The organism is Mangrovimonas sp. DI 80 (assembly GCF_001975575.1).
Classification (GTDB): Bacteria; Bacteroidota; Bacteroidia; order Flavobacteriales; family Flavobacteriaceae; genus Mangrovimonas_A; species Mangrovimonas_A xylaniphaga.
On the sequence record NZ_MSDT01000006.1, the window covers coordinates 288,357 to 346,027 of the forward strand.

At 38.1% G+C, this 57,671-nt stretch carries 55 protein-coding genes (1 of these 55 only partly in view); 28 read left to right on the forward strand and 27 right to left on the reverse strand.

The window, feature by feature from the left end; all coding sequences use genetic code 11:
• Positions 1–676, reverse strand: the 5' portion of a protein-coding gene (locus BKM32_RS13260; RefSeq protein ID WP_053975666.1) for a glutamine synthetase beta-grasp domain-containing protein. 338 nt of this gene lie to the left of the window's left edge; the window shows 676 of its 1,014 coding nt (coding positions 1–676); its start codon is at positions 674–676; its stop codon lies off the left edge, out of view.
• Positions 677–916: 240 nt separating this feature from the next.
• Between BKM32_RS13260 and BKM32_RS13265 the strand changes: the two genes are divergently transcribed.
• The 8 genes from BKM32_RS13265 to BKM32_RS13295 all read left to right on the forward strand — a co-directional run bounded on the left by BKM32_RS13265 (position 917) and on the right by BKM32_RS13295 (position 11,553).
• Positions 917–3,103 (forward strand): glutamine synthetase III, encoded by a 2,187-nt coding sequence (locus tag BKM32_RS13265; protein ID WP_076664208.1) that lies wholly within the window; start codon positions 917–919, stop codon positions 3,101–3,103.
• Between the two features lie 215 nt (positions 3,104–3,318).
• Positions 3,319–3,465 (forward strand): hypothetical protein, encoded by a 147-nt coding sequence (locus tag BKM32_RS16515; protein WP_157503042.1) that lies wholly within the window; start codon positions 3,319–3,321, stop codon positions 3,463–3,465.
• Positions 3,466–3,651: 186 nt separating this feature from the next.
• Positions 3,652–4,830 carry an AIR synthase related protein gene (locus BKM32_RS13270; protein ID WP_076664209.1) on the forward strand — a complete coding sequence of 393 codons (1,179 nt, stop codon included), beginning with the start codon at positions 3,652–3,654 and terminating at the stop codon, positions 4,828–4,830.
• A gap of 33 nt (positions 4,831–4,863) precedes the next feature.
• Positions 4,864–5,823: a DUF3078 domain-containing protein gene (locus tag BKM32_RS13275; RefSeq protein WP_076664211.1), complete on the forward strand. Its 960-nt coding sequence runs from the start codon at positions 4,864–4,866 to the stop codon at positions 5,821–5,823.
• A 218-nt stretch (positions 5,824–6,041) separates the two neighbouring features.
• Positions 6,042–8,594, forward strand: a complete 2,553-nt coding sequence (locus BKM32_RS13280) for an adenosylcobalamin-dependent ribonucleoside-diphosphate reductase (RefSeq protein ID WP_053975662.1) — start codon at positions 6,042–6,044, stop codon at positions 8,592–8,594.
• Positions 8,595–8,750: 156 nt separating this feature from the next.
• On the forward strand, positions 8,751–9,827 hold the full coding sequence (gene prfA / locus BKM32_RS13285; protein WP_053975661.1) for a peptide chain release factor 1: 1,077 nt from the start codon (positions 8,751–8,753) through the stop codon (positions 9,825–9,827).
• 81 nt (positions 9,828–9,908) lie between these two features.
• A complete protein-coding gene (gene pyrF, locus BKM32_RS13290; protein WP_076664212.1) occupies positions 9,909–10,724 on the forward strand; it encodes an orotidine-5'-phosphate decarboxylase in 816 nt (271 codons plus the stop codon).
• Positions 10,725–10,755: 31 nt separating this feature from the next.
• Positions 10,756–11,553, forward strand: a complete 798-nt coding sequence (locus BKM32_RS13295; RefSeq protein WP_076664214.1) for an ABC transporter substrate-binding protein — start codon at positions 10,756–10,758, stop codon at positions 11,551–11,553.
• Here BKM32_RS13295 and BKM32_RS16380 read toward each other — a convergent pair.
• From BKM32_RS16380 to BKM32_RS13305, 3 genes are all read right to left on the reverse strand, one after another.
• Entirely contained in the window at positions 11,522–11,749 is a 228-nt protein-coding gene (locus BKM32_RS16380) for a Lacal_2735 family protein (RefSeq protein WP_123812122.1), read from the reverse strand. The two genes, BKM32_RS13295 and BKM32_RS16380, sit on opposite strands and share 32 nt — an antisense overlap.
• Before the next feature lie 81 nt (positions 11,750–11,830).
• Positions 11,831–12,049, reverse strand: coding sequence for a Lacal_2735 family protein (locus BKM32_RS13300; RefSeq protein ID WP_053975657.1), 219 nt, complete (start codon positions 12,047–12,049; stop codon positions 11,831–11,833).
• A 318-nt stretch (positions 12,050–12,367) separates the two neighbouring features.
• Positions 12,368–13,078 (reverse strand): DUF4197 domain-containing protein, encoded by a 711-nt coding sequence (locus BKM32_RS13305; RefSeq protein WP_076664216.1) that lies wholly within the window; start codon positions 13,076–13,078, stop codon positions 12,368–12,370.
• A 212-nt stretch (positions 13,079–13,290) separates the two neighbouring features.
• On the opposite strand from BKM32_RS13305, the gene BKM32_RS13310 reads away from it, so the two are divergent.
• The 3 genes from BKM32_RS13310 (at position 13,291) to BKM32_RS13320 (ending at position 18,994) form a co-directional block, all read left to right on the forward strand.
• On the forward strand, positions 13,291–13,869 hold the full coding sequence (locus tag BKM32_RS13310; protein ID WP_076664218.1) for a hypothetical protein: 579 nt from the start codon (positions 13,291–13,293) through the stop codon (positions 13,867–13,869).
• A 258-nt stretch (positions 13,870–14,127) separates the two neighbouring features.
• Positions 14,128–17,547, forward strand: coding sequence for a methylmalonyl-CoA mutase family protein (locus BKM32_RS13315; protein ID WP_076664220.1), 3,420 nt, complete (start codon positions 14,128–14,130; stop codon positions 17,545–17,547).
• Between the two features lie 148 nt (positions 17,548–17,695).
• The gene (locus BKM32_RS13320) at positions 17,696–18,994 is read left to right on the forward strand and encodes a DUF445 domain-containing protein (RefSeq protein ID WP_076664221.1); all 1,299 of its coding nucleotides are present in this window, start codon (positions 17,696–17,698) and stop codon (positions 18,992–18,994) included.
• Positions 18,995–19,267: 273 nt separating this feature from the next.
• On the opposite strand, the gene BKM32_RS13325 is transcribed toward BKM32_RS13320, so the two are convergent.
• The gene (locus BKM32_RS13325) at positions 19,268–19,663 is read right to left on the reverse strand and encodes a hypothetical protein (protein ID WP_053975652.1); all 396 of its coding nucleotides are present in this window, start codon (positions 19,661–19,663) and stop codon (positions 19,268–19,270) included.
• A 118-nt stretch (positions 19,664–19,781) separates the two neighbouring features.
• On the opposite strand from BKM32_RS13325, the gene BKM32_RS13330 reads away from it, so the two are divergent.
• Positions 19,782–20,225, forward strand: coding sequence for an Lrp/AsnC family transcriptional regulator (locus BKM32_RS13330; RefSeq protein ID WP_076664223.1), 444 nt, complete (start codon positions 19,782–19,784; stop codon positions 20,223–20,225).
• Positions 20,226–20,228: 3 nt separating this feature from the next.
• Here the strand turns inward: BKM32_RS13330 and BKM32_RS13335 are convergent, their stop codons facing one another.
• Together BKM32_RS13335 and BKM32_RS13340 are read right to left on the reverse strand one after the other, a co-directional pair.
• On the reverse strand, positions 20,229–21,197 hold the full coding sequence (locus tag BKM32_RS13335) for a YpdA family putative bacillithiol disulfide reductase (RefSeq protein ID WP_076664224.1): 969 nt from the start codon (positions 21,195–21,197) through the stop codon (positions 20,229–20,231).
• A 17-nt stretch (positions 21,198–21,214) separates the two neighbouring features.
• Complete coding sequence (locus BKM32_RS13340; protein ID WP_076664226.1) at positions 21,215–22,426, reverse strand: MFS transporter; 1,212 nt, start codon at positions 22,424–22,426, stop codon at positions 21,215–21,217.
• 235 nt (positions 22,427–22,661) lie between these two features.
• On the opposite strand from BKM32_RS13340, the gene BKM32_RS13345 reads away from it, so the two are divergent.
• Positions 22,662–23,264: a DUF1684 domain-containing protein gene (locus BKM32_RS13345; RefSeq protein WP_076664228.1), complete on the forward strand. Its 603-nt coding sequence runs from the start codon at positions 22,662–22,664 to the stop codon at positions 23,262–23,264.
• A 15-nt stretch (positions 23,265–23,279) separates the two neighbouring features.
• On the opposite strand, the gene crcB is transcribed toward BKM32_RS13345, so the two are convergent.
• From crcB to BKM32_RS13360, 3 genes are all read right to left on the reverse strand, one after another.
• Complete coding sequence (gene crcB, locus BKM32_RS13350) at positions 23,280–23,645, reverse strand: fluoride efflux transporter CrcB (protein WP_053975647.1); 366 nt, start codon at positions 23,643–23,645, stop codon at positions 23,280–23,282.
• Between the two features lie 9 nt (positions 23,646–23,654).
• Positions 23,655–24,716, reverse strand: coding sequence for a GyrI-like domain-containing protein (locus BKM32_RS13355; protein WP_076664229.1), 1,062 nt, complete (start codon positions 24,714–24,716; stop codon positions 23,655–23,657).
• A 395-nt stretch (positions 24,717–25,111) separates the two neighbouring features.
• Positions 25,112–25,297 (reverse strand): hypothetical protein, encoded by a 186-nt coding sequence (locus BKM32_RS13360; RefSeq protein WP_053975645.1) that lies wholly within the window; start codon positions 25,295–25,297, stop codon positions 25,112–25,114.
• A gap of 78 nt (positions 25,298–25,375) precedes the next feature.
• Here BKM32_RS13360 and BKM32_RS13365 point away from each other — a divergent pair, with 78 nt between their 5' ends.
• Positions 25,376–25,762: a nucleoside triphosphate pyrophosphohydrolase family protein gene (locus BKM32_RS13365; protein ID WP_053975644.1), complete on the forward strand. Its 387-nt coding sequence runs from the start codon at positions 25,376–25,378 to the stop codon at positions 25,760–25,762.
• A 46-nt stretch (positions 25,763–25,808) separates the two neighbouring features.
• Here BKM32_RS13365 and BKM32_RS13370 read toward each other — a convergent pair whose 3' ends face one another.
• Positions 25,809–26,879, reverse strand: coding sequence for a branched-chain amino acid aminotransferase (locus tag BKM32_RS13370; RefSeq protein ID WP_076664231.1), 1,071 nt, complete (start codon positions 26,877–26,879; stop codon positions 25,809–25,811).
• A gap of 114 nt (positions 26,880–26,993) precedes the next feature.
• Between BKM32_RS13370 and BKM32_RS13375 the strand changes: the two genes are divergently transcribed.
• From BKM32_RS13375 to BKM32_RS13390, 4 genes are all read left to right on the forward strand, one after another.
• Positions 26,994–27,497 (forward strand): DUF4920 domain-containing protein, encoded by a 504-nt coding sequence (locus tag BKM32_RS13375; RefSeq protein WP_076664232.1) that lies wholly within the window; start codon positions 26,994–26,996, stop codon positions 27,495–27,497.
• Between the two features lies 1 nt (position 27,498).
• A complete protein-coding gene (locus BKM32_RS13380; RefSeq protein WP_076664234.1) occupies positions 27,499–27,936 on the forward strand; it encodes a hypothetical protein in 438 nt (145 codons plus the stop codon).
• Between the two features lie 4 nt (positions 27,937–27,940).
• Positions 27,941–28,627, forward strand: coding sequence for a tRNA (5-methylaminomethyl-2-thiouridine)(34)-methyltransferase MnmD (mnmD, locus tag BKM32_RS13385; RefSeq protein ID WP_076664235.1), 687 nt, complete (start codon positions 27,941–27,943; stop codon positions 28,625–28,627).
• Between the two features lie 121 nt (positions 28,628–28,748).
• Positions 28,749–29,651 carry a TIGR01777 family oxidoreductase gene (locus BKM32_RS13390; RefSeq protein ID WP_076664237.1) on the forward strand — a complete coding sequence of 301 codons (903 nt, stop codon included), beginning with the start codon at positions 28,749–28,751 and terminating at the stop codon, positions 29,649–29,651.
• Between the two features lie 72 nt (positions 29,652–29,723).
• Here the strand turns inward: BKM32_RS13390 and pckA are convergent, their stop codons facing one another.
• Both pckA and BKM32_RS13400 read right to left on the reverse strand, forming a co-directional pair.
• Positions 29,724–31,358 (reverse strand): phosphoenolpyruvate carboxykinase (ATP), encoded by a 1,635-nt coding sequence (gene pckA / locus BKM32_RS13395; protein WP_053975638.1) that lies wholly within the window; start codon positions 31,356–31,358, stop codon positions 29,724–29,726.
• Between the two features lie 79 nt (positions 31,359–31,437).
• Positions 31,438–32,226, reverse strand: coding sequence for a universal stress protein (locus BKM32_RS13400; RefSeq protein ID WP_076664238.1), 789 nt, complete (start codon positions 32,224–32,226; stop codon positions 31,438–31,440).
• A gap of 186 nt (positions 32,227–32,412) precedes the next feature.
• Between BKM32_RS13400 and BKM32_RS13405 the strand changes: the two genes are divergently transcribed.
• Entirely contained in the window at positions 32,413–33,774 is a 1,362-nt protein-coding gene (locus tag BKM32_RS13405; RefSeq protein WP_076664240.1) for a hypothetical protein, read from the forward strand.
• Positions 33,775–33,842: 68 nt separating this feature from the next.
• Here the strand turns inward: BKM32_RS13405 and BKM32_RS13410 are convergent, their stop codons facing one another.
• The gene (locus BKM32_RS13410) at positions 33,843–34,517 is read right to left on the reverse strand and encodes a YceI family protein (protein WP_076664241.1); all 675 of its coding nucleotides are present in this window, start codon (positions 34,515–34,517) and stop codon (positions 33,843–33,845) included.
• Between the two features lie 156 nt (positions 34,518–34,673).
• Here BKM32_RS13410 and BKM32_RS13415 point away from each other — a divergent pair, with 156 nt between their 5' ends.
• The 6 genes from BKM32_RS13415 to BKM32_RS13440 all read left to right on the forward strand — a co-directional run bounded on the left by BKM32_RS13415 (position 34,674) and on the right by BKM32_RS13440 (position 41,028).
• Positions 34,674–35,225: a nucleotide exchange factor GrpE gene (locus BKM32_RS13415; RefSeq protein WP_053977018.1), complete on the forward strand. Its 552-nt coding sequence runs from the start codon at positions 34,674–34,676 to the stop codon at positions 35,223–35,225.
• Positions 35,226–35,234: 9 nt separating this feature from the next.
• A complete protein-coding gene (dnaJ, locus tag BKM32_RS13420; protein ID WP_053975634.1) occupies positions 35,235–36,359 on the forward strand; it encodes a molecular chaperone DnaJ in 1,125 nt (374 codons plus the stop codon).
• Between the two features lie 353 nt (positions 36,360–36,712).
• Positions 36,713–37,639: an ABC transporter ATP-binding protein gene (locus BKM32_RS13425; protein WP_076664243.1), complete on the forward strand. Its 927-nt coding sequence runs from the start codon at positions 36,713–36,715 to the stop codon at positions 37,637–37,639.
• A gap of 2 nt (positions 37,640–37,641) precedes the next feature.
• Positions 37,642–38,955: an ABC transporter permease gene (locus BKM32_RS13430; protein ID WP_076664244.1), complete on the forward strand. Its 1,314-nt coding sequence runs from the start codon at positions 37,642–37,644 to the stop codon at positions 38,953–38,955.
• 3 nt (positions 38,956–38,958) lie between these two features.
• Entirely contained in the window at positions 38,959–39,849 is an 891-nt protein-coding gene (locus BKM32_RS13435) for a mechanosensitive ion channel family protein (RefSeq protein ID WP_076664246.1), read from the forward strand.
• Positions 39,850–39,864: 15 nt separating this feature from the next.
• Positions 39,865–41,028: a sigma-54 dependent transcriptional regulator gene (locus tag BKM32_RS13440; protein WP_076664247.1), complete on the forward strand. Its 1,164-nt coding sequence runs from the start codon at positions 39,865–39,867 to the stop codon at positions 41,026–41,028.
• Between the two features lie 71 nt (positions 41,029–41,099).
• On the opposite strand, the gene BKM32_RS13445 is transcribed toward BKM32_RS13440, so the two are convergent.
• Positions 41,100–41,837, reverse strand: coding sequence for a hypothetical protein (locus tag BKM32_RS13445; RefSeq protein WP_076664249.1), 738 nt, complete (start codon positions 41,835–41,837; stop codon positions 41,100–41,102).
• Positions 41,838–41,967: 130 nt separating this feature from the next.
• On the opposite strand from BKM32_RS13445, the gene BKM32_RS13450 reads away from it, so the two are divergent.
• From BKM32_RS13450 to BKM32_RS13460, 3 genes are all read left to right on the forward strand, one after another.
• Positions 41,968–42,846 carry a PPK2 family polyphosphate kinase gene (locus tag BKM32_RS13450; protein ID WP_076664250.1) on the forward strand — a complete coding sequence of 293 codons (879 nt, stop codon included), beginning with the start codon at positions 41,968–41,970 and terminating at the stop codon, positions 42,844–42,846.
• Positions 42,847–42,934: 88 nt separating this feature from the next.
• Complete coding sequence (locus tag BKM32_RS13455) at positions 42,935–44,338, forward strand: M20/M25/M40 family metallo-hydrolase (RefSeq protein WP_076664252.1); 1,404 nt, start codon at positions 42,935–42,937, stop codon at positions 44,336–44,338.
• Positions 44,339–44,341: 3 nt separating this feature from the next.
• Positions 44,342–44,917 (forward strand): hypothetical protein, encoded by a 576-nt coding sequence (locus tag BKM32_RS13460; RefSeq protein ID WP_076664253.1) that lies wholly within the window; start codon positions 44,342–44,344, stop codon positions 44,915–44,917.
• Positions 44,918–45,190: 273 nt separating this feature from the next.
• Here the strand turns inward: BKM32_RS13460 and BKM32_RS13465 are convergent, their stop codons facing one another.
• The 12 genes from BKM32_RS13465 to lysA all read right to left on the reverse strand — a co-directional run bounded on the left by BKM32_RS13465 (position 45,191) and on the right by lysA (position 57,636).
• Positions 45,191–45,931 (reverse strand): DUF6090 family protein, encoded by a 741-nt coding sequence (locus tag BKM32_RS13465; protein ID WP_076664255.1) that lies wholly within the window; start codon positions 45,929–45,931, stop codon positions 45,191–45,193.
• Positions 45,928–46,686, reverse strand: a complete 759-nt coding sequence (locus BKM32_RS13470; RefSeq protein WP_076664257.1) for a DUF6090 family protein — start codon at positions 46,684–46,686, stop codon at positions 45,928–45,930. The genes BKM32_RS13465 and BKM32_RS13470 overlap by 4 nt, the downstream gene beginning before the upstream one ends.
• On the reverse strand, positions 46,683–47,423 hold the full coding sequence (locus BKM32_RS13475) for a DUF6090 family protein (protein WP_076664259.1): 741 nt from the start codon (positions 47,421–47,423) through the stop codon (positions 46,683–46,685). Before BKM32_RS13475 ends, BKM32_RS13470 begins: the two co-directional genes overlap by 4 nt.
• A 1-nt stretch (position 47,424) precedes the next feature.
• Entirely contained in the window at positions 47,425–49,275 is a 1,851-nt protein-coding gene (locus BKM32_RS13480) for a potassium channel family protein (protein WP_076664261.1), read from the reverse strand.
• Between the two features lie 214 nt (positions 49,276–49,489).
• The gene (locus BKM32_RS13485; RefSeq protein ID WP_076664263.1) at positions 49,490–49,825 is read right to left on the reverse strand and encodes a hypothetical protein; all 336 of its coding nucleotides are present in this window, start codon (positions 49,823–49,825) and stop codon (positions 49,490–49,492) included.
• A gap of 202 nt (positions 49,826–50,027) precedes the next feature.
• Complete coding sequence (locus BKM32_RS13490) at positions 50,028–51,209, reverse strand: DUF1624 domain-containing protein (RefSeq protein ID WP_076664265.1); 1,182 nt, start codon at positions 51,207–51,209, stop codon at positions 50,028–50,030.
• A 96-nt stretch (positions 51,210–51,305) separates the two neighbouring features.
• Positions 51,306–52,646, reverse strand: coding sequence for a DUF418 domain-containing protein (locus BKM32_RS13495; RefSeq protein WP_076664267.1), 1,341 nt, complete (start codon positions 52,644–52,646; stop codon positions 51,306–51,308).
• 237 nt (positions 52,647–52,883) lie between these two features.
• Positions 52,884–53,546 carry a hypothetical protein gene (locus BKM32_RS13500; protein WP_083702189.1) on the reverse strand — a complete coding sequence of 221 codons (663 nt, stop codon included), beginning with the start codon at positions 53,544–53,546 and terminating at the stop codon, positions 52,884–52,886.
• A gap of 296 nt (positions 53,547–53,842) precedes the next feature.
• On the reverse strand, positions 53,843–54,055 hold the full coding sequence (locus BKM32_RS13505) for a hypothetical protein (RefSeq protein ID WP_076664271.1): 213 nt from the start codon (positions 54,053–54,055) through the stop codon (positions 53,843–53,845).
• 129 nt (positions 54,056–54,184) lie between these two features.
• Positions 54,185–55,234, reverse strand: a complete 1,050-nt coding sequence (locus BKM32_RS13510) for an AI-2E family transporter (protein ID WP_076664273.1) — start codon at positions 55,232–55,234, stop codon at positions 54,185–54,187.
• Positions 55,235–55,245: 11 nt separating this feature from the next.
• Complete coding sequence (locus BKM32_RS13515) at positions 55,246–56,331, reverse strand: SRPBCC family protein (RefSeq protein ID WP_076664275.1); 1,086 nt, start codon at positions 56,329–56,331, stop codon at positions 55,246–55,248.
• A 99-nt stretch (positions 56,332–56,430) separates the two neighbouring features.
• Complete coding sequence (gene lysA, locus BKM32_RS13520) at positions 56,431–57,636, reverse strand: diaminopimelate decarboxylase (protein ID WP_053975614.1); 1,206 nt, start codon at positions 57,634–57,636, stop codon at positions 56,431–56,433.
• Positions 57,637–57,671: the final 35 nt, after the last annotated feature.

The following is a 57,671-nucleotide window of genomic DNA, read 5'->3' on the forward strand; positions in this document are numbered from 1 at the left end:
CAGACCCGTTCCAATCACCTTTAATTGGTTTTGGGTGGTATTCAATATAGTAACCATATTTCTCTGTCAAACGATCCAATAAATAACGTGCTACCCAAATTTCATCACCAGCTTTTTTAGCGCCTTTAGCAAACAATTGGAATTCCCATTGTCCACAGGCAACTTCTTGGTTGATTCCTTCAAAGTTCAAACCAGCTTCAATACATAGGTCAGCGTGCTCTTCAACGATATCTCTACCGTGAGTGTTTTTGCCACCTACAGAACAGTAATACATTCCTTGAGGACCAGGGTAACCTCCAATAGGGAATCCTAATGGCAATTGAGTATGAGTATCCATGATGAAGTATTCTTGTTCGAATCCGAACCAGAAATCGTTGTCATCATCATCAATGGTAGCTCTTCCGTTTGATTCGTGAGGAGTTCCATCAGCGTTTAAAACCTCTGTCATTACCAAGTACCCGTCTTTTCTTGCTGGGTCAGGGTAAATAGCAACCGGCTTTAAAAGGCAGTCAGAAGATCCGCCTTCAGCTTGTTTTGTTGAACTTCCATCAAAAGACCAAATAGGACAGTCTTCTAATTTACCACTAAAATCTTCTTCGACTTTAGTTTTACTTCTCATGTTTTGAGTAGGGTAATAACCATCTAGCCAAATGTACTCAAGTTTAGATTTTGCCATTGTATAAAAATATTATCAATTAATAGGGCAAATATAATTGATTTGATATTAACTGCCTTTTTTTAGGGGGTATTTTATTAACAGGTATTCTTTTTTTTAATTAAGCCCTGTTTTTTTTGGGGTTATTTTTAAAACGGGTGCTTTTTTAGGGGTAAAAATGCGATTTTGTTAATAATTTAGGTGAAATTGCTTTTACTGAAATGGGCTTACCCGCTATTTTTGTGGTCTAAATATTTAAATATGTCAACATTACGATTTCATGCTGTCAAGGAGTCTTTTGATAGGGAGCCCTTGAAAATGGATTTTAAAGAGCGCCGCTCTGCCATTTTTGGTTCAAAGGTTTTTAATGAAGTGGCCATGCGCCAGTATTTAACCAAAGAGGCTTGTAATAGTGTTATGGATGCCAATAGATTTGGTTTTAAAATAGATAGGACGATTGCGGATCATATAGCTGCAGGAATGAAGGAATGGGCTATTTCTAAAGGAGCTACTCATTATACACATTGGTTCCAGCCTTTAACGGGAGCCACGGCCGAAAAGCATGATGCCTTTTTTGAGCCTGTAGGCGGGGGTGTTGCCATTGAAAAATTTGATGGAGGCCAGTTGGTGCAACAAGAACCCGATGCGTCAAGTTTTCCGCATGGAGGTATCAGGAATACCTTTGAAGCTAGGGGGTACACCGCTTGGGATCCTACATCTCCGGCATTTATATATGGGACCACTTTGTGTATTCCTACGGTTTTTGTGGCCTATACAGGTGAGGCTTTGGATTATAAAACACCGTTATTAAGAGCTTTGCAGGCAGTGGATAATGCAGCTGTGGCAGTCTGTAAATATTTTGATAAAAATGTAAGGAAGGTGAATGCTTCCTTAGGGTGGGAACAGGAGTATTTTTTAATAGATAGTGGCTTGGCAGCTTCCAGACCTGATATAGTACTTACAGGAAGAACTTTGTTGGGACATTCTGCCGCTAAGGGGCAACAGTTGGATGATCATTATTTTGGGACCATTCCCAATAGGGCGATGGCTTATATGCGTGATTTGGAAAATGAATGCATGCTTTTGGGGATTCCAGTGAAAACACGCCATAACGAAGTTGCTCCCAACCAATTTGAGTTGGCGCCTATATTTGATGAGGCCAATTTGGCGGTAGATCATAACTCCTTATTAATGGATGTTATGAACAAGGTAGCCGAACGACACCATTTTAAGGTGTTATTTCATGAAAAGCCTTTTAAGGGAGTTAATGGATCTGGGAAACATAACAATTGGAGTTTGGGGACTGATACCGGGGTGAATTTGTTGAGCCCAGGAAAAACGCCAATGAGTAACCTTCAGTTTTTAGCCTTCTTTATCAATACTATAAAAGCAGTTCATGATAATGAGGAATTACTTCGTGCGGCGGTGGCTTCTGCTAGTAACGATCACAGGCTAGGGGCCAATGAGGCACCTCCAGCCATCATGTCGGTATTTATTGGTCAGCAGTTAAGTAGCGTGCTCAATGAATTGGAGAATGTCACTGATGGAAAATTATCACCTGCAGAAAAGACGGATTTAAAGTTGAATGTGGTTGGAAAGATTCCTGAAATATTATTGGACAATACCGATAGGAATAGAACGTCGCCTTTTGCCTTTACGGGGAATAAATTTGAGTTCCGAGCAGTAGGTTCAAAGGCTAATTGTGCCAATCCTATGACGGTATTAAATACTATTGTTGCGAAGCAATTGATGGATTTTAAGGAAGAAGTGGATGTGTTGATTGATAAAAAGAACCTTAAGAAGGATGAAGCTATTTTTAATGTTTTGAGGGAGTATATCAAAATTTCAAAGAACATATTATTTGAAGGGAATGGCTATAGCGAAGCATGGGAAAAGGAAGCTAAAAAGCGTAAGCTGAGCAATAATAAAACCACCCCCGAAGCTTTGAAGGTAAAAGTATCCCCAAAAGTGATTGAATTGTTTGAGAATTTGGGGGTGATGAATAAGGTGGAAGCTCAGGCGAGGTATGAAATAGAGATGGAAGACTACATTCACCGCATTCAAATTGAAGGCCGCGTGCTAGGCGATATTGCCAGAAACCATGTCGTGCCAACGGCAGTTCGCTATCAAAATATATTGATAGAGAATGTGAAAGGTTTAAAGGAAATTTTTGGAACGGAGTTTAAGGAATTGGCAAAAGAACAATTGAATCTTATTAAGGAGATTTCTGGACATATCGAGTCTATCAATTTCAATGTAACAAAGATGATTGAGGTAAGAAAAGAAGCCAATAAAATTCAAGCGGTAGACAAGAAGGCTGCGGCCTATTGCAACACCGTAAAACCAATGTTTGATGAGGTAAGATATCATTGTGATAAATTGGAATTATTGGTTGATGACGAGTTGTGGCCATTAACAAAATATCGTGAATTATTGTTTGTTAAGTAGTTGATTTTGTGAAATTTATAATTAAGGTAATATGTTTTAAGGTATAGGGCTGTACGTAATACTACGTACTTAAAAGCTTATTAAAATGCATTTCGTCTTAGTATTTTACGAATTATCGAAATTATTGATTATTGGTGATAAAAAAGCTGTGAATCATTTACAAGTGGAAACATAATTTGTTACATTTACAGTGCTATTAATCAATTATTTGTAAAATGAAGAAGTTACTGCTAAGCGTAGCCGTACTCATGTTTGCTACATTGTTGTTTTCTCAGGAGGATTCCGAAGATAAGAAAGACGATTTGAAAAAAACGGACAATATAGTTTCGGTACAGAAAGGGAAACCGGCAACGGATATGTGACATTCTTTTACAGCTACAAGATGTATTTAAAACTTTAGTTTTTAGTTTAATGTTTTAGTACGAGAAAGACAAGTAAATTAGTTCTTAATTTATTTGTCTTTTTTTTTGTGTTAAAAGCCAGAAGTAAGTCTGGTTTCCTCTGAAAAATAAATTACAATCCTTATTTTTGTGCCATAATTAGATTTCATGAGCCAAGATATAAGTAAAAGATACGCACAAAGAGGTGTTTCTGCCTCCAAAGAAGACGTTCACAACGCGATTAAGAATATTGACAAAGGATTGTTTCCTAAGGCCTTTTGTAAAATTGTGCCCGATTTTCTTACTAACGATGAAGACTATTGTTTGATCATGCATGCCGATGGTGCTGGAACGAAAAGTTCCTTGGCCTATATGTATTGGAAGGAAACAGGGGATGTGTCTGTTTGGAAGGGAATTGCTCAAGATGCCTTGATCATGAATATTGATGATCTTTTATGTGTAGGAGCTACAGATAATATTATGTTGTCATCTACTATTGGAAGAAATAAAAACTTGGTTCCAGGTGAAGTGATTTCGGCAATTATTAATGGAACTGAAGAATTGATTTCAGAATTAAAGGATTTTGGAGTGACCATTCATTCTACAGGAGGTGAAACTGCCGATGTAGGAGATTTGGTGCGTACCATTATTGTAGATTCTACGGTTACAGCTAGAATGAAACGTGGCGATGTTATTGACAATGCCAACATTAAAGCAGGTGATGTTATTGTTGGATTGTCGTCTTCTGGACAGGCTAGTTATGAAAAGGAATACAATGGAGGAATGGGAAGTAATGGTTTAACTTCTGCCCGTCATGATGTATTCCATAAATATTTGGCGGAGAAATTCCCAGAGAGTTTTGACGCTTCTGTCCCAGAGGAATTGGTGTATTCAGGGCAAGTGAAATTGACTGATGCAGTTGAAGATTCCCCATTGGACGCCGGTAAATTGGTATTGTCTCCAACAAGAACCTATGCGCCAATTATCAAACGAATTTTATCAAAATATACAAGTGAGGATATCCATGGGATGGTACACTGCTCTGGTGGAGCCCAAACCAAGGTGTTACACTTTATAGATGCACTACATGTTATCAAAGATAATCTGTTCCCTGTGCCTCCTTTGTTTAAATTAATCCAAGAGCAGTCAAAAACTGATTGGAAAGAAATGTACCAAGTGTTTAACTGTGGGCATAGAATGGAATTATATGTATCTCCAGAAATTGCTGAAGATATCATCGCTATTTCTCAATCATTTAATGTCGATGCACAAATAGTAGGGAGAGTAGAGGCTTCTGAAAACAAAAAACTTACAATAGAAAGTGAATTTGGAACGTTCAACTATTAATTAAATGTAATCTATTATAAGTTTTTGGGTTTGATGAAAAATGTTTTTGTTCTGTTATTTGTTCTAAGTGTGCAATGCGTTTTGGCGCAGCCTGACTCGTTATTTGTAAAAAAACCGATCAAGCACGACATAAAGCCAAAATGGACGCAAAGCAACAAGTTAGGGTTTGATTTAAGTGAAGTAGCTTTCGTGAATTGGAATTCTGGGGGTAGCAACTCTATTTCTGCCTTATTGGGATTAACCTCCAATTTAGGATACAAATACAAGAATTTTTCATGGCAGTCTGTTGGAACTTTGCGTTATGGAATCAACAAACAGCAAGGACAGGAAGTGAGAAAGACAGACGATGTTATCGAGTTGGTGTCCAATATGGGCTACCGAAGAGATACTTTGACCAATTGGTTTTATTCGGCTCGTTTCAACTTTAAAACCCAGCTTACCAACGGTTACAAATATCCAGAGACAAGCAAGCCTATTTCCCAATTTATGGCACCCGGTTATCTGTTTTTAGGAGGCGGGGTTGAATATGGGAAAAACATAGAGAAGCTTTCTTTTTATTTTTCACCTATGACCTTCAAGTCAACTTTTGTATTGGACGAAGCTTTGTCTAATGCGGGGTCGTTCGGGGTTACGCCAGCGGTTTTTGACGCTGATGGAAATGTAATTGTCCAAGGACAGCGCATTAGGACCGAAATGGGAATTCTGTTCACAAATTCCTTTGAGACGCCGGTCTACGAAAACATAAATTTAATCAACCGCTTAAGTTTGTATACCGACTATATCAATAGTTTTGGAAACATTGATATAGATTGGGAAGTCCTCTTCAATTTTAAGGTCAATAAATATGTCAAGACCAGTTTTGGTTCTCACCTTATTTATGACAATGACGTTAAAAATCTGGAAGCCACAGAGGTTGAAGGGGAATACGAAAAAAATGGCGCCCGTATCCAGTGGAAGCAATTGCTGGGTGTAGGTGTTGTTGTGGGCTTTTAATCCCTAAATTGTTATTCTGACAAAAACAAACCGTTTTTTTTATTTGTCAACTTTTTAATTTTTATCATTTTTTAATCGTTTGATTATCAATAAATTAACAGGTGTTTATTGATAACTTTATTTTTACACAGGTAAAGTGTGTTTTAAAAACAGCTACTTTTACCATCAGAAAACCATTCCGATTTAAATAACCTTTTCTAATAAAAAACTCAGCTATTATGAAAGTCGATACTTCTGCAGTGTCCAAAAGAACTTATACTCAAGAAGAAGCGTTTCAAGCTTCATTAGACTATTTTAAGGGTGATGATTTAGCCGCTCGCGTGTGGGTGAACAAGTATGCTTTAAAAGATTCAGATGGGAACATTTATGAGCTTACCCCAAATGATATGCACAGGCGAATTGCTAGTGAAATAGCAAGGATAGAAGCTCGTTATCCTAATGCTATGAGCGAAGACGAAATCTTTGATTTAATTAAGGATTTTAAATACATCGTGCCACAAGGAAGTCCAATGGCAGGAATTGGAAACAAATACCAAGTAGGGTCTTTGTCCAACTGTTTCGTAATTGGTAACGAGGGAGATTCCGATTCTTATGGTGGTATCATGAAAGTAGACCAAGAGCAGGTACAGTTGATGAAGCGTCGTGGTGGTGTTGGACATGATTTGTCGCACATCCGCCCTAAGGGAAGTGATGTAAAGAACTCTGCTTTGACTTCTACCGGAATTGTTCCTTTTATGGAGCGTTATTCCAACTCAACAAGAGAGGTGGCGCAAGATGGACGTCGTGGTGCCTTGATGTTATCTATTTCGGTAAACCATCCAGATTCTGAAGCTTTCGTTGATGCAAAGTTGGAACAAGGAAAGGTAACTGGAGCTAATGTGTCCGTAAGAATTGACGATCAGTTCATGAAAGCGGTTAAGGAAGGTGTTGATTACAAGCAATCCTATCCTATTTTTAGCGATAACCCACAAGTAACCAAAACAATTGATGCAACAGGTCTTTGGAAGAAAATAGTTCATAATGCATGGAAATCAGCTGAGCCAGGAATTTTATTCTGGGATACCATTGCAAGAGAGTCTATTCCAGATTGTTATGCCGAATTTGGTTATAAAACAGTGTCAACAAACCCATGTGGGGAGATTCCTTTATGTCCTTACGATTCTTGTCGTTTGTTGGCGATCAATTTATTTTCATACGTAGAAAACCCATTTACAGATAAAGCTTCTTTCAATTTCGAATTGTTCAAAAAGCATGTTGCTTATGCACAACGTATGATGGATGATATCATCGATCTTGAATTGGAGAAAATTGATGTGATTTTGGCAAAAATCGATGCCGATCCAGAATCTGATGAAATCAAGGCTATTGAAAGAAACCTTTGGTTGAACATTCGCCAAAAAGCTTACGAAGGACGTCGTACAGGAATCGGTATCACTGCCGAAGGAGATATGTTGGCAGCTTTGGGCATTCAATATGGATCTGAAGAAGGAAATGCATTTTCTGTTGAAGTACATAAAACCTTGGCTATTGCAGCCTATAGAGGGTCTGTTTATACGGCTAAAGAACGTGGTGCTTTTACAATCTATGATGCCGAACTTGAAAAAGACAATCCATTCATCTTAAGATTAAAGGAAGCCGATGAAAAGCTGTATTACGAAATGATGGAATACGGGCGTCGTAACATTGCCTTGTTGACCATTGCACCAACAGGAACTACAAGTTTGATGACTCAAACATCTTCTGGAATAGAACCTGTGTTTTTACCAGTTTACAAGCGTCGTAGAAAAGTAAATCCTAACGATAAGGAAGCTCGTGTGGACTTCGTAGATGAGGTTGGGGATTCTTGGGAAGAGTATGTGGTATTTCACCACCGCTTTAAGCAATGGATGGAAGTAAATGGTTACGATATCACCAAAAATTATTCTCAAGAGGAATTGGATGAATTGGTAAAAGAGTCTCCATATTATAAGGCTACTTCCAACGATGTAAATTGGTTGAGCAAAGTGAGCATGCAGGGAGCTGTTCAAAAATGGGTAGACCACTCTATTAGTGTGACTATCAACTTGCCAAGTAATGTGTCAGAAGAATTGGTTGGTGAACTGTATTTAAAAGCTTGGGAAGTAGGTTGTAAAGGAGTAACTGTTTATAGAGACGGTTCTCGATCTGGAGTATTGATTTCTAACAGCGAAAAGAAAGAAGAAGAAACAAACGAAACGTTAACAGCGTTCCCAACGAAGCGTCCAGCAGTATTGGAAGCGGACGTAGTAAGATTCCAAAATAATAAGGAGAAGTGGATTGCCTTTATTGGTTTGATTGACGGAAAGCCTTATGAAATCTTTACTGGTTTGGCCGACGACGAAGATGGCATCTTAATTCCAAGATGGGCTACAGAAGGAGTGATCATTAAAAATAGAAATGAAGACGGTACGTCTCGTTACGATTTCCAATATGAAAACAAAAGAGGTTACAAAACCACTATTGAAGGGTTGTCTCATAAATTCAACCCTGAGTTCTGGAACTATGCAAAATTGATTTCTAGTACCTTGCGTCACGGTATGCCAATTGAGAAAATTGTTGATTTGATCAACAGTTTACAGTTGGACGGTGAGTCAATCAGTACTTGGAAGAATGGAGTTGTAAGAGCAATTAAACGTTACGTAGAAGACGGAACCAAAGCCAAAGGAAAATGTTCCAACTGTAATTCAGACAACTTGATTTATCAAGAAGGTTGTTTGACTTGTACAGATTGTGGATCTTCCAAGTGTGGATAGGATTCCTGAAATATAATTCAAATAAAGAGAGCACTTTTTAAGGTGCTCTTTTTGTTTTTAGAAGAATTGTGGTGTATTGGCAGATGTATTTGTGGTCATTAACAATTCAACAATTCATAAATTATCGTATTTTTGCGGCACAATTTAAAAAGGCAAATGTTAGATAAATTAAATATCGTAAAACAGCGTTTTGATGAGGTAAGTGATTTGATCATCCAACCGGATATTATTGCAGACCAGAAGCGTTATATACAGTTAAATAAAGAATATAAGGACCTTAAGCTATTGGTTGATAAGCGTGAGGAATACAAGACGCTTTTGGACAATCTTAAGGAAGCTGAAGAGATTCTTGCCGATGGTAGCGATCCTGAAATGGTTGAAATGGCTAAAATGCAGATGGATGAAGCCAAGGGAAGCATTCCAAAAATGGAAGATGAAATCAAATTCCTTTTGATTCCTAAGGATCCAGAGGACACTAAAAATGCCGTGATGGAACTTCGTGCAGGAACAGGAGGGGATGAGGCCAGTATCTTTGCCGGAGATTTGTTTAGGATGTATACCAAGTATTGCGAAGGCAAGGGCTGGAAAGTTGATGTTGTAGATTACAGTGAAGGAACCAGTGGTGGTTTTAAGGAAATCCAGTTTGAGGTTTCTGGTGAAGATGTTTACGGAACCTTGAAGTTTGAAGCAGGGGTACACCGTGTACAACGAGTGCCTCAAACGGAAACTCAAGGACGTGTACATACCAGTGCTGCTACAGTGATGGTATTTCCGGAAGCAGAAGAATTTGATGTGCAAATAGATCCTAAGGATGTAAGAATTGACTATTTCTGTTCTTCAGGTCCTGGAGGTCAGTCGGTGAATACCACCTATTCTGCGGTGCGTTTAACACACATTCCAACAGGTTTGGTAGCACAGTGTCAAGATCAAAAATCACAGCATAAAAACAAGGAAAAAGCCTTTAAGGTATTACGTTCCCGTTTGTATGATATGGAGTTGGCCAAGAAGCAGGAGGAAGATGCAGCCAAACGTGGAAGCATGGTGTCTTCGGGAGATCGTAGTGCCAAGATTAGAACTTACAACTACCCGCAAGGTCGTGTAACTGACCACAGAATTGGTTTGACGTTGTATGATTTGTCAAACATCGTAAACGGAGATATCCAAAAAATAATAGATGAATTGATGCTTGCTGAAAACACTGAAAAGTTAAAAGCAGGTGACGATGTCATTTAAACAACAACAATTAGCCTCTTTTTTGAGGCTTTTTTGTTCCAAAAAATTAAAATTTCAAAATAACGCTATAAATAAAGTATCGTGACCACAGAGCAACTAGTAGAACAGATAAAACTTAAAAACTCATTCCTATGTGTGGGGTTGGATGTAGACCTTAATAAAATTCCACCTCATTTGTTAGAGGAAGAAGATCCTATATTCGCCTTTAATAAGGCTATTATTGATGCTACCCATGATTTGTGTGTGGCCTATAAACCTAATATTGCGTTTTTTGAAGCCTACGGACTCAAAGGTTGGCAGGCCTTGGAGAAAACCATTTCCTATATCAATGAAAATTATCCTGAAATCTTTACCATAGCGGATGCCAAACGAGGGGATATTGGAAATACTAGTACGATGTACGCCAAAGCTTTTTTTGAGGATTTGGCTTTTGATAGTGTTACGATAGCGCCTTATATGGGAAAAGATTCTGTGGAGCCATTCTTGGCCTTCCAAGATAAGCATACCATTTTATTGGCATTGACGTCCAATGAAGGGGCTTTTGATTTCCAAACAAAACTTATCGACGGAAAGGAATTGTATAAGCACGTTTTGGAAACTTCCAAGAGCTATAAAAATTCGAAGAATTTAATGTACGTGGTAGGTGCTACCAAAGCTGAATATTTATCGGAAATACGCGCCATCATTCCTGATAGCTTTTTGTTGGTTCCTGGGGTTGGAGCTCAAGGAGGTAATTTACAGGAAGTGTGTAAATATGGCATGAACGATCAAGTGGGCTTGTTAATCAACTCTTCAAGAGGTATTATCTACGCATCGCAAGGGGAAGACTTTGCCGAAGCTGCAGCTAAAGAAGCTAAGAACCTTCAGCAACAAATGGAAGCAATTTTACAAGCGTAAAAAAAATCCAAAGTTATCTCCTCAGTTTTCAATGAAAGTCTTCAAGGATCAGCTTTATAGAACGGTTTTTTTACATGATACACCTAAGCGTATTGTGTCTTTGGTGCCTAGCCAAACGGAGCTTTTATGCGATTTAGGTTTGCGGGATTCTTTGGTAGGGGTGACCAAGTTTTGTGTGCATCCTAACGATATCAGGGAACAAGTGGAGGTGGTAGGAGGAACCAAGCAAATCCACGTGGATAAAATCAAAGCTTTGCAACCAGATATCATTCTATGTAATAAAGAGGAGAATACTTTGGAGATTGTGGAGGCTTGCGTGGGCATTGCTCCAGTTTATATAAGTGATGTTCTCAATTTTTCTGATTGCTTGGAACTTATTGGAATGTATGGAGAGATGTTCTCGGTTGAAGATCGAGCTGAGGCCTTAAAAAATTCGCTGCGTTCCCAACTTGAGGATTTTAAAAGGTTTGTAGAGGGTCGAGATCGATACAGGACGGCTTATTTCATATGGAAATCACCTTGGATGGTGGCAGCCAACGATACCTTTATAAATTATGTGATGGAGTTGCAAGGGTTTGACAATTACTTCAAGCAGTTGTCAAGATACCCTGAAATTGATTTAAATGAAGCGGCTTTGGAAGGTGTGGAGCTCATTCTGCTATCCAGTGAGCCTTACCCGTTTAAAGTTGACGATACAAACATCTTTGAGGTCATTTCACCCACTGCCAAAATTCTATTAGTAGATGGTGAAATGTTCTCGTGGTACGGTTCAAGGCTCACCCAAGCATTTGAGTATTTCAAAAGGCTGCGTCAAGAGCAGGTGAACTAATGCCTTTAAGGCGTGATATTCTCCTTCTAAGTTTTGAAGCTTCATGGTATAACACGTCGCTCAAACCAGAATCGGTTTGGGTCAAATTATATGCTTCTTCAATGAAATTGGAATGTTTTTTTTCCAAATCGTTCAGACTTGATACCTTCTCAAGGTTCGGTCTGATAGTTCCTACTTTACAGAAATGTTTGTTCATAAACTTGTTGCTTTTATATACTATAAATACGCCCCAATGAGAGGTTTAGACGTGTTGTGTGCGTTAAAAAAATGTAAAATTTCAATTTATGGGGGCAGGAGGTGTAGGATGTATCAATTCCCTTTCCCTGCTTAGGTATTTGAGCTCGTTAAGTTTGTTGAGCAATTTAATGGCTTTGTACTCTGAAATGTCGCTTAAAGCCGAATCTGTTTGGCGCAAATTGTAAGCCTGCTCGATGAGTTCTTTGTACTTTAGAAGGAGCTTCTGCTGGTAGCTTTTAAGTTCGGACGACGTTTTCATTTCTAGAACAATTAATATTTTTAAATATATCTAAAATATTGTTAATCAGCAAGTTAAAATATTGCTATGTTCATAAAAAAATCGGCCCTGATGAAGAGACCGATTTAAAACTAACTTACTAATTCTAATTTTGTGAAGAAACTTTCATTTTTTTGCTAACACTACAAAGATGTGGCTTTATTCAATAACTAATGTTATGTAAATATTAGCTTTGGATTAACTTTCATTTAATAACTTAAAGATAATGAGTTTGTTAAATGTGAAATGTTTCTGATGTTCTTCTACATAATGAGAGTGTACCTTGTTTAAGAGGGTTACTTAGTCTTGCATAGCAAATACGTCCTGTAATAAGTCTGTAGTTCGGGAACTGATATCGGTCCTAATATTGGCTTCCTCCACGGCAATCATGGTGTAGACACCCTCCAAAGCTTCTTTGGTTACGTAATCTGTTAGGTCAGGATTAACATCTTTAGTGAAAGGAAGGCTGTTGTATTTGCTAATTAAAGCTTCCCACATTTTGTCGGCACCTACCTTTTTAAAGGAGGCATTGATAACCGGGTGGAACTTTTGGTAAAGCTCTGTCTGTGTTTTATCGGTAAGATATAAGGTTGCAGCATTGTCTTCTCCCATCAAGATGTTTTTTGCGTCATTAAAAGTGATTTCTTTAACTGCATTTACAAATATTGGAGTAGCTTCACTTACGGCATCTTCGGCCGCTCTATTAAGTACTTTGATGCCTTCATCGGCGAGGTGTCCCAGTCCTACATTTCTAAGAGCTTTATCCACCTTTTGAATGTCTTCTGGGAACAAGATCTTGACTAATTCATTTTTGTAGAAACCGTCGGTTTGGGTAAGCTTGTCCACCTGTTTTTCGATTCCTTGGTCAAGAGCTTCTCTTAAAGCTTCAGCTATATCGGCATTGCCAATTATTTCTTCGGTATTGATAGGGAGCTTGTCTAATAAATCTTTCAACTGAGCTTGCGTGCTTAGGGAAATTAAGCAAATGAAGATGGTAATCAATTTTCTCATAGGGCTTTCAATTTAATGGTTTCAAAAATACAAAAGTGGTGCCATAAATTGTGAATAGCCAAAGTTTATGTTTGAATAGATAATATAAATCCTTAAAATTTGAATACAAATTATTAATTATTAAATTTATAGGATTGTTGTTTGTTGATTTGATAATTTAAACAATGGTAAATTGATAAATGCACAAATGTGATTTAGTAATGTGAATTGATATGGAAACTCCTGAACTGAAAGTTGTGAGTATTTATAGTAAAGGTTATAAAAAACAATTGCTGATATCGAGCTCTGAAGTGATTACCTTAACCTCGTTCCTTAAAGGGGTTATTAAAAATGAGGTGCTGGTAATAAACACCAATCTAGGAGTGGATATATATTATTTTGCCATGGTGGACCATACCAATTTAATAGTAGATACTTTTTTACTATTAAAGACAAGTAACGGACAAAACCGTGAGGAGTTCATTATAAAATCATTAAATCACCAGCAAGCTATTGCCAGCGAAACCCAAAGGTTTTTTGCTAAACTCGTTAAAAATCCCTTGTTGTTCAAGAGTTATTCCAAGAGTTTGGCCCATCAAATCAAAAACTATTACAAGCCATCTTCAACTTTAATCAATGAATTACTTTCTCTTTGGAAAATGGAACTAATTAAAGCACCTCACAATAGTTCTATAGATAGTACACTTTTACCTTTGATTATGTCGCTTACAGCCTCCAATATCGAGGAAGATAGTCAACCTGTGGTAGAAGCCTTGATCCGTGAGGCTATGAGCATGAGAAACAGCAATTGATTTCATAACGAAAGAACAGTTTAAAACTCCTTCTAGAAGGCCAGAAATTATACGAAAATTGCAATGTCCTTCATAATTCTCAAACGTTTTAGATAATTTAAGATAAACAGGGTATTTTTTTGAATAATCCTTAAATTTGCGTTTCGAAAATCAGAGCTGATTGACAAAGAATCATTTGGTTAAGAGATAGTTTTAAAGTTGAAACTGTCCTAGGTTCTTGATTTTCAGTTTAAAAACTAATTCAATAGCTTACTATAGATGAAACAGATAGCACCTTACAAACCTAAACATAAAGTAAGAATCGTGACTGCCGCCTCGCTTTTTGACGGCCACGACGCTGCAATAAATATCATGCGCCGAATCATTCAGGCCACAGGAGTGGAAGTAATCCATTTGGGACACGACCGCAGTGTGGAAGAAGTGGTGAACACGGCCATTCAGGAAGATGCCAATGCCATTGCCATGACCTCTTATCAAGGAGGACACAATGAGTATTTTAAATACATGTACGATTTATTGAAGGAGAAAGGGGCCGAGCACATCAAGATTTTTGGTGGAGGTGGTGGAGTAATCCTCCCTGAAGAAATCCAGGAATTGATGGATTACGGAATTACCCGAATCTATTCGCCAGACGATGGTCGTGAAATGGGACTTCAAGGGATGATCAATGATTTGGTAATGTTATCCGATTTTGCCATTGGGGATTCCTTGAATGGAGAAGTAAGCCATTTAGCAGAGAAGAATCCAAAAGCTATTGCGAGAGTGATTTCTTCAGCGGAAAACTTCCCAGAAGTTGCCAAGGCTGCCTTAGAAGATATTCATGCTAAAAATAAAAACAGCCATACCCCAGTGCTTGGAATTACAGGAACGGGAGGTGCCGGTAAATCCTCTTTGGTGGATGAGTTGGTAAGACGTTTTTTAATTGATTTTCCAGAGAAAACAGTAGGGATTATTTCTGTGGATCCTTCCAAGAGAAAGACGGGAGGCGCTTTGTTGGGAGATAGAATTCGTATGAATGCCATTAACAGCCCAAGGGTGTACATGCGCAGTTTGGCAACACGTCAATCTAATTTGGCATTGTCAAAATACGTTAATGAAGCTGTGGAAGTTTTAAAAGCTGCCGAGTACGATTTGATTATTTTGGAAACTTCCGGAATTGGTCAGTCCGATACAGAAATTTTGGAGCACAGTGATGTGTCTTTATACGTCATGACGCCGGAATTTGGTGCTGCAACCCAGTTGGAAAAAATCGATATGCTGGATTTTGCCGATTTGGTGGCGATTAACAAATTTGATAAACGTGGTGCTTTGGACGCTTTACGAGATGTGAAGAAGCAGTACATGCGCAACCACAATCTGTGGCATGCCAACCCAGATGATATGCCGGTATTTGGAACAATTGCATCGCAGTTCAACGATCCAGGAATGAACTCGCTATATAAAGCTATTATGGATACTTTGGTTGAAAAGTCGGAGAGTGATTTAAAGTCTACTTTTGAAATCACCAAAGAGATGAGCGAGAAGATTTTTGTGATTCCTCCATCCAGAACCCGTTACCTTTCTGAAATTGCCGAAAACAATCGAGCTTACGATACCACAGCTACTGCACAAGTAGAGGTAGCGCAAAAACTGTATGGTATTTATAAAACAATTGAAACGGTTGTAGGCTCAGCGCCGGTATTAACACGTTCTGGAGTGGATACCGAAACTTTGGTAGTTTCCGAAGAGAACAAATTATTATTGGAACTTCTAATTAAGGAGTTCGACAGAATGAAAATGAACCTTGACCCATATAACTGGGAAGTAATAACCGGTTGGGATGAAAAGGTTAACAGATATAAAAATCCAATTTATTCCTTTAAAGTAAGAGATAAGGAAATAAAGATAGAAACGCATACAGAATCCCTGTCTCACACGCAGATTCCTAAAGTGGCCCTTCCAAAGTACCAAGCTTGGGGGGATATTTTAAGATGGTGCTTACAGGAGAATGTTCCAGGGGAGTTTCCATATACTTCAGGACTGTATCCATTTAAGAGAACGGGTGAAGATCCAACACGTATGTTTGCCGGAGAAGGTGGGCCAGAGCGTACCAATCGCCGTTTCCATTACGTAAGTTTAGGAATGCCGGCCAAACGTTTGTCGACAGCATTTGATTCGGTGACGCTTTATGGAAACGATCCAGACCATCGTCCTGATATTTACGGAAAGATTGGAAACGCGGGAGTTTCTATTTGCTGTTTGGATGATGCCAAGAAATTGTATTCAGGGTTCAATCTTGCCGATGCCATGACTTCGGTAAGTATGACCATCAATGGTCCTGCACCAATGTTGCTGGGATTCTTTATGAATGCGGCAATCGATCAACAATGTGAGATTTACATTAAGGAGAACGGTCTTGAAAAAGAAGTGGAGGCAAAAATTGCCGAAATCTATAAAGGGAAAGAGCGTCCAAAATATAATGGTGAATTACCTGAAGGAAATGACGGCTTAGGATTGATGCTGTTGGGTGTTACAGGAGATCAAGTGTTGCCTGCTGATGTCTATGCCGATATTAAAGCTAAAACTATCGCTCAAGTGCGCGGAACAGTTCAAGCGGATATTCTTAAGGAAGACCAAGCTCAGAACACTTGTATTTTCTCTACGGAATTCGCTTTGCGATTGATGGGAGATGTACAGGAATACTTTATCGATAACAACGTTCGTAACTTCTATTCGGTGTCTATTTCTGGGTACCATATTGCAGAGGCAGGAGCTAATCCAATTACCCAATTGGCATTGACCCTTGCGAATGGTTTCACCTATGTAGAGTATTACTTATCACGACACATGGATATCAATAAGTTTGGGCCAAACTTATCGTTCTTCTTCTCTAATGGTATCGATCCTGAATATGCGGTTATTGGTCGTGTAGCCCGTAGAATTTGGGCCAAGGCCTTAAAACAAAAATACGGAGCTAACCCTAGAGCACAGATGTTGAAATACCATATTCAAACATCAGGACGTAGCTTGCATGCCCAAGAGATTGACTTTAATGATATCCGTACTACTTTGCAGGCGCTTTATGCTATTTATGACAACTGTAACTCGTTGCACACAAATGCTTATGATGAAGCCATCACAACGCCAACGGAAGAGTCCGTACGTCGTGCTATGGCTATTCAGTTGATTATTAACAAAGAGTTAGGATTGGCTAAAAATGAGAATCCAATTCAAGGATCCTTTATCATTGAAGAATTGACCGATTTGGTTGAGGAAGCTGTGTTGGTAGAGTTTGATAGAATTACAGAGCGCGGCGGTGTTCTTGGGGCTATGGAAACCATGTACCAGCGTTCTAAAATCCAAGAAGAAAGTTTGTATTACGAAACCTTAAAGCATAATGGACAGTTCCCTATTATTGGGGTGAATACCTTTTTAAGCAGTAAGGGGTCTCCAACAGTAATTCCTGCGGAAGTGATTCGTGCGACAGAAGACGAAAAGCAATTCCAAATTAAAACGTTGGAAAACCTTCACGAGCGTTATGCTAAAGAAGTTGCTGAGCAATTGTCAGCGATACAGCACGCAGCCATCAATAACCAAAATATTTTTGAAAAGTTGATGGAAGCCTCGAAATTCTGCTCACTTGGACAAATTACCAATGCGTTGTTTGAAGTAGGAGGACAGTATAGAAGAAATATGTAGATTCCAAACATAAATTTATAATTGAAATCCCGAGGAGCTATTTCTCGGGATTTTTTTATGGCTTTTAAAATCATAGGGAAGTTTTTTGTGTCAATAAAGCCTTAGGTTTCAGTATTTTTTAAGACCTTAGAAAGACCAAACTTTCAACATGAAAAAAAATAGATTAGGAAACCTGTCTTTGGCTTTGGCGGTTTGTTTCATGACCATTGGGCTTGTCTTTAAGAAGTTGCATTTGTATGAAGGTGACCTTTTGGAGATTTTATTGGCAGGATTTGAAGCCGCGGTTGTTGGGGGTGTCGCCGATTGGTTTGCGGTAAGGGCTTTGTTTCAGGAAATACCCATTCCTTATGTAAAACGCCATACCAATATCATTGTAAAAAGTAGGGAGAAGTTATCTGCTGGTATTGTAGACTTGGTGAATAACGAATGGCTTTCCAAAGAAATGTTAAGGGATAAAATTGAAGGCATATCATTGGCCAAGCCTATTCTGGAATATTTGATGGATGGGGGTAATCAAACTGCCATACAACAAACCCTTAAGCCAGAATTGGAAGCATTGTTGTTGCAATTGGATGCTCCGAATGTGGTGTCTGGTTTGGAGGATTTGTTACGTCCCGCTTGCAAGGGAAATAATATTGCGGAGCCTTTAGGCCGGTTTTTAAAGCAAGTAGTAGAGCATAAGGAACATTACGGAATGCTTAAGGTGTTTTTGGAGGTGTTGAAAGAAAAAATTGCAGACCCAGCAACTTTGGAGTTTTTAACGACTGAAGTGGAGTTTCAGGTGAAAAATCAGAAGAAGAAGGGCTCTGTGCTTAAAGGGGTGTTGGTTGGAGCTGGCCAGATATTAGGAGCTATAAAACCTTCAAAAATAGCCAAAGGGATACAAGAGCAGTTGTATGAATTGATAGAGGAAATGCATGAGTCTCCCGAGGATCATAAAATTATTCAGGCATTGGACAGACAGCTTTACGAGTATGGAGACCGTTTGACCTCGGAAGACGATCCTGCAATTGAAACCATTAATGAGTTTGGAGAGCAATTCCTATTGCGCTTGATTGATTCTGGTATGGTAAAACAAGCTTTAACTAGGGTAAAAGGGATTATTCATGAACAAGTATTTCTTGGGGAAACGGAACACACTCAACTTTTAAAGGATAAAGTGAATAGAATGTTGCATGGTTTTTACAATGATGTTTCAAAATTGGAACGTACCGATGCTTGGTTAAAGAGCACTTTATTGGAAGTAATAGACAAACACCACCATCGCATAGGGGAATTGGTTGGAGAAAGTTTGGCAAAACTTTCAAATTTTGAGTTGGTGAAACAAATAGAGGAAAAGGTTGGGGAGGACTTGCAGTATATTAGGTTGAATGGTGCTTTGGTTGGGGGGCTGGTTGGTATGCTTATAATGGTGTTCAAGATTTATATATTGGATGTACATTCTTGATGGGTTGCAGGAGAGCTGAAGATTTGAATTGTATACTTTAAGGAAGGGACAAAGTTTTTATAGCGAAGTCAATAAAAAAGCCTTTCCTGTAATAACCAACCAAAATCAGGAAAGGCTTAGTAATAAAAAGTTCTTAGAGACAATTCTAAATTACTAATAATGAAGTGTATTTCAGTAAATTGTACGTTTAGTTATACACAAAGTTTTTAACAAAAAAACGGAAGCTGTGGCTTCCGGATAATGAGTTTGGTATTTCTTCCAATAAAAAAATCTTTACAGCGTAAGCATCCAAGAGTGCTGTAACCTTTTAAAGGTTTTAAGCTCGCGTCTTAGCAAAGGGATATAATCCTTGCCGTTACTGTTACATTTTTCCAATCTACGGCAATTCCTGTAGAGCCTGTTGGTCATTCTTCTTAGGGCCGCAATATGTTTGTGGCGTCTTTCAGAATAGCGTTCCATTTCGGCCTTGACAATTTCTGGAGCCAAGGAAGCCGATTGTTGTACAATGTCTCCCGTAAAATAAATGTGATGGTCTTCGGTACCATCTTCACGGAGATAATTCAGATCCTGATTTAAGTATGTAGAAATGCTTCTAGATAATATGATAATATCTATAGCTTTTTGATACACAGGTAGTTCTGAGAAATGGGATGGTAAATGAGGTAACATAGTTTAATAGCAATTTATATCAAAATTAAGGACAAGATTTCAGATTCAGCTTTAATAATTAAAGTAAAAGTGTATATTTGGTTTAATTATTATTTTTTTTAGTTAAAAAACTTTAAAAATGAGTATTGATACTTTGAATTGGAAAATATTGAAGTGTTTGCAGCAAAATGCAAGGCAATCCAATGCTGAAATTGGGAGACAGGTGGGCATTAGTTCGCCTGCAGTTTCGGAGCGTATCAAAAAAATGGAAGATGGTGGAATTATAGAGGATTATCATACTACCGTTTCTTACTTCGAAGCGGGCTACCAGCTCAAGGCGATTATTACACTTCGTGCCTTTATGGGAAAGCTCAAGCCCTTTTTGGAAAAGGTGAAAACCTATGATGAGGTATTGAACTGTTATAGGATTACCGGAAATGAAAACATAGTAATGGTAGTAATCCTAAAACATCAAAAGCATTTGGAGGCTTTTATTGACCAACTTATTGTGTACGGAGAAAGCAAAACCCAAATTGTTCTGTCTGATGTGGTCAAAAATGGCTATATCAAGCCCCTGAAATAATAGTTAAAGGTTTTGGGAAATATGCTCAGCTATTTGTTTGGCATGGATACGTGAATTCTCAATAAACCATTTATGGGTTTCCATGCCTCCGCAAATCACGCCAGCAAGATAGAGTCCAGGAATATTGGTTTCCATGGTTTCTGTGTTATAGGTTGGAATATGTCTCTCATCATCACTAAAGGTAATGTTGGTCGCCTCCAATAACTTAAAATTAGGTTGATATCCCGTAAGAGCAACAACATAATCGTTGGGGATGCTGATGCTTCCTTTTGAAGTGTTTACCAAGACTTCACTTTCCTTGATCTCTTGTATTTCTGAATTAAAATAGGCTTTGATGCTCCCTTCTTCAATGCGGTTGAGGATATCTGGACGTACCCAATATTTAACGCGTTCACCAATATCATTACCTCGAATCACCATAGTGACGTCGCCACCTTTGCGCCAAATTTCCAAAGCAGCATCTACAGAAGAGTTGCTGGCACCTACCACAATTACCTTTTGCATGCTGTAGGGATGTGCCTCTTTATAGTAATGGGTTACTTTAGGGAGTTCTTCTCCAGGGACATTCAGTAGTTTGGGGATGTCATAAAAACCAGTGGCGATAATTACTTTTTTTGCATGGTAATTCTGCTTTTCCGAAGTGACTATAAATTGCCCATTTTTTTCAAGAATGCTTGAAACTTCTTCGTATAAATGAATTTTCAATTGGTTGGAAGTGGCAACACGACGGTAGTATTCCAAAGCTTCATCCCTGTTAGGTTTTGGGTTGTTGCTAATGAAAGGAACATCGTTAATTTCTAATCGTTCCGAAGTAGAGAAAAAGGTCATATTCAAAGGATAGTTAAAGAGCGAATTGGTAAGGGTTCCCTTTTCCAAAATCACATAATCAAATCCTCTTTGTTTACATTCAAGGGCGCAGGCAATACCTATGGGGCCTGCGCCTATGATGATAATGTCTTTTTCTATTTTCAAAATGCTAAATCTTTAGGTTATTGGCTAATGTTTTGATAGGCCATTTTACGCTTTAAAAATACTAATAGTAGCACACAAATCAACATGATTGCTATGATAATGTACCAAGTGCTTTCAAAACCTACTTGCTCAATGAGCTGCATGCCTGCATTGTGACCAAATATGTGTGCAATGGCAAAAGCCATACTGTACAGCGCCATGTATTCCCCTTGATTACCTCGTGTAGCCCTTTTAAGAGCAAAGGCATTGGAGAAGGGGAAGGCTATCATTTCGCCTACTGTCATAAATAACATTCCTACAATCAAAATGCCTACCCAAGAGCTAAGGTTAAGAACCAAAAAACTCAATGCTGTAAGTAGGGCACCTGAGATTATAAGACCGGTTTTGGTATACTTTAAGCCTTCGAGCCATTTTATAAGCGGCATTTCAAAAACAGCAATAAGTAAACCGTTCATTCCCATAAGCAACCCTATTTGAAATTCAGAAAGCATTCGTTCCTTTTCATAATAAAGGGGCATGGTTGAAAAGTATTGTAAAAACACGATACTGAACAACACCATGGCAATCAAAAATAGGATGTAAGGTCCGTCTTTATATGCCGATTTTGGATCTAGAGCAATGATGTCATCCTGAACTCTAGCGGTTTTGGGATTGAGTACATTGAGCAACAAAATACCAGCGACTATACAAGTAATGCCATCCACCCAAAAGAGTCCTGCATATCCCAAAGTGAGAATGATCATCCCACCAATGGCTGGCCCAGCCGAAAATCCCAAATTGATGGCCAGACGTATCAAAGTCACCGATCTAGTTTTATTTTCGGGTTTGCTGTAAGCACTTAAAGCCACGAATCCGGCAGGGCGGAAGATATCAGCTACAGCCATCAACAGTCCAACACCTAAAACCATGCCTAGAAAACTGCTGATAAATTGCAATCCTATAAATAGGAACCCTGAGACCACAAGGCTAAAGACCATGACTTTGTAATAGCCCAGTTTGTCTGTTAATTTACCCCCTAGCCAAGAACCCAAAACTGAACCAGCTCCAAATGCAGACATAATCCATCCAACATCACTAAAAGAAAAGTTGAGGCTCTTAGTGAGGTAAAGGGATAGAAAGGGAACAACCATGGTTCCGGCCCGGTTAATGAGGGTAATTAATGCCAACCACCAGACTTCTTTGGAAAGTCCCTTAAAGGAGCTTATATAATTGTTGAAAATTCGTTCCATGTTTGATTAATGTAAAATTGATGCATAAAAAAACGTCCGACATATGCCGGACGTTCTACAGATATATTGTTTGGTTACAATCAACACAATCGTATAAGCGTCCGGCTTCTAGGCGAAGAGGTATAGGTTTGCTTATTTCTTGTGATGACTGAAAACATGATATTCTTAAAAGTTTGAAAGCCAAAGCTATGGAAAATAACTTTAAGTTGTATTTTTGATGGCGAAAAAAATGTGTATGAGATTCTTAATTTTTTTATTTCTGGGAATTTTTGCTTTGGGGTGTGCCCAAGATAAGCAGCCAATTTTAGGGGAAACAGCCTTTCAAAAAAAGTTAAATGCCGAATTTAGGGATGCCACAATGTCCCCGTTGACCGATGAAGACCGAAAGGATTTTAAGGGTCTGTCGTTTTTCGAAGTAGATTCTTCCTATGTGGTCTCTGCAACATTACACCGAACTCCAGATTCGCTATGGTTTTTAATGAAAACAACTACGGATAGAGAGTCCAAAGAGCGCGTATACGGCGTTTTGAAGTTTGAATTAAAAGGAACCTCCTATGAGCTTAAAGTTTATCAAGGAGAGGAATTGATGACACAAGAAGGATTTGAGGATTATTTGTTTTTGCCATTTTTAGACAATACCAATGGAGATGAAAGTTATGGGGGTGGCCGATATATTGATTTAAGAATTCCTGAGGGTGATAGTCTCACGATAGATTTTAATAAAGCATACAATCCTTATTGTGCTTATAATGCACGTTATTCGTGTCCTATCGTGCCACGAGACAACTATCTCAATACAGAGATTAAGGCAGGTGTGAAGGCTTATAAAAAGAAATAGGTGTTAGCCTGAAAGTTATTTCACCAAAAACATTCCCAAGAACACTGCCAAAAAGCCAAGGATAAAACTTGCAATGGTATAAATGGCAAAGCTTGTAAAATCACCAGTTCTTAAAAAGACATGGTTTTCATAAGCAAAGGTTGAGAAAGTTGTAAATCCGCCACAGAAACCAGTTGCCAAAAACAGGGTTTGGCTTTGGGAAAGGGTGTCGTTCTTTGCTGCCAATCCCAATATAATACCGATAAGTAAACTGCCTAAAATGTTGGCGGCAAAAGTGCCGTATGGAATACCGGTTTCGTGGCTGTTCCAAAGTTTGCCAATCCCAAATCTAAGCACACTTCCAAAGCCTCCTCCCAGAAATACGAGTAATAAATGTTTCATGGAAGTAAGTTAAAGGCTGTTTGTTTCTGGAGTTGTGTTGCTGCTATCGTTCTTAATGGCAATATAGATTTTGGTCACCCATTCTGCAGGGTTTGGGGTTTGAATAGGATCTGTAAGGTAGGTTTCCAACATAGGCCCATTTTCCTGAAATTCATATCCATGTTCTGGTACATATTTCAAGGCAATGTCCCAAGCTTCTTTTAAATTGTCGTAGTTACCCGTAAGCGTAGTTTCTACAGCTCTAAAGGCATCCATATATCCTGTTAGAATGTCACTGCCATCAGCAGTAATAACTTGAGCTGTTGTAGGAACACAACATGAAAAAATGGTTGCGTTATTGGCCTCGTCCCATTTAATGTAGTTAATATAGGGGGCTCCAGCGATGGAAATATTATTTGCTGAGGCATATTGAATGACTTTGGGAAGCATTTCTTGCATTTTAGCTTTTACTTCTGAAATTTTGCAAGATGTGGTATTGTAAAGATAAAAACCACCACTATGCTGAGTTACACCATTGACTTTGATGTTGTAAATTTTCATGGATTCTTGAAGCACGCTGTCCAATTTAACCAATCCGCGCTCAAAATCGGGGCCAACCATATTGTCGAATCCTCCATTAGCCAATGCATAGGCTTTATACATAAAGGGGAGTTTATCGGCGGACATGGTCCAAGTTACTTTCGTTTTATTTGGTTCCAAGGCTTCAAATTTCCAATGGATATTGGAGGGCTCATAATTGTCAAATCGTAATTCCTGATCAATGGATGTATTATCTTCTACTTCTTTAGTTTTCATTGATCCTTTCCCGTGGGAGTCTGTCCAAGAATAAGATCCACCAACTCCTAGAGTGTTTTCTCCCAAAGTTATGTCGGTATTGGGATCTTTTTCTACCCAAGGTGACCAAGCTTCCCAATTTTTAAGGTCAACAACGTTTTCATAAGCTACGGAGACGGGGGCTTCTATGGTGAGTTCACGCTTAACCTCATAAGAATTTGGTTGTACGGCAATGTAAATCGCTAAGGCGATACAGGCTATAAGGACAAGAAATAGAAAGTATTTAAAAAATTTCATTTTGAAGGCATTGATGTTAATCAAAGGTAATCAATTTTGAAGAAATTTAATTTTGTTCGTAGTAATAATGTAGGTGTTTTTGTATACAAAAAATCCCCGATGACGGGGATTTAATTAGCTAAAAACAATTGAATGTATAAAATTTATACTGCTACCATACTATAGGCTAATGGAGAAGGGGTTTTTAGCTTTGGTTGGTTGTTTCAAAGATCTTATAGCGTTAAGCATTTAAGAAAAGGTAAATATATGAGTACATTTTGTAGTAAAAAATCCCCTTTATAGGGGATTTTTTGATAGTTGAAAACGTAAAATGGTTCTTTTATATATGAATGAAAATTAGAGGGAGTTTATTTGGTAGAAGGAACTCAAAATAATAAATTAAAAATAAGGTTTGACTACATAAGTACAAACTTGATAGCAGCAATAAATAGTATAAAGGCTATAAAACCGATTAAGATCCAAACCGTTCCCTTATAGTACTTGCGGTGAAGTTTTAAATCCTTTCTATAGGTATAGGTTATGATGGCAATAAATGCGATGGCAAATAAAATCCCGAAAATCCATTGACCTTTTGTAAACATATATCTATTTTTAGGCAAAAATACAGAATCAGTTTATAAACAATTCAAAAAGACATCATAAAAAATAGGATTACTGCAATGAAAAAAAACATCGAGGCGGTTAAAGCCTTTCACACTGCATTCAAGATTGGTCATTTGGAAACCCCTAAAGCCGACCTAGGTCAAGATAAAAACCTGTTGCGTTATAAATTGATGCGAGAGGAAAATGAAGAATATTTAGAAGCCGCCAATAATGGGGATTTGGTAGAAGTGGCTGATGCCTTGGGAGACATGCTTTATATTTTATGTGGGACTATTATAGAACACGGATTGCAACATAAAATCGAGGCCGTATTCGAAGAAATCCAACGTAGCAATATGAGTAAATTGGGAGAAGATGGAGAACCCATTTACAGAGAGGATGGAAAGGTGTTGAAAGGCCCTAACTATTTTAAACCGGATATTGCAAGTATTCTAGAGGAATAAAAAAAAGAGAAGCCAAATGCTTCTCTTTTTTTATTGTGTTTGTTCATTATATCTTAACTCGCCATCCATAAGGATCTTCGGTTCTGTTATATTGAATATCTGTAATGCGTTTTTTCAAAATGGAAGCATAACTGTTTTCCAATTGAGGTAAATCGTAATCATTGTTTTTATAACCAAAAGATGCAATAGGAGAAATAACCGCAGCAGTTCCAGATCCAAACATTTCCATAAGGTCTCCATTTTTGGCAGCATCTACTACTTCATGAACAGAAAGTGGACGTACTTCTACATTAATACCTTCTGCCTTGGCAATTTCAATAATACTTTTTCTGGTAATTCCATCCAAAATACGATCGCTGGTTGGAGCCGTGATTAAAGTATCTTTTATTCTTATAAAAATATTCATGGCACCTGCTTCTTCAATAAATTCATGGGTGCTGTCATCGGTCCAAATAACCTGGTTGTATCCTTTTTCAATAGCTAATTGGGTAGGGTAGAATTGTCCAGCATAGTTACCACCCGCCTTGGCGTATCCAACTCCACCATTGGCAGATCGCGAATAGATTTGCTCAATCAGTACGCTTACCTTACCAGAGAAATAAGGCCCAGAAGGCGCTGTTGCAATGATAAATTTGTATTCATTGGCAGGAGATGCATGAAAACCTTCTCCCGAAGCAAAAATAAATGGACGAATGTACAACGAACCTTGGTCAGCTTTAGGAATCCATTGCTCATCTACTTCCAATAAAGCCTTAAGTCCTTCCATAAAATAGTTTTCAGGCACTTCTGGAATAGCCAATCGTTTAGCTGAAATATTTAAGCGTTTGCAATTGTCTAGTGGACGAAATAAAAACGTGTCGTTATTGGTATCTTTATAAGCTTTCATCCCTTCGAAAACAGATTGTCCATAGTGGAAAATCTTAGCCGAAGGCGCCATACTAATATTTTGGTAAGGCATCACTTTAGGAGTTTCCCAAGCACCGTTTTTATAATCACAAACCAACATGTGGTCTGAAAATACTTTTCCAAAAGCCAAATTGTCAAAGTCAATCTCATTTATCTTGCTGTCTTGACATTTGGTAATTTCTATATCTTGAATGTGTGTTGTATTCTGCATCGTAGTGTTTTTAGTGTGCTTACAAAACTATGAAATTTATAGGGAATTGAAATCATTAAATTGTCTAATAAAAGGAGTATCTTAGTAGCCAGATTCATAAACATTCTAAATTCTATGAAAACATTTTTCTCCATATTTACCGTGGCTTTGTTGTTGGTGTCCTGTAAAAATGAATCCAAGGATTTGGCAAATCAAGAAGCTAAAAAAGAAATAGCTTATGTGTCTTTTGGAAATCCTACAGAGGCCAATAATGCCATTGCAGCATCAGATTTAGCCAGTTTGTATGAATCCATAAGCGCAGGCGACAGTTTGTCAACTAAGGTTGTTGCCAAAGTTGATGAAGTATGCCAGGCCAAAGGATGTTGGATGAAGTTGGATTTAGGAGATGAGAAACAAGTGATGGTAAAGTTTAGAGATTATGGATTTTTTGTGCCAAAAAATATAGCCGGAAAAGAAGTCATTATCAATGGAATGGCATATGTATCTGAAACTTCTGTCGCCGAATTACGTCACTATGCACAAGATGCAGGAGAAAGTGACGAGGATATCGCTAAAATAACCGATCCTGAGCGTACGTATGCGTTTTTGGCGGATGGCGTTTTGCTAAAGGAAGAATAGCATGAGGCGTATTGCAATATTGCTTTTGTTAGCTGTTTTTTGCAGTTGTGGCCAACAGCCAAAGGAGGCTATGGTAGAAACTGAAGTGCCTGTCAAATATGATATGTATGTGCCTTCGGAAATGGCCAACCTTATGAATGAGATGTATAATTACAAGGCTGAATTAAAGCAAGATATCCTTTCAGGAACAATGCCAACGGAATTTCCTAATCAGTTTTTAAAGATTCATTCGGCAGAACTTTCCGATTTTAAAGACCGCACCGAAGCTTTTGAGGCGATGTCCAAAGCCTTTATTGAAGCAGAGCAACGTTTATACGATTCTACTTCTACCCAGTCTTTGGAAACTCGTTTCAATGCAACCGTGAATCTCTGTATTTCTTGCCACAACATGGGGTGTACAGGACCAATTCCTAGAATTCAAAAACTGTTGATTAACTAATTTAGTGAAGCGTAAAATTATTACTACCGGAGATGGTTCCAAGACCATCCAAATTGAAGATTGGGATGAACAGTACCATTCTAAACACGGTGCCATTCAAGAGGCGCAGCATGTGTTTATTAAACACGGTCTTCAGTATAAGGTTGAAAATTTTTCAGGTTCCCAATCGGAACCGCTTAGTATTTTGGAAATAGGCTTCGGAACTGGGTTGAATGCGTTTTTAACTTTATTAGAGGCCGAGAAATTGAATTGTTCCATCAATTATGTTGGAGTGGAGGCTTTTCCCGTTAAGCCTGAAGAACTTCAATTATTAAATTACCCAGAACAACTTTCAAAAGAAGATCGAACGCCTCAATTTGAAGCTTTGCACAAGGTCGATTGGCTGACAGCTCACGAAATAACTTCTTTGTTTACACTTCAAAAACAACAAAAGGAATTCAAGGATATTGATGAGGTTAATTGCTTTGATCTCATCTATTTTGATGCTTTTGGAGCCAGAGTGCAACCAGAATTGTGGACTGAAGACATTTTTAAAATTATGTATGAAGCCTTAAGACCAAATGGCGTTTTGGTGACCTATTCGGCAAAGGGTAGTGTGCGTCGAGCCATGTTGGCCGTAGGGTTTAAAGTCGATAAACTTCCTGGACCTCCTGGCAAGCGTGAAATGTTACGGGCCTACAAACCTGAATAAATTTTTTGGTGTTACTTTCCTATGTGTTACAAATCATTTGTTTGTAAGAAATCTTTGTTAAACCTAAATTAAAAGAGGTTTGAATACCAGCGGCATTTCCTAACTTTATAAAAAAGGCAATATGACAGTTTTAATTACAGGCGCTACAGGACTTGTGGGGAAGGCAATTGTTGCTCAGTGTGCCAAAAAGGACATTGCAGTACATTTTTTGACGACTTCCAAGAACAAGGTCGAAAATCAAGCTCATTATAAAGGATTTTATTGGAACCCCGCAAAGGGAGAGATTGATATTGCTTGTTTTGAAGGTGTCGATGCCATTATCAATTTGGCGGGAGCATCAATTTCCAAACGTTGGACTAGCAGTTACAAAAAGACCATTTTGGAAAGCCGAATTTCTTCTTTAAATCTATTGCGAGAGTGTATTTCTGAAAATAATTTTACCATCAAACACCTTATCAGTGCCAGTGCGATTGGGATTTACCCTGATTCCCTTACCCGATATTATGACGAAGATGTGAAGGAAGTATCTCCTTCTTTTTTAGGAACGGTGACAGAGCAATGGGAAGCCGCAGCCGATGCCTTTTCAGAATTGGGAATGGAGGTTGCCAAAATTAGAATTGGTTTGGTTTTGGATCATAAAGAAGGAGCACTACCAAAATTGGTGCAACCTGTTCGCTATGGAATGGGTGCTACCTTTGGTGATGGCAGTCAATGGCAATCTTGGATTCATGTAAAGGATTTAGCCAGGTTGTTTCTTTTTGTATTAATCAATAAAGAATCTGGTATTTTTAATGGTGTAGCACCTAATCCTGTAACCAATAAGGAAATGCTTCACATTATCGCCAAAGATTTACATAAGCCTTTAATCATGCCGAATATTCCTAAAAGTTTTATGAAATTGGCCCTAGGCGATATGCATCAACTGTTATTTGAGAGCCAATTGGTAGGCAGTAAAAAAGTAGAAGCCCTGGGGTTTTCATTTAAATACCCTAAACTGGAGATGGCTTTAAGGGATTTGTTATAATTCTCTGCCCATAAAATCAAAAAAGGTTGTCCGTTACAGACAACCTTTTTCAAGTTAAACAATCAAATAAACTTAAAAAGTATCACCTAAAGTGTGATGAGTATCAATTAGTGGTCCTCCTTGAATAATCTCTTCGGAAGCTTGGTTAGCGAACTTATCGAAGTTAATATGGAAGGAATGCGCTAATTGAATAGATTTACTGATATACACGCCTTTTTGTAGCCAAGTATTGATTGGATCCAAAATTTCGGTTGGCACACCTGGGCAATATTCTGGCATGAACAATCCGAAGATTGGGTGTGGTTTGAAAGGTACATTTTCCAATTCACCTTTCAAGATAGCTGAAATCATGGCACGTGTATATTTTAGTTTTATTCTGGAACCAACACCGTAAGGGCCGCCGCTCCATCCTGTGTTGATCAACCAAACATTTACACCGGCTTCTTGCATTTTGTCGCTCAACATTTCTGCATATACAGCTGGGTGTAATGGCATAAATGGTTCACCAAAACAAGCAGAGAAGGATGGTACCGGCTCAGTAATTCCTGCTTCTGTTCCCGCAACTTTTGCAGTGTAACCAGAAATGAAGTGGTATGCAGCCTGTCCAGGAGTTAATTTGGATACAGGAGGCAATACACCAAAGGCATCACAGGTTAAGAAAAAGATGTTTTTAGGGTTGGTTGCATATGACGGCTGTTGAATGTTGTCAATATGATCTATTGGGTAGCTCACACGAGTGTTTTGTGTAATGGAGCTATCTGCAAAATCTACTTCTTTAGTACCTGGTTTAAAGACAATGTTTTCCAACAAGGCACCTGGACGAATTGCTCTAAAGATGTCTGGTTCTTTTTCTTCGGTAAGGTCAATTACTTTAGCGTAGCAACCTCCTTCAAAGTTGAAAATGATATTTTCTTTGGTCCATCCGTGTTCATCGTCTCCAATTAATTTTCTATCAGGATCGGCAGATAGCGTTGTTTTTCCTGTTCCGGAAAGTCCAAAGAATATGGCAGTGTCTCCATCTTCTCCAACATTGGCAGAACAGTGCATTGGCAATACGTCTTTTTCAATAGGTAGAATAAGGTTTAGGGCAGAGAAAATTCCTTTTTTCATTTCCCCTGTATAGGCAGATCCTCCAACCAAGGCAATTTTCTTGGTGAAATTCAAAATCGAGAAGTTACCGTCAAGCAAACCTACTTCTTTTGGATTTGGAGCCGAATATCCAGGAGCACACACTACCAACCATTCTTCTTCAAAATTTTCAAGCTCCTCCTCGTTAAAACGAAGGAACATGTTTTTTACAAAGTAGTTGGACCATGGGTATTCTGTAATGGTTCTTACGTTCATTTGGTATTCTGGGTGAGCACATACATAGCCATCACGCACGTACACGTCTTTTCCAGAAAGGTAATTGGTCACTTCGTCATATAGAGCGTCAAATTGTTCCGGCTCAATAGGCTTATTGATTCGTCCCCACCATACTTTATCTTTGGTGTAGGCATCTTTTACCAAAAAGCGATCTTTTGGAGATCTTCCGGTAAACTTACCTGTGTTTACACAAAGTGTTCCATTTTCGGTTTCCGTTCCCATTCCCTGTTCAAGAGTAATTCTCTGAAGTTCTTCAGGAGCTAGGTTCCAGTGAGCTGTAACATCTTTTAAACCATATTGGCTTAAATCCAGTGTTTGGTCTTGATTTACTACTGCTTCCATGACTTTTTTACGTTTTAGGTTAATTTTGTTTGTTAAATGTTTTTGAAATGGCCATACCCTTGGGTATGATTTTGAATTATTATAGATCGATAGCCAATAAAGGAACTTTTGATTGTTGGCTAAGAGCCTTGGTTAATTTCCCTTCAGATGCTATGGATTGTATTGCATGGTTTTTGGACAAAATGGCGATGAGGTCAATATTGTTATGGTCTACATAGGAAAAGATGCCGTCCACAATGTTTTCATCTTCTATAAAAGCATGGTGGGAATAGAAGTTTTCCAGATAGTAGATAATGGCATTCTCGTTGTTTTCATCGTTTTCCGAATATCCAAAATGTTCCTCATCTTTATTGACAACGGTCAAAACATCCACAGAGGCGTTGAAGCGTCTTGCCACATCCAAGAGGACTTCAAATATTTTTTTATTGTGAATTTCCTCTTTATCAATAATAAGTGATATCTTTTTAGGTGTAATTTTTTTGTAGCCGTCAGGAATCACAATTACAGGGCTCTTAGATACCAAGACAAATTCGGAAGTTTTGGTCTGTAAGTTGCAGTCGGTTCCTTTAGGGCAGGTCCCCATAATTACCAAATCGATAGGGTTTGTATGTTCAATATCTAACAAAGCATCTATCATTTTGCCTTTTACTACTATAGGTGTTATGGGATGTTTAAGGTTTTTGCCGAACAGCTTAACGATATCATTTAGCTTTGTCTCTAGTTCAGCAGTTTGTTCGTTCTCCACCACATGGGCAAGTATAATTTTTGCCTTTGGATTGTTTTCCACAAAATGGGTTGCATATTTCAGAGCATTTTGAGCAACCTCGGAAAAATCGAACGGGACTAAAATTGTTGAAATAGTTTTCATGATTCTTGGAATTTGATATTTCAAATGTAGATTCAAATAGCCTCAAAAACTATGAGAAATATCATAAAAAAAGAACATTTTATGATTTAGTTTCGTGCAGTTTTCGTTTTGAAACACAGGGTCTTGTCTGGAAAAAGTATTTCAAACGATTTCGTAAAAACTTCAAAATTATAAAGCATCATTACTGTGAAATTTCTTACAGAAACCTCGTCGGGATCTCTTCAAAAAATTGGTTTAAGATTAACCGTGCTATTATTTATTGTCTTGGCAAATTTGGAAATTTTTGCCCAAGGAAAACCAACTCCTTTAGAATGGACTTTGGCAGAGTCTCCCAATGTGCAATTGAAATTTGCTGCCTCGGCCCAAACTTGGCTGCGCTATACACAATGGAATCCTGGAAGTACAGTGGAGAATGGAGACCTTAGTTCCTATAGTATAGATATGTCATTACGTCGTTACCGAATAGGAACGAGTTGGAAGGTTGGGGAGCGCTTTAAGTTTTATGCACTTATTGGGCAGAACAACTATAATAATATGAGTGAAGGTTGGCCGGATCCTGAATTTTTGGATTTATATGGCTCTTTTAAGGTTGTTGATCAACTCCATATTGCAATGGGGAAATCTACTTGGGACGGGCTTTCGCGTTATACGGCTCCTTCCACAACGGAAATGCTTGCCTTGGATTTGCCTTTAATGGCACAACCAACCCTGAATAGAACAGATGACATTACCCGTAATCTAGGTTGTTTTCTGTTTGGGGATTTGCAGCGCTTTAATTACAGGATTGGGGTCATCATTCCTTATGATCATACTCATACCGGAGCTGCAGTTCCAAAATTGGTTGAAGGAACTGCCGACTTTTCATATGACGATTTACAGTTGCAGTATACGGGATATGTTAAGTATGATTTTCTTGAGCAGGAATCGGTGTTGGGGCCTAATTTTAAGGGAACCTATTTGGGGAAGAAGCATATTTTGGCTTTGGGTGCAGGAGCTAAATTTCAGCAAGAAGCTATGGCTTCCCTTAAGAATGGTATCATACACTACCACGACTTAAATTTATGGTCGGTAGACTTATTTTATGAGGAGCCTGTGAGTCTTTCTTTTGCCAAAGCGTTAACGGGATATGTGGCCTATTATAATTATGATATGGGTCCTGATTATTTGCGAATGTTAGGCGTTAACAATCCTGCTTTTGGAAGTTTGGGTGATATTGTAGAAATTAATGGAAAAGGAAATGGATTTCCTGCAGTTGGAACTGGTAGTGCGGTTTATTACCAAACGGGGTTTATGTTAGGGAATAAGGAAAGTAAGAGATTATGGGATAATCTACAGTTGTATACTGCTGGCCAGTGGGGGCAATACGAAGCCTTGGACGAGGCGGCCTTTTGTTATCGATTTGGACTTAATTGGTATGTGGATGGACAGCGAATGAAGTTTACCTTAGATGGGCAAAACCGCCCTGTATTTTCAGAGGTGGATGGTAATACATTTCAGTCGGACAATAAATGGATGGCTGTTATGCAGTTTCAATACCTTTTAAACTAGTGTACCTATATTTATTAAAAAAGGCCGTTCAATTTGAACGGCCTTTTTTAAGATTCCAAAACTTTGGATTAAGCTTTTGTAGCTTTCAATACAAACTTTAATTGGATTTCGTCATTGATGAAGTTGTCTCCTAAATCATCAAAAATTGACTTAGAGCGGAAGTTGATTTCCCATTGGGTTCTGTCAATTGTAAAAGTGTCACTCATAATAGAAATAGTTTCACCTTCATTAGTTACCGAAATAGGGAAAGTAATATTTTGCTTGATACCTTTTATAGTAAGGTTTCCAGATATAAGACTTTTGTTTTCAGTAGTAGGTTGGGATCCCGTTATTTCAAATGCTGCTGTTGGGAATTTAGTGATATCAAAGAAGTCACCTTCTTTTCCTTCAACAGTACCTTTTAAGTGAGCTTCCAGTTTATCCTTCATGTCCCCAGGCTCCATATCCATGTCTACAAGAGATCTCATGTCAATTAAAAATGAACCACTTACCAACTCAGTTCCATTGGCTTTGAATACTCCTTTTTCCAATTTTACAGTTCCGTGATGTGAACCTGTTGGTTTAAAACCTTTCCAGTAAATAGTAGACTCTGTAGAGTCGATAACAAATTTTTCAGTAACCGTAGTACTTTCAGCAACTGGTTCCGCTTCTGTAGTTGTAGCCTTCTTACCTTTGTCTTGACAGCTAACAACCGCCATGGTTAAAGCCAGTACCGTAAATACGTTAAAAATTCTTTTTTTCATGGTAATTAGTGTTTTTAATGAATTGTTAAGCAACAAAAATATAAAATGTTCCAGAAGATAGCATTTAGGGTGAAAATTATTTGGTGACATTTTGACATTTTAATAATAATGGCAGTACTTTTGCCAACTGTTATTGAAGTTAAAAATAGGTTTAGCATGAGTAAAAAAGAACAGAACGAACAACCCATAGAAGACCAACAGGTAGAGCAGCCTGTGGCAGAAGATACACAAGCAGAAGGAACTCCAGAAGCAGAAGTATCTATTGAAGACAAACTTAATGAAGACTTGGCCAAGGAAAAGGACAAGTTTATGCGCTTGTTTGCAGAGTTTGAAAATTACAAAAGGCGAACCTCTAAGGAGCGCGTAGAATTGTTTAAAACGGCAAGTGAGGATGTCATGAAAGCGATGTTGCCTGTATTGGACGATTTTGATAGAGCCTATTCAGAAATTTCCAAAAGCGATGCGGAAGATTTGTTGAAAGGTGTGGAATTGATCAGACAAAAATTGAAATCGACCTTGCAACAAAAAGGCTTGAGTGAGATTGAGGTTGCAGCAGGAGATGCTTTTAATGCCGACGATCATGAGGCTGTGACACAAATTCCGGCACCAAACGAAGATTTAAAAGGGAAAATTATCGATGTTATCGAAAAAGGTTATAAACTGGGCGATAAAGTAATTCGTTTCCCAAAAGTAGTAATAGGACAATAAACTGAATACATGGCAAAGACTGATTATTACGAGATTTTAGAGGTAGAGAGAACGGCTACTGCAGCAGAAATTAAAAAATCATACCGAAAACTGGCATTGAAGTATCACCCTGATAAAAATCCAGGTGACCACGAAGCGGAGGCTAAGTTTAAGGAAGCGGCAGAAGCTTATGAAGTATTGAGTAACCCAGACAAGCGTGCACGTTACGACCAATTTGGTCACCAAGCCTTTGATGGCAGTGGCGGATTTGGCGGAGGTGGCATGAACATGGATGACATCTTCAGTCAGTTTGGCGACATTTTTGGCGGTGCTTTTGGTGGCGGTGGCTTCTCAGGATTTGGCGGAGGATTTGGCGGTGGCCAAAGACGTGTTAAGGGAAGTAACCTGCGCATTAGGGTAACCTTGACCTTAGAAGAAGTAGCCAATGGGGTTGAGAAAAAAATCAAAGTAAAGCGTAAAGTTCAAGCGCCAGGAACTACCTATAAAACTTGTGGTACTTGTAACGGTACCGGGCAGGTAACCAGAATAACCAATACTATTTTAGGACGTATGCAAACGGCTTCGCCTTGTACGGCTTGTGGTGGTGCAGGACAGACTATCGACCAAAAACCATCTGATGCTGATGCACAAGGTATGAAGGTTGTAGAGGAAACTGTATCTGTGAAAATCCCAGCAGGTGTGGTAGATGGTATGCAGCTTAAAGTAACCGGAAAAGGGAACGATGCACCTGGTAATGGTATTGCTGGAGATTTATTGGTAGCTATTCAAGAGGAAGATCATCCAACCCTAAAAAGAGAAGGTGATAACCTGCACTATGATTTGTATGTAAGTATGCCAGACGCGGTTTTGGGTAATACTACAGAAATAGATACCGTAACAGGAAAAGTTAGGATTAAAATTGAAGCAGGGGTACAATCTGGTAAGATTTTGCGCTTAAGAGGCAAGGGAATTCCAAGTATTAACGGTTACGGAACTGGAGATTTATTGGTTCACGTGAATGTTTGGACACCAAAAACCTTGAACAAACAACAGCGTGAATTCTTCGAAAAGATGAGAAATGACGACCATTTTTCACCAAAGCCGGAGAGTGGAGATAAATCTTTTTTTGAAAAAGTAAAAGATATGTTTTCTTAATAATCTGTTAATTTGATAAAAAACACTATATTTGATTGTCACTAATTAAATATTAGTGGTAATTTTTCTTTTTCATAGCAATTTTTTCCCATCCTTAATTCTTTTAAGGGTGGGTTTTGTTTTTTATGCAAGTGGCTTTTTTATGGCATTTGTTCAATTAGGCCTCTTCTTTTTCTAAAGTCCATTCAATGTTTGAATTTTCTTTCTAAAATTTTTTGTGCCCTCATATATTTTGACAGTAAATTCATGTTTTTTTCAGGATTGGGAAGGCGAGTTTTTTTGCCATTTTAGATGTTCTTGGTATACATTTAATATCTTTACAGCTCAAACAACATATTAGCAGAAATCAATCTATGGACAATTTATTAGTGGCTGAGGCTGTTTCCAAAAAGTTTGGGGACTTTAAAGCACTAAATGACGTTTCAATAGCCGTTCCCAAGGGAAGTATTTTTGGACTTTTGGGACCTAACGGTGCAGGAAAGACCACTTTAATCCGAATCATCAATCAAATTACCATGCCCGATACTGGTCGGGTGATGCTTGACGGTAAGGCGTTACATCAAGAGCATATCAAGGACATTGGCTATTTGCCGGAAGAGCGAGGCCTGTACAAATCGATGAAGGTAGGAGAGCAGGCGCTTTACTTGGCCCAGTTGAAAGGGATGAGTAAGGCAGAAGCCAAGCAACGCTTGAAATATTGGTTCGATAAATTGGAAATAGGTGATTGGTGGAATAAAAAAATCCAAGAGCTAAGTAAGGGGCAGGCCCAAAAAATCCAATTTGTGGTAACGGTACTGCACCGTCCAAAGTTGTTGATTTTTGACGAGCCTTTTTCAGGTTTCGACCCTATTAATGCCAATTTGATCAAAGACGAAATCCTTCAGTTACGGGACGAAGGTGCTACGGTTATTTTTTCTACTCACCGTATGGAATCCGTCGAGGAATTGTGCGACCATATTGCCTTGATCAACAAATCCAATAAAATTTTGGATGGTAAGTTGACAGATATCCAACGGCAGTACAAAACCAATACATTTGAAGTAGGTTTACAAACAGCAGATGTGGATGGGGTGACAAGAGCCATTCGTGATAGGTTTGAAGTGCTGCCGGCAACCTTTAAAAATCTAAATGACGATTTAAAGTTGAATGTCAAGCTTAATGGGAGCGCTACTTCTAACGATTTGTTGACCTTTTTGACCTCAAAGGCAGAAGTACATCATTTTGTGGAAGTGATTCCAAGTGCAAGTGATATTTTTATTGAAACCGTGAAAAATAATTAAGCATGAACCATTTACCTCTTATCATAAAACGAGAATATTTGACGAAAGTCAAAAATAAATCGTTCATCATCATGACGGTCCTTAGCCCGTTAATCATGATAGCTCTTATTGCGGTAGTCGCTTATTTAACCCAACTGAACAATAATAAAAAACGCAGTATTTCGGTGTTGGATCAAACAGGCCTGTTGGAAGAGGTGTTCCAAAATACCGATAATACAACCTATAATTATTTAAGCAATACCTCTTTGGAAGAAGCTAAGGTTTTGGTCAAAGCGCAGGAAGATTATGGATTGCTATATATTCCAAAACAGGTAGATTCTACTTCGGTTTCCAAGGGGATTATTTTTTATTCTGAGGAATCTCCTTCGTTAACGGTCATGTCTAGTTTGGAAAGTAAATTGGAGAAAAAAATGACCGATTTACAATTGGAAAATAGAGGGGTGGATATTGATATGATTAATTCTTCAAGAATTAGTATCGACATAGCACAAGAAACATTTTCCGGAGAAACGACCTCCAAGATTGACAATGTTCTAAAATTGGCTTTTGGCGGTATGGCCGGATATTTGCTGTTTATGTTCATTATTATTTATGGGAATATGATCATGCGAAGCGTTATTGAAGAAAAGACCAGTAGAATTATTGAAGTCATTATTTCTTCCGTAAAGCCTATCCAATTGATGATGGGGAAAATTATTGGTACTTCCTTAGCAGGGATTACTCAATTTATCATCTGGATTATTTTGGGAGGGGTGCTTATGAGTGTGGTGTCTGCTATTTTCGGGATCAGTATCATGGATATGCATACCCCGCAGCAGGAAATTATGCAACAGGCTGTACAATCGCCAGAATTTGAATCCAAGTTGAAGTTGGGATTTATGGCGTTTCAAAATTTACCGATTGCCAATCTAATTGTGGCTTTTATGTTCTTTTTTGTGGGAGGTTATTTGTTATATAGTTCCCTTTATGCGGCCATTGGTGCTGCGGTGGACAACGAAACCGATACGCAACAATTTATGATGCCTATCTTGATGCCGCTTATTTTGGCAGTATATGTTGGGGTATTCACAGTTATAGAAGATCCACATGGAACGGTATCTACGGTATTCTCATTTATTCCATTCACTTCACCAGTAGTAATGCTTATGAGAATTCCGTTTGGAGTTCCTATTTGGCAGCAATTATTATCTTTAGCATTATTGATAGGTACTTTTGTGTTTACAGTTTGGTTTGCTGCCAAAATTTATCGCGTAGGTATCTTGATGTACGGCAAGAAGCCAAGTTATAAAGAGTTATATAAGTGGTTAAAATACTAAGGTATGCAAGATCCTATTGACAAAATTGAAACTATTGTTACAGAAAGTAGTGTTTGGGATACCATCACAAGTTTTTTGGGAAAGGTGATTTATGCCAATGAAGACAGTAGTATAAAAATCACCATAGGATTGATCTTATTGGTGTTTATCATCTATGGGATTACTTCTGTAGTGTTGACTTTTCTCAAAAAATTAGTGTCCAAACGCATGCCCGAAGAAAATAGGGTGAAGTTTGATACGGTCTTTTCATTCTCTAGATGGCTCATTTATCTTATCGTGCTCCTTGTAGTATTCGATTCGGTTGGAGTGAATGTCACAGCGATCTTTGCGGCATCTGCAGCCTTATTGATTGGTGTTGGTTTGGCCTTGCAGACCTTGTTTCAGGATATCATCTCCGGAATCTTCATTTTGGTAGATCAAACCGTATCTGTTAACGATATTATTGAAATTGAAGGTAAAGTAGGGCGTGTGGAAGAAATTAAATTAAGAACCACCCGTGCCGTTACCGCCGATAATAAGGTATTGGTAATTCCTAATCATTTATATCTTACCAATAGTTTGTATAACTGGACGCAAAATGGCACTACAACCAGGGAAAGCGTTCAGGTGGGCGTAGCCTATGGAAGTGATGTGCAATTGGTGAAAAAATTGTTATTGGAAGCGGCTAGCTCACACCCACAGGTATTGCCAGATCCTGAGCCAGCGGTACAGTTTATCAATTTTGGAGATAGTTCGTTGGACTTTAAATTGATCTTTACCCTTAACGATAGTTTTAAAGCTGCCTTTCCAAAGAGTGATATTCGTTTTGAAATAGATCGTTTGTTTAGGGAGAACAACATTTCTATCCCATTCCCTCAAAGGGACATTCATATTATAGAACCCAAAAAACAATAACCGAAACAAAATACTATGCCAAAAATATTAGTCATTGAAGACGAAGCCGCCATTAGAAGAGTTTTGGTGAAAATCCTTTCCGAAGAAAATGATACCTATGTTGTGGAAGAAGCCGAAGATGGCTTGGCCGGAGTTGAAAAGGTAAAACAGGACGATTACGATTTGATTCTTTGTGATATCAAAATGCCAAAGATGGATGGTGTGGAAGTTTTGGAAGCAGTCAAAAAATTGAAACCAGAAATTCCAATGGTGATGATTTCCGGTCACGGCGATTTGGATACGGCCGTAAACACCATGCGCCTTGGAGCTTTCGACTATATTTCCAAGCCGCCAGATTTAAACCGTTTGCTAAATACGGTTAGGATTGCTTTGGATAGACAGGAATTGGTGGTGCAAAATAAACTGCTGAAAAAGAAAGTCAGCAGGAATTATGAAATGGTGGGTGAAAGTGGTGCTATTGAGCAAATCAAGGACATGATTGAAAAAGTAGCCCCTACAGATGCACGTGTACTTATCACTGGGCCTAATGGAACAGGAAAGGAATTGGTGGCACATTGGTTGCATGAAAAGAGTGAACGTTCTAAAGGACCGTTAATTGAGGTGAATTGTGCTGCAATTCCGTCGGAGTTGATAGAGAGTGAATTGTTCGGACATATCAAAGGAGCCTTTACCAGTGCGGTAAAAGACAGGGCCGGTAAGTTTGAAGCTGCTAATGCCGGAACCATTTTCTTGGATGAAATTGGAGACATGAGTTTGTCTGCTCAGGCAAAAGTTTTAAGGGCGCTACAGGAGAATAAAATACAACGTGTGGGAAGCGATAAGGACATTAAAGTAGATGTTCGTGTAGTAGCTGCGACCAATAAGGATTTAAAAAAGGAAATTGACGAGGGAAGATTCCGAGAAGATCTTTACCACCGTTTGGCGGTGATTCTTATCAAAGTCCCTTCTTTAAATGACAGACGTGACGATATCCCATTATTGATAGACTTTTTTGCTAAAAAAATCGCATCTGAACAAGGAACAGGGGTAAAGTCCTTTTCAGATAATGCTGTAAAATTGTTGCAGCATTATGACTGGACTGGGAATATCCGTGAATTACGAAATGTAGTGGAGCGTTTGATTATTTTGGGAGGTAAGGAAGTGAGTGAGGACGATGTAAAGCTCTTTGCTGCCAAATAAAAGAACAGACTATTTAGATAAAAAAAGAGCAACCATTTGGTTGCTCTTTTTTTATAAGTTATCCTGTAAAATTACATCTTACAAGAGTTTAAGCGTTCTAGATAGGTATTGGTAATAGCGGCCATAGTATTAATGTAGAAAGATCTAATTTCTTCTAAGGACTTATCCATCAATTCGGTTTTGTTTTCTGCAAAATTAATGTTCTCTGATTGGCAGCCACAAGAGGATAAAACTTTGTTGTAGGATTTAATGTTTTCAGTAATAGAAGATCCAGCTTCGCTAATCAACAGTTCCTTTTTAATGGCTATTTCCTTTTGTTGCTGCTCCACAAGTCTTTGTTTGATTTCTTCTTGCTTGCGTTGTAATTCCAATTGTTGTTGTTCCAATTCAAACTGTGCGCTTTCCAAATCGGCTAGGTCTTGATTACCGGAAGTACCAGTTCCTTTGGTACACATGTCTAACTCTGTGATGGTTTCCTGTGCAATTTCTTTGGCTTTTTTCACATAATATCTTCCGTCCTCAAAGGTCTCTGCCGAAGCCACTTTAGCTAATAACTCGGCACCATCATAGGCTTTGTTATAGGCGGTTTTGCAACCTCCGCAATTTTCCAAGGTTGTTTTAACACGCTCAAAAGCTTCCAAAGAACGTTTGGAATATTGCTTCAGGTGGGTTAAATTGTTAGAGTCGTAGGCCGTCTTCACGTGAGAGTAGGCATACACGGCATCTGGTTGTGCGTCCGAGCATAAGGATTGCCCAAATGTTACGGCATTGGTTAATAAGACTAATGAGAAAATGTAGATTTTTTTCATAGTGATTTGGGTTTAATAATTTAAGTAGGCTCGATAAAAGTAACAAAAAATCGGTAAAGCGTATGTTTTTTTTAGTGAAATCATAATTTTCCTATATTTAAGTAGAAGTAAGACCATATATATCAAGTTGATGAAAAATATAAAAATTGACCATTTTAAAGCCTCAGGACCTGTAGTTTTGGAAGAACACAAAACTATTTACGATTTAAATGCTTCCGAAGATAAGATTGAAAAGGAGTTGGAAGAGGTGCGTGTTACTTTGGGAAAACTGCAGGATACCATGTATGCTCATGGCAAATATGCCGTTTTGGTATGTATTCAGGGCATGGATACCGCTGGGAAGGACAGTATGATCAGGGAAGTGTTCAAGGATTTTAATACTCGTGGAATCGTGGTGCACAGTTTTAAAACACCCACACCACTTGAATTGAAGCACGATTATCTATGGCGTCATTACCTAAGGCTTCCCGCTCGAGGAAAATTCGGAATTTTCAACCGTACGCATTATGAAAATGTTTTGGTAACCCGTGTACATCCGCAATATGTTTTGGGTGAAAATTTGCCAAATGTTACCTCGTTGGAAGATATCGATGAAACGTTTTGGGAGAGACGCTTTAAGGAAATCAACAATTTTGAACAGCATATTGCAGATAATGGTACCATTGTATTTAAGTTTTTTCTGCACCTTTCCAAAAGTGAGCAAAAAGATAGGTTGTTACGTCGTTTGGAAAAAAAAGAGAAGAATTGGAAGTTTTCTCCAGGCGATCTTAAGGAGCGTGAATTGTGGGATGCCTATCAACATTGTTATGAGGATGCCATAAACAACACCAGCAAACCACATGCGCCATGGTATATCATCCCTGCCGATGATAAGGCAACTGCTAGATATATTGTGGCTAGAGTTTTGTTGGATACCTTGCAAACCTATCATGATATTGAGGAACCGGAGTTGGATGATGAAATCAAGGCTCATTTGGAATCTTACAAACAACAATTAGAGAATGAGTAACTCCATTTAATACCATTATTAATTTTAAGGTTTCTTTTAGAAGTTGCCTAATAAGAACTATTATCTTTAGAGCCCAAAATTATTTTTTATGAAGCACATCATCGCCCTAGTGGTTGTTTTGTTTTCTTTTCAAATACAAGCCCAAGAAGATGCCGAAGTCATCAAAAACATTTACACTACATCTTTAACCAATGGCAAGAGCTACGAATGGCTGGACTATCTGTCCAATCAAATTGGTGGACGCTTATCAGGTTCCTTGAATGCCGAACGCGCGGTAGAATATACTAAAGAAGAATTGGAGCAATTAGGTTTAGATAAAGTATGGTTGCAACCTGTTATGGTGCCAAGATGGGTAAGAGGCGCTCCTGAATTTGCTTATGTAGAAACCTCTCCGGGAATTACAACCAATGTAAATATTTGTGCTTTGGGAGGCTCTATTGCAACTCCAAATGGGGGCTTGAAGGCTGAAGTTGTGGAGGTAAAGGGTATTGATGAATTGAAAGAGTTGGGAAGTGAAAAAATCAAAGGGAAGATTGTGTTTTTCAATCGCCCAATGCAAGCCGATTTGATAAATACATTCCAAGCTTATGGAGGCTGTGTAGACCAACGTTATTCAGGGGCAAAGGAAGCTGCTAAGTATGGAGCTTTGGGCGTTATCGTACGTTCTGTGAACTTGCGCTTGGACGATTTTCCACATACGGGAGCTATGAGTTATGGTGATTTGCCAAATGACCAACGCATTCCTTCGGCGGCCATTAGTACCAATGATGCCGAAATTTTAAGCTCTATGTTAGCTTTAAATAGTAAGCTGAAATTCTATTTCAGTCAGCATTGTAAGCAATTAAAGGATGTACAATCCTATAATGTGATTGGAGAAATTAGGGGAAGTGAATTCCCTGATGAATATATTGTGGTTGGAGGTCATTTGGATTCTTGGGATTTGGGAGACGGTTCACATGATGATGGAGCAGGTGTAGTGCAGTCAATGGATGTATTGCGTTTGTTGAAGGAGAGTGGAATCCATCCTAAGAGAAGTATTAGAGTGGTGTTGTTTATGAATGAAGAGAATGGCATGCGCGGCGGAAAAAAATACGCCGAAGTTGCCAAGGCCAACGGCGAGCATCATGTATTTGCTTTGGAAAGTGATTCGGGAGGATTTACGCCAAGAGGTTTTTCATTTGATTGTAGTGATGCTGTGTTTAATAAAGTACAGCAATGGCAGGCCTTGTTCAAGCCCTACTTAATTCACTATTTTGAAAAAGGAGGTAGTGGCGCAGATATTGGTCCGTTGAAAGGTGGTGATATGGTGTTGGCTGGGTTGCACCCGGACTCACAGCGTTATTTTGACCATCACCATGCATCCAACGATACCTTCGAGCATGTTAACAAACGAGAATTGGAACTAGGAGCTGCTACGATGACGGCTCTAGTATATTTATTTGACAAGTATGGGACAGGAACCATCTCGGATATTTCAGAATTAAACGATTAGTACATGAAGATAGTTTTAACAGGAGGGATGCTATTGATGGCGTCCCTTATTTTTGCCCAAAAGGATATGGACACGACACTACCTTATTATGAAATACCTCAAGCATCCGAAATCTATACGGCAGGAACTGTGGCGGCTAGAATGGTAGATGGATTGGGATTTCGGTATTATTGGGCAACCGAAGGTTTAACCGAAACCGATTTGGCATATAGCCCAAGCTCTGAAGTGCGTTCTACAGGTGAGACTATTGACCATATTTTGAACTTGAGTTATGTGGTTTTGGATGCAACTCTAAAACAACCCAATACAAAGCGGGATTTTTCCAATTCAAGTTTTGAAGAAAAGCGCAAACAAACCCTCTTGAACCTCAAGCAAACTGCGGATATATTACGTGCAAGTAACGATTTGTCTGATTATAAAATCGTGTTTGGAGAGCGTGAATTTCCATTTTGGAATGCCATTAACGGTCCTTTAGCAGATGCCATTTGGCATGCTGGGCAGATAGCTTCTTTTAGAAGGAGTTCAGGGAATCCTATCAATTCTAACATTAGTCAATTCAACGGAACGGTAAAACAATAAATCCTTTTATATATCTAAAATAAAGTTCAAAGGGAACGGAATATTTCCGAAAGGATATAGTGTTTTCTATTTGGAAGTGTCCTTGTCTGTTTCTTTTTTGAGTTCCTGATATTTGGTATAAAGTCTAATTCCCAAACGGGCAAAAAGGAGTACTGCAAATAAAACAACAATATTAAAATTGTCCATGTGCTATTAATTATATTACAAAGTTACTGTTTTGTGTAAGGGGTTATGGTCTCTTTATGTTGAATTTAACTTTTGAAAATGAATGTTTTAGGCGGGTTCTGTGAGTTTCAAAATCTTAGAAATTAAAGTTTTGGTAGTTTTGAAAAACTCCACTTGTTGCCTTAAAATATATAATTTATCATCAATATAGTTTTCAAATTGAAACTCCTTTAAAAGGATTTGGTTGCCTTGGTGGATGTTTGATGGCGGATAGGTGAAATACTTCCCGAGATGGTCAATATTTCTAAGCGACCCATGCTGCTTGATGTAATGAATCAGTGCGATATTGGTGTTTTCTGTTTGGGTTTGTATTTCCTGTAATTCGGCAAAAGAGCGGGACCATTCAAACAATAAGCGTTTTAAATCTTCATTACCCAATTTAGAGAGTCCTCCAGAATTTTTGAGCTCGTTAAGTACAAAATCACTAGGCTTCCAAGTAGGGCTATTTAGGGATTGGGAAAGCAAACTGTCTAATTGATGAGACGTATATGGGAGATCTTCCGTTCGGAATAGTTCGAAGACCTTTTCCATGGAATTGATGGTTTCCTGAAGTTCCACATTAATGTTATCAAGGTCTTTCAGGTTTTCTTCAAATTCTGAATGGAGATTGTCAAGAATTTTATTTTCGGAACGTTTTTCAAGTCTGTTGACGTTCCAATTGTTGATTTGTAAGGCTATCAAAATTCCAATCACCACCAAGACAATTTCTCCCAAGGCATATTTTAGGTAGTTGGAGATTTTGCCTTCAGAAAGAAGTTTTTTACGGATGTTTCTAAAGAATTTAATCATGGTTTATCAATTTCTTTCTCGAGGAGTTCGATGAGCAGTTGGATTTCATTGGATAATTGTATTCTAAAACGATAGACACTTGAGGTAAGTTCAAGTTTTATGCCTATCAAATTCCTTATTCTTGGTTCTGTCATGATAGCTTCAAAATCGATTGGCGGACCAGTTTCAATTGTGAAGTTGGGATGTTCCGATTTTAAAAGCTGCAAAAAGTTAAGGTTGTTGACAACAATTTCATCTATTCTTAGTTGGTGCACTGTTATGCGATCGTCCAATAAATTGTTAAGGTTGTTGATGCTGCGTTCCAGATTGGTAAAATGACTACGGATAGTTTTGTTTCTGATGAGGTCTGTTTTCCCTGAAGATTTAATTTCTTCATAGGTATTTATGACAGGGACATCAATTTCAAAACTCCAAAAAATATTATGATATAGGGCATTTGGGTTTTCTGTGTTAAAGAATGCGGCACGGGTTTGCTGGTTTCCCAAAGCTGCTTCCATTTCGTCTATCGCCAACTTTTCTTTGATTATGGATTCTTCTGATTGTTTTTTGGCTGCTTTTAAATCTTCCAATAAACTGCTTAGGATTTGCTGTTCTTCAATTTGCAGCTTTCTGTTTTCATTCCAATTATTGATTTGAAGCGCTATCAAAATACCAATCACCACCAGAACGATTTCTCCAATGGCATAACGCATGTATTTGGAAGCCTTATTTTCTGCAGCTAGTTGGTAGCGAATTTTGGAAAAGAGGTGCATCATTTGCTGTGGAGGTTTAGTTCGGTTTTGATGAGTGCCTTGGTTGCTTCGTTTAGTTTGGAAATTATTTCTACCCGAGTTCTTAAGGCATAGGCATAGGTTAATTCGGAATTCGCCAGTCGTAAAAACTCTTCAGATTTAAGAGCCTCAAGAATATGCGGGATCTCTTTAGGGACTGTTTTAAAAGTTCCTTCGCTATCAAAAGGGAAGTAGGAATTCATAAATGTGGCGTATTCTGTTTGCAGGTTTCCTAGATACCGTTTAGTATGTTCTGAGAATTGATAATAAAAAAGCAAATGTTGTTTGAGATTTTCATTCTTCAATAGAAGGAGATTTCCTGTACTTATAATGTCATCATAGGTGCTTTTGGATTCTACCATGGTTCCTCTACTGCCAACCCCTCCATATCCCATTTTATTGATGAAGTCTAGAGTGTCTTTTATAGGTGTTTGATGAAGTACATGATCTCTGGCCATGAGCAGTACTTCTATTTTTTTAGGAGAGGAATTTGAGAAATAGGTTAAACTAATGGAATCGCTTTTAAGGTCTAGTAAAAAGTTCTCTAAATATTGTTTTTCAAGAAGTCTGTCTTTCCTGTAGGAATTCCAATTATTTATTTGAAGTGCAATTAAAATTCCAATCACCACCAACACAATTTCCCCAATGGCATAGCGCATGTAGGCGGCTGCTTTGTTTTGTGCGGCTAGTTGTTTGCGGATGGAACTGAAGAAGGTGTACATGCTAGTTGAGTAATTGAGATATAAGTGAAACACTGAAAATGGTCAACATAAACCACCCAATAAACCCTTGTAAGATAGCAAGGTAACGAGGGAAGCCTTTTATGGGTATTTCTCCAAAACCAAGGGTGGTAAAGGTGTTAATGGAGAGCATTAAAGCATTTAGTATTTTGATGAAAAGATCATATAAACTGGCAACCAAAAAAGCGCCTATCAATAAAATAGATTTCCAGAACCGTTTTTTTAAAGGTAGATCTTGCCATGTACCTTTCATGATATCGAATTTGCTTAAAATTGAGGCGTGTAAATTGGTTCTTGCAATGGTCCATTTGTAAAGGGGTAAGCCGGTCTTAATGAAAAATTTTGGAACTTGCGGGCTAGCTTGAATTAATAAGTTTTTAAAAGCTTCATATTCCATTAAATCGGGTTGTTTATCTTCCAAGTACACTTCATGTATTCCCGCGTCTTTTTTCATATATTTTATAAAAAAGGTAAAACGGTCCATGATGCGTTTTCTGCCATGAGAATCCCAACTGTTTGGAAAAAATAGATAGATAATCGCAAAGAAAATAATGACATACAGTGAAAAGATGATGGCTTTGGATGGTTTGGTGCCGTAATTGGAAAACACTTTTAGAAATTGGTTGACTTTCCAAGTAAAGAAGGTATCGAACGATGGATTTGATTTGAATAAATATTCTAATCGTTTGGTCTCAAAATCTTTTAAATCTATAAAGACCTGATTAGCGCGTACCATATCGAAATTTTCCCGGTAATGTCTATAGAGAATCCCTTTTAATGCGGCTTCTCCGGTATACACTTGAGCATTTTCAAAACGAATGATGTTTTTATAAACTCCTTGAAATGAATCTGTGTCAGTTTTAAAAAATTCTTCGTCTGGAAGTAAATTTCTATAGTTTTCAAATGCGGTTAGGGAAAAATAATTAGATTTAAATTGATTCAATTCTATTGCATCTGAAGGGTTTAGGTTGCCGATGTTTAATCTCACTGTTGTTTTAAAAATATTATTTTTGAAATTCAATTGAGAATGGTTGCTTTCAAAGCGTAAGTCTGTTCTTGCCTCGTTGAAATTATTATTGGAAATTTCAATGAATTCTGATGCACTTATAGAAAAATCTATGTCACCTTCACCCATAAATTGATTTTTAAAAAACATTAAGCCATCAATGTTTTTTAGATTTATATAGATTCTATTTCTGTTACCTGAATTTAGTCTGTCTTTATGGGTTGTAATGTTATTTAGAAAGATGTCATAGTTTAGGTCTACATCCTTGTTATCACAAAGATTGACTAGAATTAATCTTTTATTAAAAAAATTGTTGCCAATAGAAATCCTTAGTTGTAATTTTTTGGAAGAAATAAGATCTTTAGATAAATTATTAACTTCATTATTGTTAAGAAGGAACCTTTCTTCAAATTGACAGTTATAAAGATGAATACCTGTACATTTTAGGAGGGATACCCTCTTTTTGAAATGTACGTTTTCTATGGCGCCTTTTAAATAAAACAAAAAAAACGATTTTGAGGAATCTGGTATTCTTTGGAGTTCAGTTATAAAATGAACATTTTCTAAACTAACTTCTTTATCAATAACTTTTCGATTTGAAGGATTGATCGGTTCAGGAGGTTCTCCAAAAGGGGTTTTTAAAATAAGGGTAGAATCAGTTTCTGAATTGAACTTGATTAATGCATCCTTAAGCCTAAAAATACTGTCCTTTTCATTATCTATAAGCCTAAAAAAATCAGAAAGAGAATACTCCTTTAGCAGTGCCTCCTGAGATAAACTAGACCAAGAAACCAAAAGAAAAAGAACGAGGCTGGTCAATGTTTTCATATCAGGTAAAGGATTTGAAAGGAGATTATAAAAGGAAATTTATAATGGAGAGAAAATAGCGAGAGAGAAACGAGAAGGAGCCAGGATGAAAAAGGAAGTTTGTAATAGGCAGTTGTCAATAGGACATAAGGATTTTGTGGCCAGTAACTCAAGTAGGGAGATTTCCAAATGTCAAGGCTTATGAAATATATGGATGTTTCTTGAACATCCATATTTAATAAAGAATGTTATCCATAATCTTGTCCAAATTGCGTTCCATCATGGCAAAATTGCAGTCGGAGAAAAATACTTCGTACATTTCTCTTCTTAGCTGAGCCAATTCTATGTTGGAATAGTGGTGCAATTGTACCGTGTCATCAATTTTTTCAAAACGTTGTTCTTCTGTGTCACTGGAAAATTCCTGGTACATTTTCTCGAATGTCTCAGGAGAAGATTTGGACTTGATCAGGTTGATTTCAGCCTCCGATTCATGAGAATCTGCATTGGCACAAAGCAGTAGAATATAGACTTGCAATTCGGTTTTGGTCCAAGTGTTTGCCTCGGGTTTCATAATGTCAAATTTTAAGTTACACAAAAAATGTTCTTATGAATGGGGAGAATAATTGGTTTGCGATACCGTATTAAATATACTAAAGAATTGGTTAATTAGTGTGTAAATGTTTAAAATTCAATTTATTTCACAGGTTTGAGAAGGGTTTTAGCTGGCAGTTTTTTAATTCTTTATCCTGTTTTTAGTCATTTATTTGAAGCCCTTATAGATAACTGAGCCACCATTTCGCTTTGTTTTTAGCTTTGTACCTCATGTACTTTTTACAGATAGGGTAAAGAATGGCTATAATGATAATCCAAACTATATAAACCACAAATAAAGAGTACCCGTACGCGGCAATACTGGAAGGAGAAAGTCCACCTATTGATGCTGTTAGGTCACTCCAACTGCCTCCCAAAATCAAGATGCCTAGAATTGCCAAGACGTGGATAAGCAGTACATGCAGGAAATAATAGAATAATGGCACTCTTCCAAATACAATAAAAAAGTCCGTGATTTTTGTTTTGATACCTTCAAATGCATAAAGGAACAGCATAGCAGGCCCTAGTGTAATCAATACGTACAGTAAGGATGGCGGATATTTGGTGACATTGAAAAAGGACAAAACCGTAAATACAAAGTTCTTTTGTTTGGTCCATGGTACCATATCACCATAAATATTGATACCTCGAATAATGAAAAAGGCCGCAATGGCAAAAAGTCCAAATTGTAGTAACCATTTTTTTCTAGTAACGGCATTAAAATCCTTACTGTAAAGCACCCCAAAACAATAACCCAAAACCATCACGCCCAACCATGGGGCAATAGGATAGGCAAAAATGATAAAGTGGTCTTCTCCAAGTGGAATCCCTTGACGCTGATGGAATATGTACCAAAGTATGGAGCGAATATTAGACCCTTCAAAAGTAAAGCTGTCGAAAGTATTATGGGCGGCTATCAATATAGCTCCAATAACCAAGAGAATCTTTTTGGGGAGGAATATCAAAAAAGATAAGCCTACCATACAAAGTCCAATGGCCCAAATAACTTGGAGGACAATCAAATTGTATTCTGGATCGAATTGCCAAATAAGATTGTTCAGGACAATTTCAAGGAAGATCAACCATAGGCCTCTTGTAAAAAGGAATTTGAACAGTTGCGGTTTTGTTTTTCTGCTTCCGTAAAGAAAAGCTGAAGTTCCCGCCAAAAAAATAAAAACAGGCGCACAATAATGCGTTATGAACCTCGTAAAGAATAGAAATGGAGTGGTAGTTTCTAAATCGGTTGGATCGCTAATAGAATTTCCTATATGAAAATAATCCCTGGTATGGTCCAGAGCCATGAGTACCATGACCACGCCCCGCAAGAGGTCAATCGTTTCAATTCGGTTGGTTTTTATGAGCATAGGCAACTATCAGAGATTAAACCTAAGACTTGAGGAACTGAAATAAATATAGGCATAATAATCCATTGATTGTAAGAAACATTCGAAATTGCAAATTCAAGATTCGGTCGCTTTAACCGTTAAGGGTTGTTTGGCTTCAATTCTAAAAGGCTGTTTTTGTTTATAGGTCAAGGAGCGCCATAGCCATTCAAATGGGCCATATCTAAAATATTTGAGCCAAATGGGACTGTAGATTAATTGGGCAATCCAAATGGCAAAAACGATGTAATATAGTTGATGGCGTTCCAATTGTCCATAAAGTGAAAATCCAAATCCTAGAAAAATAAAGGCCACAATAATACTGTGTACTAAATAGTTGGTTAGGGCCATTCTGCCTACGGCTGCTAAAGACTTTTGAAGGAAGCCCAATATCCCGGATTTAATGAAAAGCATGATAAACCCTACATGGCCCAAGGTTGTGAATAGTCTTCCCAAATCATAGGTGATAAAGGTTTTGGAAGTTACAATGGGATCAAAGCTGCTTTTGATAAGTTGGGAGGTTTCATAATAGTTGACAGAAAGCCCTATACCATAACCAATGATTGCCATAAACCCATAATATTTAAAGGATTTTTCACCATGAAAGATTCTTAGGTTGAAAAATGCCATCCCCAGCAGCATATAACTGAAAACATCCCATAAGTCAAACCGATATAGAAACCAGCCTTGGCGTTCGGAATAGTGTTTCGCTTTGTAACTAAAAATAGACCAATAGCTGGGATTGCGCATTTCTGCAACTTGGTCGTCAATTTTTTCTTGGGGCATTTTGGTGCTCAATTTTTCCCATTTTCCCAAAGCGGCTGTCTGTTTCGAGGTCAAGGAATCGTTAGCTTTTTTTAAGGCAGTGGCTTCAAGTCCTTCTTTTTTGACTTTAAGAGTGTCCCTATATTCACTGTAAGTCCAAACCACCCCTAAACTTACCAATACTAAACCGCCTATGATTAATTTTTTGGAAGGGGTATTTCTAAATGGAAACAACATAAGTCCAAACACAGCATAATGGAACAGAATATCTCCATGCCATAAAAAAACGTAGGCGTTAATAATTCCAAAAATTAATAGCCATAAAAGACGTCTATAATAAATGTCGGCAGTTTTTATTCCTGCACCACTGCGTTCCAATCGGGAGGTTAGTAAAATCACTCCTGCTCCAAAAAGTAAGGTGAACAAGCCTCTCATGGTCCCTTCAAACAGCATATTGGTCATGATCCAAGCTTTTAGGTTTAAGCCTTCGGCTCCACCGGATATAGTAGGGTCCATATAGGCATAGGGAAGCCCCATGCCATTGATATTCATTAAGAGAATCCCTAGAAGGGCAACCCCTCGAATGACATCCAAAGAATTGATTCGCTCTTTGGATTTTGTCGGCTGTAATATTGTTTGATTAGTTGTTTCCATTGTGTTAGAGATTTTTGATGGTTTAGTGTTTGCTTTTTACTCTAATGGGGATTGATGGTGATATTGAATGTTGAAATGCTTGTTGACTATTTTTTTGACTAATGATTTGAAATATTGATTTAGAGTAGAGATTTGACTATATGGTTTTAGTTCTATAAAAGGAAGGGTTATCTAATCAGTGCATCTTCAGATAACCCACAACTTTTGTTAAATTTTTTATTTATGGAAAGTTCTCTTTTAGTTGGATGAAAGGTCTTCCATATAAGAGTACAGATAGGCCCAATCGGAAATTAAAGCAGATCTGAATTTTGCTCTTAGCTCGTCGGCTTTCTTCTTACCATGGGCTTTTTCATAAATCTCCCAAACTCCATCGGTGTCCTTGTCCAATTCAGCAAAATTTACAAATGGAATCGCAATAAAGAAATCGGCAACATCAGGGCCGCCACCAACTACATTATACCAAGTCCCTCTAATACCCCCACCTGAACTGCGCATTGTAGAGGATATTTCCTTGGTTACTTCTTTAAAGGCGGAATAATCTGAAATTTTCACATTGTAGGTCCAAACAACCTTGGTGCCTTCCAAAGGACTTGGTCTACTAATTTCGGGAATGGATTCTGCCAAATTGTACTGTACTTTGTCAACATGTGGCCAAATAAAATCCATGGCTTTTGAGCGGCAATTGTTGCTGGCCGTATCCTCGTCGTCTTTGTCCAATTCAGCCCAATTATTCATGGTACTAGTTAGCACGTAAACGTTGCCTTCTCCCTGAAACCGTTGCCACATGTTCCATTTAAAGGTACCGTTGTTATCGTTGTAGCATTTTTTCCACATCTTAACGCCTTCCTTAAACTGGGAGTTGTGGCCCATTTTTACGGTAAATTCTGTTAAGTTCAGCATTCGACGGTTAGATTGTGAAAGCAAGGACAGTGGTAGGCAAAATGTAACTAGAAGTAGGATAATGGTAAATTTTTGGAGTTGTAGGGAACTTTTGGGGTACAGATACTTTGTTTTCATAATTCATTGAATTTACAAGGGACTAGGACTGTTGTTAGCCTAATCTATTTGGATTAATTAGCAAAACATAACAAGTGTAAGTGTTCTAATGCACTGAAAAATTGGGTGAATTGGAGCGGTAAAATCTTTAAATAAGTGAGTTAAGACTGTGTTGTTAAGCGGAATTAGGGCTGTGCTTTTTATTTAATGACTTGGGAAATAAAGAAGGGAATGGGAGCCCTTTGTGTTGTTAAATATGAAAAGGCGAGTAAGTGCTCTCGGAAGTTGTCAAAAGCAAATAAAGATGCTACATGCAATTCTTCAATAAGCAGCGTCTGACTGACATTATGCTGATTTTTAGAGGTATTTATACCTGCTTTAAGGGCGAACAAAGCTGTTGGTCGTTTAGTCATACAAGCCTTAATTAATTGTTTAAAAAGACTTTAGGGTATTTTAAAGGTAAGGAAAATTATAATATCCTCACAGAATCGGCTTATTTGTTTTGAATAAAAGAGATGAAGTGTTAAATTAATAAAAATAATTTATTCGTTTTCTTGAGGCAAATGATGCCATTCCATGGGGTCTTTGGCGCCGTATTGCGCTTTGTAGGTTTTGATTAGAATTAAGAACAAACTGATGAGCAATGGTCCAAATATTAATCCAATAAATCCAAATAAAGGTACACCAACAATCACACCGACCAAAGTTATTAAAGGGTGGACATTATCCAGCTTTTTTAGAATAAACAAACGGATGATATTATCTGTTGATCCAACAACAACAAAACCATAAATAAGAACACCCCAAGCTTGGACGGTATGGCCGGCGGATAGGGTAATTAAAAATACAGGGAGGATTCCAACCAAAGTCCCTACAAAAGGAATCATAGATCCTATAATGGTAATCACAAACCAAAAAAACGGCGATTCCACTCCAAAGATGAGAAAGCCGATCAAGGCCACAATACCTTGGGCTATGGCTACCAAAGGAATTCCCAAGGCATTAGATCGTACCATGGCCTTAATTTCCTTGCCAACTTCAACCAAACCTTCTTTATTCATTGGGACATATTTGTTCAAGGAAGTTCCCAATTCTCTTCGGTTGGTGAGCATGTAATACAGCATGAAGTACATGATTCCAACCGCAATTACCGCATTAAATGTGCCTCCAGCAAAAGCCTGCAAATTTTCAGATAACCAGCTAGTTATTTTTGTCGTGTCTATTTGGGAGTTGATATCAAAGCCCACATAGCTTTCTACCTTGCCAAATTGTTCCTTGAAGGCATTGATTACTTCGGTACTGTTGTCCACGGCATGTCCTATCTTATTTCCCAGCATCCAAATAATACCTGCTACAGGTACCAGAATGATTAGAAATGACAAGAACATTAGGAAAATAGCAGCCGCGTTTACGCCCCATCGTTTTACTTTTACCAAATAGGTCATCCATTTTTGAAACAAAAAGTAAATGGTTATGGCTCCCAACACACCGGTTAGATAAGGAATCATTTCCAAGCAAATGAGATAGGCTATAAAAGTAATCAGGATAAGAAGAAAAACCTGTCGGATAACGGAGGGCGGAATTTGTTTCATATTGCGTTGGATTAATTTAAATATTTAGCGAGTAGGGAATGGAAGTGGTGGACCCCTTGCTCCCTTGTGGGAGAAAATCTTCCAGTATTATAAAATCTTGATTGCACACCTTTGTTGACAAGTTCTACTACAAATTCATCTTCACGTTCTACTTTGTCCAAAAGTGCGCCTGCACCCTTATCCAATTTAGTTTCGTCATAGACATAGGTGATAAAGGATACTTTGGTTTTGTTTAAACCTAATGGTTTTACGATATTGATTGATAATCCCCAAGGATAAAAATTGAACATCATGTTTGGAAATATCCAATAGTAGTAAGCAGCGACCTGTTTGCCGGAATCTATATGTTCTTTTGGAAGGTCAAAAACTTCTTCACTTGCATTGGTGTATCCAATTTGTAGATTGCAGTGGTCATATAAAACGGTGGTGTAATCTCCATAGTCCAAAACACTGTTTAAATCATCATGAACAAATGGAATGTGAAAGCCTTCCAAATAGTTGTCGCAGTACAAAGCCCAATGACAATTGACATGGTAATCCTTGCTGAGGTCCTGTCTTAATTTAAATTGGTGAAATGGTAAAAAACCGATGCGTTCTTTCATCGTATTCAATACAGAATTGAAGTCAAACAAAGGATCGAGACTTACAAAAATGAAGGGATCCAAAATGGCAACTGGGAATTCATGAAGGTTGTCGCAAGGCCTAGGGAAATTTTCGGCAGTATCGAATTCGGGCATGGATTTGAAAGTTCCATCCAGATTGAACCTTCGGCCATGGTAAATGCACTGCAAGTTTTTTTGTTTCCCTGGGTTTAAGACTACAATGTTTCCTCGATGGGGGCAAACATTGCTAAAGCACTTGATGCTTTGGTCGGAGGGTCTTACCAACACCAACGGTTCAGAAAGATAGTTGTCTAAAAGGTAAAACGGATAAACCGTTTCGGCAAAGGGTAATAGTTGCGTGTCACCTACCCATTGCCAAGACCTTAAAAAGATGTCTTCTTTAATGCTGTCGAAAACGTCTTGACTTCTGTAAAAATGTGCGGGTAGGGTTTCAGCCTCGTGGATGTTCTTATTGATAGTAAACTTGTGCGTCATAAATAGGGTTTAAAAGCAAAAACTAACCTCAATAAGATGAGTTTGAGTACAATAAATATATAAAAAAAGCGCTAATTTGTTAATTAGCGCTTTTTGTTTTTATAATTCAATCTCTATTTGATTTTTGATAATGTCCTCAAAGGTTTCCCTTTTTCTAATTAAATGGGCGGCGTCCTTGTACCAAAGGACTTCGGCTGGACGGAAACGTGAATTGTAGTTAGAGGCCATCGAATAACAGTAGGCCCCGGCATTTTTAAATGCCAAGATATCACCTTCGGTAATTTCCTTGATACGTCTGTTGCTAGCGAAAGTATCCGTTTCGCAGATGTAACCCACAACCGAATAAAAACGTTCTTTTCCTCTAGGGTTGGAAAGGTTGACAATTTCGTGTTGTGCCCCGTAAAGCATTGGACGAATCAAGTGGTTGAATCCAGTGTCTACTTGAGCAAATACCGTTGAGGTGGTTTGCTTGATAGCGTTTACTTTGGTTAAGAAAAATCCAGATTCGCTCACCAGAAACTTCCCAGGTTCGAAGGCTAAGGTTAATTCTTTTCCATAGTCTTTACAGAATTCGGTAAAGCGCTTGGTCAATTTCTTTCCAAACTCTTCTATATTGGTTTCGATGTCTCCCTCTTTATAAGGAACCTTGAATCCTGAACCAAAATCGATGAAATCCAAGTTTTTAAAATGCTTAGCGGTATCGAATAATATTTCACTTGCATATAGGAATACATCAATGTCCAAAATATCACTTCCTGTGTGCATGTGGATACCATTAATAGTCATTTGGGTGTTCTCAACAATGCGAAGGATGTGCGGGATTTGATGAATTGAAATTCCGAATTTACTATCAATATGCCCTACAGAAATGTTGGTGTTTCCACCGGCCATCACGTGAGGGTTGATTCTGATACAAACAGGCGTCTTTGGGTGAATGGTCCCAAATTGCTCCAAAATTGAAAGGTTGTCAATATTGATTTGTACTCCCAATTTAGCAGCTTCCTCAATTTCTTCCAAGGATACACCATTTGGAGTGAAAATGATACGCTCTGGAGTAAATCCAGCAGCTAATCCTAATTTCACTTCTTGAATGGAAACAGTATCCAAGCCAGAGCCTAAGCTGTTCAACAACTTTAAAACGGAAATGTTGGAAAGTGCTTTAGCAGCATAGTTGATTTTCAACTGTTTCACCTTACTAAACGCAGATGTTAAACGTTTATACTGGGAAGCAATTTTTTCAGCATCATAAACATAAACTGGACTCCCAAAATTCTGAGCGATTTCAAGTAAGGTGTTTGTTTTCATTTTAAAATTTTTTAAGACGCCGCAAAACTAACAAA

Excerpts from the sequence above, each read along its gene's own strand:
- BKM32_RS13435 (WP_076664246.1), top strand. The coding sequence starts at position 38,959 with ATGCAAGATCCTATTGACAAAATTGAAACTATTGTTACAGAAAGTAGT.
- BKM32_RS13390 (WP_076664237.1), top strand. The coding sequence starts at position 28,749 with ATGACAGTTTTAATTACAGGCGCTACAGGACTTGTGGGGAAGGCAATT.
- BKM32_RS13505 (WP_076664271.1), bottom strand. The coding sequence starts at position 54,055 with ATGACTAAACGACCAACAGCTTTGTTCGCCCTTAAAGCAGGTATAAAT.
- BKM32_RS13325 (WP_053975652.1), bottom strand. The coding sequence starts at position 19,663 with ATGTTACCTCATTTACCATCCCATTTCTCAGAACTACCTGTGTATCAA.
- BKM32_RS13370 (WP_076664231.1), bottom strand. The coding sequence starts at position 26,879 with ATGCAGAATACAACACACATTCAAGATATAGAAATTACCAAATGTCAA.
- BKM32_RS13470 (WP_076664257.1), bottom strand. The coding sequence starts at position 46,686 with ATGATGCACCTCTTTTCCAAAATTCGCTACCAACTAGCTGCAGAAAAT.
- BKM32_RS13440 (WP_076664247.1), top strand. The coding sequence starts at position 39,865 with ATGCCAAAAATATTAGTCATTGAAGACGAAGCCGCCATTAGAAGAGTT.
- BKM32_RS13490 (WP_076664265.1), bottom strand. The coding sequence starts at position 51,209 with ATGCTCATAAAAACCAACCGAATTGAAACGATTGACCTCTTGCGGGGC.
- BKM32_RS13500 (WP_083702189.1), bottom strand. The coding sequence starts at position 53,546 with ATGCTGAACTTAACAGAATTTACCGTAAAAATGGGCCACAACTCCCAG.
- BKM32_RS13450 (WP_076664250.1), top strand. The coding sequence starts at position 41,968 with ATGAAAAATATAAAAATTGACCATTTTAAAGCCTCAGGACCTGTAGTT.
- BKM32_RS13480 (WP_076664261.1), bottom strand. The coding sequence starts at position 49,275 with ATGAAAACATTGACCAGCCTCGTTCTTTTTCTTTTGGTTTCTTGGTCT.
- lysA (WP_053975614.1), bottom strand. The coding sequence starts at position 57,636 with ATGAAAACAAACACCTTACTTGAAATCGCTCAGAATTTTGGGAGTCCA.
- crcB (WP_053975647.1), bottom strand. The coding sequence starts at position 23,645 with ATGAAACATTTATTACTCGTATTTCTGGGAGGAGGCTTTGGAAGTGTG.
- BKM32_RS16380 (WP_123812122.1), bottom strand. The coding sequence starts at position 11,749 with ATGAACAAACATTTCTGTAAAGTAGGAACTATCAGACCGAACCTTGAG.
- BKM32_RS13365 (WP_053975644.1), top strand. The coding sequence starts at position 25,376 with ATGAAAAAAAACATCGAGGCGGTTAAAGCCTTTCACACTGCATTCAAG.
- BKM32_RS13485 (WP_076664263.1), bottom strand. The coding sequence starts at position 49,825 with ATGAAACCCGAGGCAAACACTTGGACCAAAACCGAATTGCAAGTCTAT.
- BKM32_RS13430 (WP_076664244.1), top strand. The coding sequence starts at position 37,642 with ATGAACCATTTACCTCTTATCATAAAACGAGAATATTTGACGAAAGTC.
- prfA (WP_053975661.1), top strand. The coding sequence starts at position 8,751 with ATGTTAGATAAATTAAATATCGTAAAACAGCGTTTTGATGAGGTAAGT.
- BKM32_RS13270 (WP_076664209.1), top strand. The coding sequence starts at position 3,652 with ATGAGCCAAGATATAAGTAAAAGATACGCACAAAGAGGTGTTTCTGCC.
- BKM32_RS13465 (WP_076664255.1), bottom strand. The coding sequence starts at position 45,931 with ATGATTAAATTCTTTAGAAACATCCGTAAAAAACTTCTTTCTGAAGGC.
- BKM32_RS13360 (WP_053975645.1), bottom strand. The coding sequence starts at position 25,297 with ATGTTTACAAAAGGTCAATGGATTTTCGGGATTTTATTTGCCATCGCA.
- BKM32_RS13515 (WP_076664275.1), bottom strand. The coding sequence starts at position 56,331 with ATGACGCACAAGTTTACTATCAATAAGAACATCCACGAGGCTGAAACC.
- BKM32_RS13295 (WP_076664214.1), top strand. The coding sequence starts at position 10,756 with ATGAAAGTCTTCAAGGATCAGCTTTATAGAACGGTTTTTTTACATGAT.
- BKM32_RS13375 (WP_076664232.1), top strand. The coding sequence starts at position 26,994 with ATGAAAACATTTTTCTCCATATTTACCGTGGCTTTGTTGTTGGTGTCC.
- BKM32_RS13275 (WP_076664211.1), top strand. The coding sequence starts at position 4,864 with ATGAAAAATGTTTTTGTTCTGTTATTTGTTCTAAGTGTGCAATGCGTT.
- BKM32_RS16515 (WP_157503042.1), top strand. The coding sequence starts at position 3,319 with ATGAAGAAGTTACTGCTAAGCGTAGCCGTACTCATGTTTGCTACATTG.
- BKM32_RS13355 (WP_076664229.1), bottom strand. The coding sequence starts at position 24,716 with ATGAAATTTTTTAAATACTTTCTATTTCTTGTCCTTATAGCCTGTATC.
- BKM32_RS13280 (WP_053975662.1), top strand. The coding sequence starts at position 6,042 with ATGAAAGTCGATACTTCTGCAGTGTCCAAAAGAACTTATACTCAAGAA.
- BKM32_RS13475 (WP_076664259.1), bottom strand. The coding sequence starts at position 47,423 with ATGTACACCTTCTTCAGTTCCATCCGCAAACAACTAGCCGCACAAAAC.
- BKM32_RS13300 (WP_053975657.1), bottom strand. The coding sequence starts at position 12,049 with ATGAAAACGTCGTCCGAACTTAAAAGCTACCAGCAGAAGCTCCTTCTA.
- pckA (WP_053975638.1), bottom strand. The coding sequence starts at position 31,358 with ATGGAAGCAGTAGTAAATCAAGACCAAACACTGGATTTAAGCCAATAT.
- BKM32_RS13320 (WP_076664221.1), top strand. The coding sequence starts at position 17,696 with ATGAAAAAAAATAGATTAGGAAACCTGTCTTTGGCTTTGGCGGTTTGT.
- BKM32_RS13455 (WP_076664252.1), top strand. The coding sequence starts at position 42,935 with ATGAAGCACATCATCGCCCTAGTGGTTGTTTTGTTTTCTTTTCAAATA.
- BKM32_RS13460 (WP_076664253.1), top strand. The coding sequence starts at position 44,342 with ATGAAGATAGTTTTAACAGGAGGGATGCTATTGATGGCGTCCCTTATT.
- BKM32_RS13510 (WP_076664273.1), bottom strand. The coding sequence starts at position 55,234 with ATGAAACAAATTCCGCCCTCCGTTATCCGACAGGTTTTTCTTCTTATC.
- BKM32_RS13445 (WP_076664249.1), bottom strand. The coding sequence starts at position 41,837 with ATGAAAAAAATCTACATTTTCTCATTAGTCTTATTAACCAATGCCGTA.
- BKM32_RS13330 (WP_076664223.1), top strand. The coding sequence starts at position 19,782 with ATGAGTATTGATACTTTGAATTGGAAAATATTGAAGTGTTTGCAGCAA.
- BKM32_RS13345 (WP_076664228.1), top strand. The coding sequence starts at position 22,662 with ATGAGATTCTTAATTTTTTTATTTCTGGGAATTTTTGCTTTGGGGTGT.
- BKM32_RS13340 (WP_076664226.1), bottom strand. The coding sequence starts at position 22,426 with ATGGAACGAATTTTCAACAATTATATAAGCTCCTTTAAGGGACTTTCC.
- BKM32_RS13315 (WP_076664220.1), top strand. The coding sequence starts at position 14,128 with ATGAAACAGATAGCACCTTACAAACCTAAACATAAAGTAAGAATCGTG.
- BKM32_RS13425 (WP_076664243.1), top strand. The coding sequence starts at position 36,713 with ATGGACAATTTATTAGTGGCTGAGGCTGTTTCCAAAAAGTTTGGGGAC.
- dnaJ (WP_053975634.1), top strand. The coding sequence starts at position 35,235 with ATGGCAAAGACTGATTATTACGAGATTTTAGAGGTAGAGAGAACGGCT.
- BKM32_RS13380 (WP_076664234.1), top strand. The coding sequence starts at position 27,499 with ATGAGGCGTATTGCAATATTGCTTTTGTTAGCTGTTTTTTGCAGTTGT.
- BKM32_RS13400 (WP_076664238.1), bottom strand. The coding sequence starts at position 32,226 with ATGAAAACTATTTCAACAATTTTAGTCCCGTTCGATTTTTCCGAGGTT.
- BKM32_RS13410 (WP_076664241.1), bottom strand. The coding sequence starts at position 34,517 with ATGAAAAAAAGAATTTTTAACGTATTTACGGTACTGGCTTTAACCATG.
- BKM32_RS13265 (WP_076664208.1), top strand. The coding sequence starts at position 917 with ATGTCAACATTACGATTTCATGCTGTCAAGGAGTCTTTTGATAGGGAG.
- BKM32_RS13415 (WP_053977018.1), top strand. The coding sequence starts at position 34,674 with ATGAGTAAAAAAGAACAGAACGAACAACCCATAGAAGACCAACAGGTA.
- BKM32_RS13310 (WP_076664218.1), top strand. The coding sequence starts at position 13,291 with ATGGAAACTCCTGAACTGAAAGTTGTGAGTATTTATAGTAAAGGTTAT.
- BKM32_RS13495 (WP_076664267.1), bottom strand. The coding sequence starts at position 52,646 with ATGGAAACAACTAATCAAACAATATTACAGCCGACAAAATCCAAAGAG.
- BKM32_RS13305 (WP_076664216.1), bottom strand. The coding sequence starts at position 13,078 with ATGAGAAAATTGATTACCATCTTCATTTGCTTAATTTCCCTAAGCACG.